The sequence below is a fragment of the Streptomyces sp. CB02923 genome (assembly GCF_001905005.1).
Taxonomy (GTDB): domain Bacteria; phylum Actinomycetota; class Actinomycetes; order Streptomycetales; family Streptomycetaceae; genus Streptomyces.
Genome location: NZ_LWKZ01000001.1, coordinates 1,156,892 through 1,214,431 on the forward strand (window position 1 = coordinate 1,156,892; position 57,540 = coordinate 1,214,431).

General features: G+C 73.6%; 47 protein-coding genes (2 of these 47 only partly in view). 27 read left to right on the forward strand and 20 right to left on the reverse strand.

Features of this window, described 5'->3' with window-relative positions:
* The 3 genes from A6A06_RS04950 to A6A06_RS04960 all read left to right on the forward strand — a co-directional run.
* Positions 1–647 carry the 3' portion of a helix-turn-helix transcriptional regulator gene (locus A6A06_RS04950; protein ID WP_073759161.1) on the forward strand. 535 nt of this gene lie to the left of the window's left edge, so only the last 647 of its 1,182 coding nucleotides appear in the window; its start codon lies beyond the left edge, outside the window; the stop codon is at positions 645–647.
* A 182-nt stretch (positions 648–829) separates the two neighbouring features.
* A complete protein-coding gene (locus tag A6A06_RS04955; RefSeq protein ID WP_073759163.1) occupies positions 830–2,497 on the forward strand; it encodes a PspC domain-containing protein in 1,668 nt (555 codons plus the stop codon).
* On the forward strand, positions 2,494–2,742 hold the full coding sequence (locus tag A6A06_RS04960) for a hypothetical protein (RefSeq protein WP_073759165.1): 249 nt from the start codon (positions 2,494–2,496) through the stop codon (positions 2,740–2,742). Before A6A06_RS04955 ends, A6A06_RS04960 begins: the two co-directional genes overlap by 4 nt.
* Positions 2,743–2,797: 55 nt before the next feature.
* On the opposite strand, the gene A6A06_RS04965 is transcribed toward A6A06_RS04960, so the two are convergent.
* Complete coding sequence (locus tag A6A06_RS04965) at positions 2,798–3,355, reverse strand: DoxX family protein (protein WP_199930675.1); 558 nt, start codon at positions 3,353–3,355, stop codon at positions 2,798–2,800.
* A gap of 206 nt (positions 3,356–3,561) precedes the next feature.
* The gene (locus tag A6A06_RS04970; protein WP_073759169.1) at positions 3,562–4,821 is read right to left on the reverse strand and encodes a hypothetical protein; all 1,260 of its coding nucleotides are present in this window, start codon (positions 4,819–4,821) and stop codon (positions 3,562–3,564) included.
* Positions 4,822–5,167: 346 nt separating this feature from the next.
* Between A6A06_RS04970 and A6A06_RS04975 the strand changes: the two genes are divergently transcribed.
* On the forward strand, positions 5,168–6,064 hold the full coding sequence (locus tag A6A06_RS04975; protein ID WP_073759171.1) for an aminoglycoside phosphotransferase family protein: 897 nt from the start codon (positions 5,168–5,170) through the stop codon (positions 6,062–6,064).
* A gap of 81 nt (positions 6,065–6,145) precedes the next feature.
* Here the strand turns inward: A6A06_RS04975 and A6A06_RS04980 are convergent, their stop codons facing one another.
* On the reverse strand, positions 6,146–6,955 hold the full coding sequence (locus A6A06_RS04980; RefSeq protein ID WP_073759173.1) for a class II aldolase/adducin family protein: 810 nt from the start codon (positions 6,953–6,955) through the stop codon (positions 6,146–6,148).
* A 262-nt stretch (positions 6,956–7,217) separates the two neighbouring features.
* On the opposite strand from A6A06_RS04980, the gene A6A06_RS04985 reads away from it, so the two are divergent.
* Positions 7,218–8,015 carry a maleylpyruvate isomerase family mycothiol-dependent enzyme gene (locus A6A06_RS04985; protein ID WP_073759175.1) on the forward strand — a complete coding sequence of 266 codons (798 nt, stop codon included), beginning with the start codon at positions 7,218–7,220 and terminating at the stop codon, positions 8,013–8,015.
* Between the two features lie 73 nt (positions 8,016–8,088).
* On the opposite strand, the gene A6A06_RS04990 is transcribed toward A6A06_RS04985, so the two are convergent.
* Positions 8,089–9,117 carry an aldo/keto reductase gene (locus tag A6A06_RS04990; RefSeq protein ID WP_073759177.1) on the reverse strand — a complete coding sequence of 343 codons (1,029 nt, stop codon included), beginning with the start codon at positions 9,115–9,117 and terminating at the stop codon, positions 8,089–8,091.
* A 125-nt stretch (positions 9,118–9,242) separates the two neighbouring features.
* Between A6A06_RS04990 and A6A06_RS04995 the strand changes: the two genes are divergently transcribed.
* The gene (locus A6A06_RS04995; protein ID WP_443333708.1) at positions 9,243–9,875 is read left to right on the forward strand and encodes a TetR/AcrR family transcriptional regulator; all 633 of its coding nucleotides are present in this window, start codon (positions 9,243–9,245) and stop codon (positions 9,873–9,875) included.
* Positions 9,876–9,987: 112 nt separating this feature from the next.
* Here the strand turns inward: A6A06_RS04995 and A6A06_RS05000 are convergent, their stop codons facing one another.
* The 3 genes from A6A06_RS05000 to guaA form a co-directional block, all read right to left on the reverse strand.
* Entirely contained in the window at positions 9,988–10,590 is a 603-nt protein-coding gene (locus A6A06_RS05000; protein WP_073759179.1) for a Uma2 family endonuclease, read from the reverse strand.
* Positions 10,587–11,210, reverse strand: coding sequence for a Uma2 family endonuclease (locus A6A06_RS05005; RefSeq protein WP_073759181.1), 624 nt, complete (start codon positions 11,208–11,210; stop codon positions 10,587–10,589). Before A6A06_RS05005 ends, A6A06_RS05000 begins: the two co-directional genes overlap by 4 nt.
* 124 nt (positions 11,211–11,334) lie before the next feature.
* Complete coding sequence (gene guaA / locus A6A06_RS05010) at positions 11,335–12,921, reverse strand: glutamine-hydrolyzing GMP synthase (RefSeq protein WP_073759820.1); 1,587 nt, start codon at positions 12,919–12,921, stop codon at positions 11,335–11,337.
* A 273-nt stretch (positions 12,922–13,194) separates the two neighbouring features.
* On the opposite strand from guaA, the gene A6A06_RS05015 reads away from it, so the two are divergent.
* Positions 13,195–13,617 (forward strand): chorismate mutase, encoded by a 423-nt coding sequence (locus tag A6A06_RS05015; protein WP_073759183.1) that lies wholly within the window; start codon positions 13,195–13,197, stop codon positions 13,615–13,617.
* A 776-nt stretch (positions 13,618–14,393) separates the two neighbouring features.
* Entirely contained in the window at positions 14,394–15,419 is a 1,026-nt protein-coding gene (locus A6A06_RS05020; protein ID WP_073759185.1) for an LAETG motif-containing sortase-dependent surface protein, read from the forward strand.
* A 93-nt stretch (positions 15,420–15,512) separates the two neighbouring features.
* Here the strand turns inward: A6A06_RS05020 and A6A06_RS05025 are convergent, their stop codons facing one another.
* The 3 genes from A6A06_RS05025 to A6A06_RS05035 all read right to left on the reverse strand — a co-directional run bounded on the left by A6A06_RS05025 (position 15,513) and on the right by A6A06_RS05035 (position 20,980).
* Complete coding sequence (locus tag A6A06_RS05025; protein ID WP_073759187.1) at positions 15,513–17,366, reverse strand: GMC family oxidoreductase N-terminal domain-containing protein; 1,854 nt, start codon at positions 17,364–17,366, stop codon at positions 15,513–15,515.
* Between the two features lie 42 nt (positions 17,367–17,408).
* Positions 17,409–19,073 carry a succinic semialdehyde dehydrogenase gene (locus A6A06_RS05030; protein WP_073759189.1) on the reverse strand — a complete coding sequence of 555 codons (1,665 nt, stop codon included), beginning with the start codon at positions 19,071–19,073 and terminating at the stop codon, positions 17,409–17,411.
* Positions 19,074–19,339: 266 nt separating this feature from the next.
* Positions 19,340–20,980 carry a serine/threonine-protein kinase gene (locus A6A06_RS05035; protein WP_073759191.1) on the reverse strand — a complete coding sequence of 547 codons (1,641 nt, stop codon included), beginning with the start codon at positions 20,978–20,980 and terminating at the stop codon, positions 19,340–19,342.
* Between the two features lie 336 nt (positions 20,981–21,316).
* Here A6A06_RS05035 and A6A06_RS05040 point away from each other — a divergent pair, with 336 nt between their 5' ends.
* Positions 21,317–22,474, forward strand: coding sequence for a hypothetical protein (locus tag A6A06_RS05040; protein WP_073759193.1), 1,158 nt, complete (start codon positions 21,317–21,319; stop codon positions 22,472–22,474).
* Here A6A06_RS05040 and A6A06_RS05045 read toward each other — a convergent pair.
* Positions 22,416–23,558, reverse strand: a complete 1,143-nt coding sequence (locus tag A6A06_RS05045; RefSeq protein ID WP_073759195.1) for a M64 family metallopeptidase — start codon at positions 23,556–23,558, stop codon at positions 22,416–22,418. The genes A6A06_RS05040 and A6A06_RS05045 overlap by 59 nt on opposite strands.
* 445 nt (positions 23,559–24,003) lie before the next feature.
* On the opposite strand from A6A06_RS05045, the gene A6A06_RS05050 reads away from it, so the two are divergent.
* Both A6A06_RS05050 and A6A06_RS05055 read left to right on the forward strand, forming a co-directional pair.
* Entirely contained in the window at positions 24,004–24,657 is a 654-nt protein-coding gene (locus A6A06_RS05050) for a response regulator (RefSeq protein ID WP_073759197.1), read from the forward strand.
* Positions 24,654–25,829 (forward strand): sensor histidine kinase, encoded by a 1,176-nt coding sequence (locus A6A06_RS05055; protein WP_073759198.1) that lies wholly within the window; start codon positions 24,654–24,656, stop codon positions 25,827–25,829. Before A6A06_RS05050 ends, A6A06_RS05055 begins: the two co-directional genes overlap by 4 nt.
* 138 nt (positions 25,830–25,967) lie before the next feature.
* Here the strand turns inward: A6A06_RS05055 and A6A06_RS05060 are convergent, their stop codons facing one another.
* On the reverse strand, positions 25,968–26,342 hold the full coding sequence (locus A6A06_RS05060; RefSeq protein ID WP_073759200.1) for an STAS domain-containing protein: 375 nt from the start codon (positions 26,340–26,342) through the stop codon (positions 25,968–25,970).
* Between the two features lie 406 nt (positions 26,343–26,748).
* Here A6A06_RS05060 and A6A06_RS05065 point away from each other — a divergent pair, with 406 nt between their 5' ends.
* Positions 26,749–27,360, forward strand: a complete 612-nt coding sequence (locus A6A06_RS05065; RefSeq protein WP_073759202.1) for a sigma-70 family RNA polymerase sigma factor — start codon at positions 26,749–26,751, stop codon at positions 27,358–27,360.
* Positions 27,357–28,802, forward strand: coding sequence for a zf-HC2 domain-containing protein (locus A6A06_RS05070; RefSeq protein ID WP_073759204.1), 1,446 nt, complete (start codon positions 27,357–27,359; stop codon positions 28,800–28,802). The genes A6A06_RS05065 and A6A06_RS05070 overlap by 4 nt, the downstream gene beginning before the upstream one ends.
* A gap of 43 nt (positions 28,803–28,845) precedes the next feature.
* Here A6A06_RS05070 and purU read toward each other — a convergent pair whose 3' ends face one another.
* Together purU and A6A06_RS05080 are read right to left on the reverse strand one after the other, a co-directional pair.
* Positions 28,846–29,718 (reverse strand): formyltetrahydrofolate deformylase, encoded by an 873-nt coding sequence (gene purU / locus A6A06_RS05075; protein WP_073759206.1) that lies wholly within the window; start codon positions 29,716–29,718, stop codon positions 28,846–28,848.
* Between the two features lie 138 nt (positions 29,719–29,856).
* Positions 29,857–30,309 carry an SCO4402 family protein gene (locus tag A6A06_RS05080; RefSeq protein WP_242440563.1) on the reverse strand — a complete coding sequence of 151 codons (453 nt, stop codon included), beginning with the start codon at positions 30,307–30,309 and terminating at the stop codon, positions 29,857–29,859.
* A gap of 180 nt (positions 30,310–30,489) precedes the next feature.
* Between A6A06_RS05080 and A6A06_RS05085 the strand changes: the two genes are divergently transcribed.
* Positions 30,490–31,845, forward strand: coding sequence for an ABC transporter substrate-binding protein (locus A6A06_RS05085; RefSeq protein WP_073759210.1), 1,356 nt, complete (start codon positions 30,490–30,492; stop codon positions 31,843–31,845).
* Between the two features lie 67 nt (positions 31,846–31,912).
* Here A6A06_RS05085 and A6A06_RS05090 read toward each other — a convergent pair whose 3' ends face one another.
* The 3 genes from A6A06_RS05090 to A6A06_RS05100 all read right to left on the reverse strand — a co-directional run bounded on the left by A6A06_RS05090 (position 31,913) and on the right by A6A06_RS05100 (position 35,563).
* A complete protein-coding gene (locus A6A06_RS05090) occupies positions 31,913–32,893 on the reverse strand; it encodes an ABC transporter substrate-binding protein (protein WP_073759212.1) in 981 nt (326 codons plus the stop codon).
* An 88-nt stretch (positions 32,894–32,981) separates the two neighbouring features.
* Positions 32,982–34,403: an enterochelin esterase gene (gene fes / locus A6A06_RS05095; protein WP_079193780.1), complete on the reverse strand. Its 1,422-nt coding sequence runs from the start codon at positions 34,401–34,403 to the stop codon at positions 32,982–32,984.
* Positions 34,400–35,563 (reverse strand): nucleotide disphospho-sugar-binding domain-containing protein, encoded by a 1,164-nt coding sequence (locus tag A6A06_RS05100; protein WP_073759214.1) that lies wholly within the window; start codon positions 35,561–35,563, stop codon positions 34,400–34,402. Before A6A06_RS05100 ends, fes begins: the two co-directional genes overlap by 4 nt.
* A 155-nt stretch (positions 35,564–35,718) precedes the next feature.
* On the opposite strand from A6A06_RS05100, the gene A6A06_RS05105 reads away from it, so the two are divergent.
* The 7 genes from A6A06_RS05105 to A6A06_RS05135 all read left to right on the forward strand — a co-directional run bounded on the left by A6A06_RS05105 (position 35,719) and on the right by A6A06_RS05135 (position 45,164).
* Positions 35,719–39,369 carry an ABC transporter ATP-binding protein gene (locus A6A06_RS05105; RefSeq protein ID WP_073759216.1) on the forward strand — a complete coding sequence of 1,217 codons (3,651 nt, stop codon included), beginning with the start codon at positions 35,719–35,721 and terminating at the stop codon, positions 39,367–39,369.
* Positions 39,370–39,376: 7 nt separating this feature from the next.
* Positions 39,377–40,444: a glucose-1-phosphate thymidylyltransferase gene (locus tag A6A06_RS05110; RefSeq protein ID WP_073759218.1), complete on the forward strand. Its 1,068-nt coding sequence runs from the start codon at positions 39,377–39,379 to the stop codon at positions 40,442–40,444.
* A 53-nt stretch (positions 40,445–40,497) separates the two neighbouring features.
* A complete protein-coding gene (gene rfbB, locus A6A06_RS05115; RefSeq protein WP_073759220.1) occupies positions 40,498–41,505 on the forward strand; it encodes a dTDP-glucose 4,6-dehydratase in 1,008 nt (335 codons plus the stop codon).
* A complete protein-coding gene (gene rfbD, locus A6A06_RS05120) occupies positions 41,502–42,389 on the forward strand; it encodes a dTDP-4-dehydrorhamnose reductase (protein WP_073759222.1) in 888 nt (295 codons plus the stop codon). Before rfbB ends, rfbD begins: the two co-directional genes overlap by 4 nt.
* A complete protein-coding gene (locus tag A6A06_RS05125; protein WP_073759224.1) occupies positions 42,377–43,018 on the forward strand; it encodes a dTDP-4-dehydrorhamnose 3,5-epimerase family protein in 642 nt (213 codons plus the stop codon). The genes rfbD and A6A06_RS05125 overlap by 13 nt, the downstream gene beginning before the upstream one ends.
* Positions 43,019–43,113: 95 nt before the next feature.
* Positions 43,114–44,094: a FecCD family ABC transporter permease gene (locus A6A06_RS05130; protein WP_079193835.1), complete on the forward strand. Its 981-nt coding sequence runs from the start codon at positions 43,114–43,116 to the stop codon at positions 44,092–44,094.
* Positions 44,091–45,164 (forward strand): FecCD family ABC transporter permease, encoded by a 1,074-nt coding sequence (locus A6A06_RS05135; RefSeq protein ID WP_073759228.1) that lies wholly within the window; start codon positions 44,091–44,093, stop codon positions 45,162–45,164. The genes A6A06_RS05130 and A6A06_RS05135 overlap by 4 nt, the downstream gene beginning before the upstream one ends.
* A 30-nt stretch (positions 45,165–45,194) precedes the next feature.
* Here A6A06_RS05135 and A6A06_RS05140 read toward each other — a convergent pair whose 3' ends face one another.
* The gene (locus tag A6A06_RS05140) at positions 45,195–45,971 is read right to left on the reverse strand and encodes a MerR family transcriptional regulator (protein ID WP_073759230.1); all 777 of its coding nucleotides are present in this window, start codon (positions 45,969–45,971) and stop codon (positions 45,195–45,197) included.
* Positions 45,972–46,304: 333 nt separating this feature from the next.
* Between A6A06_RS05140 and A6A06_RS05145 the strand changes: the two genes are divergently transcribed.
* Positions 46,305–47,432, forward strand: a complete 1,128-nt coding sequence (locus tag A6A06_RS05145; RefSeq protein WP_073759231.1) for a serine hydrolase domain-containing protein — start codon at positions 46,305–46,307, stop codon at positions 47,430–47,432.
* Between the two features lie 100 nt (positions 47,433–47,532).
* On the opposite strand, the gene A6A06_RS05150 is transcribed toward A6A06_RS05145, so the two are convergent.
* Positions 47,533–49,731: a hypothetical protein gene (locus A6A06_RS05150; protein WP_199930677.1), complete on the reverse strand. Its 2,199-nt coding sequence runs from the start codon at positions 49,729–49,731 to the stop codon at positions 47,533–47,535.
* A gap of 249 nt (positions 49,732–49,980) precedes the next feature.
* Positions 49,981–51,381: a transcriptional regulator gene (locus A6A06_RS05155; protein WP_073759233.1), complete on the reverse strand. Its 1,401-nt coding sequence runs from the start codon at positions 51,379–51,381 to the stop codon at positions 49,981–49,983.
* A 580-nt stretch (positions 51,382–51,961) separates the two neighbouring features.
* Between A6A06_RS05155 and A6A06_RS05160 the strand changes: the two genes are divergently transcribed.
* The 5 genes from A6A06_RS05160 to A6A06_RS05180 all read left to right on the forward strand — a co-directional run.
* Complete coding sequence (locus A6A06_RS05160) at positions 51,962–52,633, forward strand: bifunctional DNA primase/polymerase (RefSeq protein ID WP_073759234.1); 672 nt, start codon at positions 51,962–51,964, stop codon at positions 52,631–52,633.
* Between the two features lie 231 nt (positions 52,634–52,864).
* Complete coding sequence (locus A6A06_RS05165) at positions 52,865–53,731, forward strand: ABC transporter ATP-binding protein (RefSeq protein WP_199930678.1); 867 nt, start codon at positions 52,865–52,867, stop codon at positions 53,729–53,731.
* A complete protein-coding gene (locus A6A06_RS05170) occupies positions 53,728–55,392 on the forward strand; it encodes a transporter (RefSeq protein ID WP_073759235.1) in 1,665 nt (554 codons plus the stop codon). The genes A6A06_RS05165 and A6A06_RS05170 overlap by 4 nt, the downstream gene beginning before the upstream one ends.
* A gap of 463 nt (positions 55,393–55,855) precedes the next feature.
* On the forward strand, positions 55,856–57,289 hold the full coding sequence (locus A6A06_RS05175; RefSeq protein ID WP_079193781.1) for a DHA2 family efflux MFS transporter permease subunit: 1,434 nt from the start codon (positions 55,856–55,858) through the stop codon (positions 57,287–57,289).
* Positions 57,290–57,526: 237 nt separating this feature from the next.
* Positions 57,527–57,540, forward strand: the 5' portion of a protein-coding gene (locus A6A06_RS05180; RefSeq protein WP_206780360.1) for a hypothetical protein. 733 nt of this gene lie beyond the right edge of the window; the window shows 14 of its 747 coding nt (coding positions 1–14); it begins with the start codon at positions 57,527–57,529; its stop codon lies beyond the right edge, outside the window.

Consider the following 57,540-nt stretch of genomic DNA (forward strand, 5'->3'; position numbering starts at 1 on the left):
CCGTACGGGAACCCGTACGGGCATCCGCTGAGGAACCCGGTCAGGACCCCGCTGAGGAACCCGGTGAGCAGCCCGCTGAGGAAGCAGCTGAGCATCCCGCTGAGGAACCCGCTGAGGACCCCGGTAAGGGCAGCGAGCCCCCGCCCCGCCGGGTGGAACCCCACCCGCCCCGCCGGGTGGAGCCCCACCATCTCGTCACCTGGGAAGGCCGCTGGTATCTCGTCGCCTGGGACCTCGACCGCGAGGACTGGCGCACGTTCCGCGCGGACCGGATCACGCCCCGTACTCCCACGGGCCCCCGCTTCACCCCGCGCGACCTGCCAGGAGGTGAGGTGGCCGGCTACGTCGCGAGCACCTTCCAGGGCTCCGGCGGCGCGGGCGGCTGGCCCTGCCGCGGCGAGGTGATCCTCGCCCTGCCCGCCGCCGCCGTGTCCCCGTACACCCGTGACGGCATCGTCGAGGAACTCGGCCCGGACCGCTGCCGACTCGTCCTGGGCTCCTGGTCGTGGCCGGCCCTGGCCGCCGCCATCGGCAGGTTCGACGCCGACATGGAGATCGTCGGACCGGCCGAGCTCAGGGACGCCTGCGCGCGCCTGGCCAGCCGTTACGCCGACGCCGCGGGCGGCGCACCCGGCCCTCCGGCTTGAGCGGAGAGGCCGTCGGCCGAACTCGTCGGCCAAGCCAGGCCGGACTCGTCGGCTCAGCCCACCGACCAAGCCCGCTGACCCGCCGCAGACCCTCCACCGTCCCGCCGCGCCCGGACGATCTCAGGGACCAACCAGGGTTCCCACGGATGCCACCCGCCCGTTCCGCTTGCCACCATGGGCGCATGAACGATGCTGCGCCCGCCGAGGAGACGACGGGGCCCACCGGGTCCGCGTCCGGCGCCCACGGCACCTCCGGCACTCCCGGTTCCCCGGGCACCCCGGGAACCCCGCCGTCCGACGACGCACCGGGCCGCCCGGCTCCGCAGGCCCCCCTGCGCCGCAGCCGCCGGCACAAGGTGATCGCCGGTGTGTGCGGAGGTCTGGGCCGGCACTGGGGCCTGGACCCGGTGATCTTCCGGATCGTGCTGGCCGTACTGGCGGTCTCCGGCGGCATCGGCCTCATCGTGTACGGCTTCGCCTGGCTGCTGATCCCGCAGGACGGCGAGGACGAGAACGAGGGACGCAGACTGCTCTCCGGCCGGGTGGAGGGCACGGCACTGACCGCGCTGCTGTTCGCGCTGGTCGGCTGCGGCTTCTTCCTGACCTCCCTCGCCAACCGCGGCTTGCTGACCTTCACCCTCATGCTCGCGCTGGCGGTGGGCGGTTCGGCGTACTGGTCACGGCAGCGCCGCGCGGCGGGGACGGACGGCCCGGGTGCCGCCGACGCCGCGACCGCACAGGCCGTCGCGGACGCGCCGCCCGAGACGACGGCGCCGCCCGCGCGCAACAGCCCGTCCTGGTGGCGGGACCCGCTCTCCAAGGAAGGGACGGCAGGCGTGGGCTACCTATGGGGACCGAGCGACGCTCCGTACGGGCGCGAGCGTGAGCCGGCGTACGGCGCACGCGGGACGGCGGGGGCGGCGGGCTGGGGCCCTCCCGCGCGGGGCGGGTGCGGAGGGCCGCGGCCCGGAGTACCGGCCCGGCGCCGCCGTGTGGGCCGCCCGATCGGCGGCTGGACGTTCCTGCTGGCGCTGATCGCGGCCATGGTGGCGGGCGGTTCCGCCGCGCGGGACCACCACCTGACGACCGTCCTCGTCGCCGCGCTGTCCGCCGCGCTCATCGTCTTCGGCCTCGGCCTGATCCTCAGCGCCTGGTACGGGCGGACCGGCGGCGGCACGGTCTTCATGGTGATCCTGACGTCCCTCCTGCTGGCCGGCGCCGCGGTCCTGCCGGACAACGTCACCGCCGACTGGCGCAACCGCGTGTGGCTCCCGATGGACGCCGCCTCCGTGAAGCCGAGTTACGAACTCGGGGCAGGGCGCGGGGAGCTGGACCTGAGCCACATACCGTTCAAGAACGGGCAGACGGTACGGACCGGGGCCAGCGTCGGCGCCGGACAGCTGCGGGTGACCGTGCCCGACGGCGTCACCGCGCGGCTGCACATCGACGTGGGCCTCGGCGACGTACGGCTGCCGGGCGAATCGCCGGACGACTTCCACATCGCGACCGACCAGGACCAGACCGTCACGCTGCCCGCGGCGGGCCTGAAGAAGGGCGAGAAGCCGCGCGGCACACTGGACCTCGACCTCAAGGTGGGCGCGGGCCAGGTGGAGGTCGAGCGGGCGGCTCCGCCGGCGACCCCCACCCCGCCCCCGGCGAAAACCGAACCGTCCCCGGCCGCCTCGCCCGCATCCGTCACCTCGCCCGGGTCCGTCACCGTGCCCGGGTCCGTCACCTCGCCCGCATCCGTCGCCGTGCCCGGGTCCGTCGCCGTGCCCGCATCCGTCGCCGTGCCCGCATCCGTCACCTCGCCCGCATCCGCCATCTCACCCCGGGGAGTGCAGCAGTGAAGCGCCACACCTTCGAACCCGCCCGGCTCCTCACCGGCCTGACCGCGGCGGGCGTGGGCGGCGCCTACGCGGGCGAGGCGGCCGGGGCGTGGGACCTGCCGGGCGCGCTGCCGATGCTGGCCGTACCGGTCGGCCTGTTCCTGTCCGGTGTGACGGCAGCCGTCTGGAGCGCGGTACGCCGCCACCGGTCGACATCGCCATCGGAATCGGAGGCGGCCCCCGAGTCGACGTCGGCCCGGGGCTGAGACGCCGTACGCCCCCCGCCAGCCCAGCCCCCTCCCCCTTCCCCCCGGCAGCCGCTCACCCGAACAACTGCCGCCCCTGCCTGCTGCGCCGCGCCGCCAAGGCCGCGTCCAGGGACAGCATCGGTGCCCCGGCCAGCACCAGCGGCAGCCATGCCATCAGGTACGCCAGGTCGTTGCCGTAGTAGTACGGCTGGGTCGACCAGCTCACGGTGAGCCACAGGCTCAGCGAGATCAGCGCGCCACCGAACGCCGCGACCCGCGCGAACAGTCCGACGAGCGTGCCGATGCCGACGGCCAGCTCACCGGCGGCGATGGCGTAGCCGAAGCCCGCCGGGTTCTTCAGGGCCAGATCCACCAGCGCGGGCACGGCCGAGGTGTCCCGTACCTGCCGCATCAGCTCGCCGACCGAACCCGTGCCGCCGGACGCGAAGAAGGCCGGGTCGGTCAGCTTGTCCAGACCCGCGTAGACGAACGTGACGCCGAGAAAGATCCGCAGCGGCAGCAGCGCATGGCGCGCCATCGCCTGGCGCGGCCCGCCTCCCCCGCCCGCTCCGGCCCCACCCGCTCCGGCCCCGCCCAGGCCGCTGCCGACCGCACGATCCGCGTGAGCCATGACGTCCCGCCTCTCCGTCACCGCCGGACGCGGACGATGGTGTGCCCGCGGCCCCGTGTTCCACAAGGGGTACGGACGCGCACGTACCCCGCGTTCACTCCGACGGCCGAGCCACATCCACCACCCCGCAGCTCACTCCCCCACCACCCCCACCACCCTCATCAGCCCTGTACGCCCCAGTCCTCTCCGTCCCAGCCCTCTCCGCCTCAGTCCTGCACATCGATCGTGTAACCGTTGGTCTCCACGCCCGCCGCCGTGACGACCCTGACCTCCACCCGGCCCGGCTCGACATCCGCCGGCACGGGCACCGTCAGCACACCGTCCGCCGGATTGCCGAACCCACCGGCGACCGGCACCAGCGGAACGTGCACATGCACCGCTCCGATCCGTACGACCGTGCGCGCCAGCAGGTCCGCTCCCTGCGCACCCGGCGGTACGAAACCGGTGCCGCGGATCTCGATGTCGTCGCCGGTACGGATGGGCGCGGCGAGGTCGCCCGGCTCCCGGGCCCGTACGACCGACAGGACGACCGGACGGCCGCCTTCCGCGTACTTGCCCGCCAGATACATGAGCGCGCCGACGAGTACGACGACGGCGAACGACCACGGGAGGTCCGGCAGCCGGGACGGGTCGCGGGCCAGCCGGACCACGGCGAAGGACACGGCAGCCACGTTCAGCAGCAGGAACTGGGTGTCGGTGAGGCTGCCGCGCCCCGCGTCGTCCGTGAGCAGGTCACCGGCGCGCGGCCGCTCCGCGCGCACCTTCTGCAGGCGCCGCCCCTGGATGCGTACGGCGACGACGCGGCGGACCAGCACCGCCACCGCGCAGGTGATCGCCAGTGCCGACAGCAGCCCGGCTCCGCGCGGCAGTTCGAGCCCGTCCACGAGCGCCTGACGGGCGGCCGCGTCCGTCACCACCGTCAGCAGGACGGCCTGCACGAGGACGGCGTACGCCACCAGCAGCAGCCAGCCCGCCGCCACCGTGCGTGACGTGGAGAGCCGGTTGTCCTCGCCGATCAGCGGCGCCAGCAGGCCGCCGCGGCTGCGGTGCCGCCATCCCGCGCCCGTCAGGGCGAGCGTGAGCACCATCGCGGCGGCCAGCGCCGCCGTACGCGGCGCCGTCCAGCCCGTACCGATCGCGGTGAGCGCCTGCACGAGCACCAGCACGCCGATCCCGGCCCACAGCACCAGCAGCGTGCGCCGCCAAACGGCGTCCAGCCAGGCCGTGCCCTCGGCGGCCGCGCGCTCGGCGACCGAGCGGGCCGACAGCGCCAGTTCGTCCGAGACCCATTGCCGGGCGGCACCCGCCGAATGCGCGAGCGCGGCCGGCACGCCGCGGCCCGCGGCATACTCCTCACGCAGCGCCACGAACGCGGCGACCGCCCTGCGATGCCCCTCGCGCGCGCCACGCGGGCACTTCCCGCAGGTGCAGTCACCGCCGTAACCACCCGCTCCGGCACCCGTCACTCCTGCCGCCCCGGGCGCAGTGAACCCCTCAGCCCCACCGGGCGTTCCGGGCGATCCGGACGCCCCCGTCGCCCCGCCCGCCGTCTCCACCGACACGTCCGCTCCGCCCCAGCCACCAGTCGCCGTCAACTTCACCGTACTGAGAGGGAATTGTGCCGCACGCAACAACCCCGAAAAGTCGGGCGGGCGACTTTACGGGCGGTGACGGGCAATGAACACCGGTGACAGCCACCCCACCAAGTTGACGCCAGGGCCCACAACGCCAGAACAACCCCCTGCCCCCACGCCCCACGAACAACACAGAGCAAGAGCCGCTCCGTCTGCCGTCTCGGTACTGTGGCTTCGCATGACCGACACTGAGTTCGAGATCACCGCAGATCTGGTCCGCGACCTGCTGCGGGAGCAGCATCCGGACCTTGCGGGGCTGGCCATCCGTGAGGTGGCGGGTGGCTGGGGCAATCAGATGTGGCGCCTCGGGGACGAGTTGGCCGTGCGTATGCAGCGTATGGATCCCACCCCGGAGCTCCAGCTCAAGGAGCGGCGGTGGCTGCCCGTGCTGGCTCCGCGCCTGCCGCTCCCGGTGCCGACCCCGGTGCGGTTCGGTGAACCGTCCGGGCCCTTTCCCAAGCACTGGACCGTCATGACGTGGGTTCCCGGCGAGCCGCTGGACCACGGCTCGATCAGCCGCGGCGCCCACGCGGCCGACACGCTGGCGGGGTTTCTCCGGGCGCTCCATGCGGAGGCGCCCGCCGAGGCGCCGGTCGCCACGGACCGCGGCGCCCATCCCAGGAACTGCACGGGCGGCTTCGAGGAGTTCTTCGAGGCCGTTGCCCCCGACGACGTCGCTGCCGACGTCCGGGCCGTCTGGGACGACGCCGTTGCGGCCCACGGGTGGGAGGGCCCGCCGGTGTGGGTGCACGGCGACCTGCATCCCGCGAACGTCGTCGTCTCGGACGGCACCATCTCGGGCATCGTCGACTTCGGTGACTTGTTCGCCGGTGACCCGGCATGGGACCTCGCCGCCGCATGGGTGCTGCTGCCCGCGGGCACGGCCGCACGGTTCTTCGACATGTACGGGCACGCCGACGAGTCGGCCATCCGGCGCGCCCGCGGGCTGGCCGCCATGAAGAGCCTCTTCCTGATGCTCATGGGACGGAATGGAGACCGGGGCCTTCCCGGCGGCAAGCCGCACTGGGGACCTGCGGGCCGGGCGGCGCTTGACCGTGTTCTGAAGGGCGTTTGATACGCGCTTCTTCAAGCCCCGGCCGAGCCCCGACCGAGCCCCGGCCGAGCGCCGGCCGAGCCCCGGCCGAGCCGGCGCGTCTCAGCCGAGCAGGTCCGGCTCGCTGCGTGTGATCTGTTGGTGGAGCGGCTGGTAGTTGATCCAGGCGACCAGGTCGTTGCCCAGTTGTTCCCGGGTGTGTACGGCGCTCTCGTGGTCGATCAGTACGGGTTTTCCCGCGGCGCGGGCGGTCAGCTGTACCTGGCAGGAACGCTCCATCGTGATGAACCACCAGGCTGCCGCGTCGACCGAGTCGCCCACCGTCAGCAGGCCGTGGTTGCGCAGGATGACGGCCTTGTGCGGGCCGAGCGCGACCGCGATGCGGCGCCCCTCCTCCTCGTCCACCACGACACCCGTGTAGTCGTCGAACAGTGTGTGGTCCTCGTAGAACGCGCACACGTCCTGGGTAATCGGGTCCAGGAGTTCGCCCAGGGTGGACAGGGCCCGGCCGTACACCGAGTGGCTGTGTGCGGCGGCGACGACGTCCGGGCGGGCCTGGTGGACCTGCGCGTGGATCGCGAACGCCGCCTGGTTGACGTGGTAGCGGCCCTCGACGACCTTTCCCTCGTGGTTGACCAGGATCAGGTCACCGACCGTGATGTGCTTGAACGACATGCCGAAGGGGTTCACCCAGAAGCAGTCGGTGAACTCCGGGTCCCGGGCGGTGATGTGGCCCGCCACCCCCTCCTCGAACCCGAACCGCCCGAAGAGCCGCAGCGCCGCCGCGAGACGTTCCTTGCGGTACCGGCGCTCCTCCTCGACGGTCGCGTGCTGCGGCGGCATGGCGAAGTGGAGCTGGTCGTTGGGTACAGGGGTGGGCTGCGTGGGCGCGGGCCCGGCGGCTTCCTCCATGGCGGCTTCCTCCTTGCGCGTAGGGCTCGGATCGGAAGCTACCTGCCGGTAGTGGGGGTGAACAGGGGTACGGCGGCATTACGTGCGGGAGCCGGGCGTAGGGCAGCAGGGAGTGGAGTACGGAGGCCGGGCGTACGGAAGCCGGGCATAGGGAAGCAGTTCGGGCGGCGGCAATTCGTGCGACGGAAGTTCGGGTGGCGGCTCTTCTGCCGGGCCCGGAAAATCGCTTCGGGAGCGGCGTACCGGCCGTTACGGTGCCCCCATGGCTGCCACTCCCGGTATTCCCCTGAGTTTCGACCGCTACTGCGCCGAGATCGTCGACCAGGCGGATCTGCTGCGGTCCACCGTCAAGGGCACGGACCCGGCGGCCCCGGTGCCGTCCTGCCCCGGCTGGGACCTCGGCCAGCTGATCCGGCACGTCAACGGCGCGCACCGCTGGGTCGCGACGATCGTGGGCACCCGGGCCGCGGAGCCCGTCTCCGACGAACTGGTCAACGAGATGCCGAAGCTGACCGGCGAGGATCCGGCCGCGCTGGACGCCCTGCTCGCCGAGGGTGCCACGCGGCTGTCGGAAACCCTGCGGGACGCCGGTCCCGACGTGGCGGTGTGGACCGTGGCGCCCGGCGGGACACCCGTCTTCTGGGCTCGCCGTATGACGCACGAAACGGCCCTCCACCGGGCCGACGCCGCACTGGCGGCCGGGCGGGAGTACGTCCTCGACGCGGACGTGGCCCGCGACGCCCTCGACGAGTGGATGGGATTCCACGCGGTCGAGGAGATCGCCGAGGACCAGCCCGGCGTGCCGTCCCTGCTCGGCCCCGGCCGTACCCTGCACTTCCACGCCACGGACGCGGACGCGGAGTGGTTCGTGGACCTCACCGGCAAGGCCCCCGTCTGGCGCGCCGCCCACGAGAAGGCCGCGGTCGCCGTCCGTGGCACCGTCACCGACCTGGTGCTCTTCCTCTACGGACGCCCCGCCGTCGCCGGGGGTGTGGAGACCCTCGGCGACCGGCAGTTGCTCGACGTGTGGCTGGAGCGGACGCGCTTCTGGCTCCAGTGAGGCGGGCGGACGGACGGAGTCAGGTCGCCGATGCGTCCGGCGGGAGGGGCGGCGCGCGGCCCCGCGGTCGCCGTCAGGCGGCGGAGCGGTCGTCCGGCCGGCGGCGGCGTAGTTCGGGCTGCTGGAGGGCGGGCGGCTGGTAGGCCGTGTCGAGCGTTCCGATGTCGGTGCCCGGGGGCACGATGGCGTCGATCCGGTCGAGGAGTTCGTCGGTCAGCGTCGTGCCCGTACCCGCGAGGAGGTCGTCGAGGTGCTCCATGGTGCGCGGGCCGATGATCGCGGAGGTAACGCCGGGGTGGGCGATGGCGAAGGCGGTCGCCAGGTGTGTCAGTGACATCCCCGCCTCTTCGGCGAGCGGGACGAGCTGTTCGACGACGTCGAGCCGGTGCTCGTCGGTCAGGTGCCGGAAGCCGAAGCCGGCGCGGTGGCTGTCGGCCTGCCGTCCCTTGCGGTAGCGGCCGGTGAGCAGGCCGCCCGCGAGGGGGCTCCAGACCAGGGCGCCCATGCCGTGGCGCTCGCAGACGGGCAGCACTTCGCGCTCGATGCCGCGGTTGAGGATCGAGTACGTCGGCTGCTCGGCGCGGAACCGCTCCAGGCCGCGCCGCTCGGCGGCCCACTGCGCCTCGACGATGTCCGAGGCGGGGAAGGCGGAGGAGCCGATGGCCCGGACCTTGCCCGCGCGGACCAGGTCGGTGAGGGCGGAGAGGGTTTCCTCCACGTCGGTGTCCGGCGCGGGCCGGTGGATCTGGAACAGGTCGACGTGGTCGGTCCCCAGGCGGCGCAGGGAGTCCTCCAGCGCGCGGACCAGCCAGCGCCGCGAGGCGCCCTGCCGGTTGGGGTCGTCGCCCATCGGCAGGCGCGCCTTGGTGGCGAGCACGATGTCGTCCCGGCGGCCCTTGAGGGCCTTGCCGACGATCTCCTCGGACTCGCCGCGCGAGTAGGCGTCGGCGGTGTCGACGAAGTTGATGCCCGCGTCCAGGGCCCGGTGGATGATCCGTACGCAGTCGTCGTGGTCGGGGTTGCCGATGGCGCCGAACATCATCGCGCCCAGGCAGTACGGGCTGACCTTGATGCCGGTCCTGCCGAGTGTGCGGTACCTCATGGCTCTCCTCTTGCAGCATGGTGTGATGGCGGGCGTCCGGCGCAGCGCGCTACCCTGACGCGAAAACGGAACGGCGTTCAGCCGAGACAATACGGAACAGTGTTCCGCTTAGCAAGAGGAGGAACGTGAGCGAGGGCACGCAGCGGAAGACCGGCAACGGCCCCGGCACCGGCGCCACGTCGGACGGGCAACCCGGCAAGCGCGTGCGCGCCGACGCGCAGCGCAGCACCGACGCCCTGCTCACCGCGGCCGCGGAAATCTTCGCCACCGCGGGAGTCGACGCCCCCGTACGCCAGATCACCGCCAGAGCAGGCGTGGGAGCCGGCACCCTCTACCGCCACTTCCCCCAGCGCGCGGACCTCATCGCCGCGGTCTTCCGCCACGAGGTCGACGCCTGCGCCGACGCCGCCCCCGCCCTCACGGCCGCGTGCGATCCGGTCGACGCCCTCGACCGGTGGCTCCAGCGCTTCGCGGGATTCATCGCCGCCAAGCGCGGCCTCAGCAGCGCCCTGCACTCAGGAGACCCGGCCTACGACAGCCTGCCCGGCTACTTCCAGCAGCGCTTCGTACCCGTCCTCGGCACACTCCTCGACACCGCGGCCGACGCCGGCCACATCCGCTCCGGCATGGACCCCGAAGAACTGCTGCGCGCCGTCGCCAACCTGACCATGCCGGCCGACGAGGACGACAACGGCCAGACGCGACGGATGGTCGGCCTCCTCGTCGACGGGCTGCGGTACGGGGCGCAGAGGCGCTGAGCGTCGGCCGATGCGGGCTCACGAGTGCGTGCAGGAGCGACCGAGCAGGCCACCCGGGCAGGCGTTACGGACACGCCGGGTCCTCGGGTGCCTCATCCCTCCGCGCCGACGCTCACAGGCGGTCGAGCGCGGTGAGGTCGATGGAAAGGGCGAAAGGCGCGTCGAGCTTCACCTCGTCGTGGAAGGTGCCGACGAGGCGGTAGGAGCGCGTCCGTGCGTCGAGCGCGTAAGCGTGCACCACCGGGGCATCGTCCACGCCCTCCCTCCCGACCCGCCAGAAGTACGGGACCCCAGCGTCGGCGTACTTGCGCGGCTTGGTGTCACGGTCCCGCGCGGCGGAGCGGGGAGAGACCACTTCGACGGCGAGCAGTACATCCCGCACCGGGAAATACAGCTGGTCCCCGCCCCGCACCGCCGCGGCCCGCACGATCGTGATGTCCGGCTCCGGAGCGTTGCGCTCGTCGATGACCACGGTCATCCGACTTTGCACCTTCAGATGGGGTGGCACGGTGCCGCGCAGCGACTGCACCAGCAGGTCGGTCATGATGCCGTGGAAGCGCTCGTGCGGCCCGTCGGACGACAGCCACCCGTCGAGCAGCTCCACATGCGCGGGAATGTCGGGCGGCGACAGGAGGTCGTGCACGGTGTAGCCGTCGGGCGGTGGTACCGGCGAGCCCTGGGAGCCCGGCGAGTGCCGTGGGGTCCCTGTCGTCATCGACGCCGGTTGATCGCGGTGAGGTCGACGTCGACGGCGAAGGGCTCGGCGGTCTTGAGGCGGTTGTGATGGATTCCCATGGGCACGTAGGCCCTGGTGGCGGGGTCGAGTTCGTAGACGTACACCACCGGAAAACCCTCGCTGCCCTCCTCCACGCGCCAGAAGTGCCGGATGCCGTGGGCGGCGTACTTGCGGGGCTTCGCGTCCCGGTCCCGCTCGACGGAGTCGCGCGAGACGACCTCCACCGCCAGGATGACGTCCTCCGGCCGCCTGAGGCAGGTCTGCCTCGGCCCGACGTCGGCGCCGAGTGGGACCACCAGCACGTCGGGCTCCAGGCGGTTGCGCTCGTCCAGTTTGGCGCTGAACTCACGCAGGACATCGAGGCCGTCCGGCGCCTGCTCCAGCAGGGTCCGCTCCAGGAGTCGCATGGCTCGCATGTGGAAGAGGGTTTGCGGCCTCGTGAAGACGAGGCTTCCGTCGATCAGCTCGGCGCGCCTGGGCAGATGGGGGAGCTGGTCAAGGGCGTCCGCGGTCCAGCCGCCGGGGGGAGGGACGGGGTAGGCGCATTGCGCGTACTGCTCGTGGTGCCGGTCCCGGTCGTCTTCGGGCGCGGCACTCATCGTGGTTGCTCCCATGCGACGGAGTCTCGCCTGTACGGCCACCCTACCCACCCACAACGCCGCAGCCGCCGCTCAAACTGATGAGCGACGGCTGCGGCGTTGACCTGGGGGAGCTACTGCGGGGTCACTCCCATTCGATGGTGCCCGGGGGCTTGCTGGTGACGTCGAGGACTACGCGGTTGACCTCGGAGACCTCGTTGGTGATGCGGGTGGAGATGCGGGCCAGGACGTCGTACGGCATACGGGTCCAGTCCGCGGTCATCGCGTCCTCGGAGGAGACCGGGCGCAGCACGATGGGGTGGCCGTAGGAGCGGCCGTCGCCCTGGACGCCGACGGAGCGGACGTCCGCGAGGAGGACCACCGGGCACTGCCAGATCTCGCGGTCCAGGCCGGCCGCGGTCAGTTCCTCGCGGGCGATGGCGTCGGCCTCGCGCAGGAGGTCGAGGCGCTCGCGGGTGACCTCGCCGACGATGCGGATGCCCAGGCCGGGGCCGGGGAAGGGCTGGCGCTGGACGATCTCGTCCGGCAGGCCCAGCTCGGCGCCGACCGCGCGGACCTCGTCCTTGAAGAGCTGGCGGAGCGGCTCGATGAGCTCGAACTCCAGGTCCTCGGGGAGGCCGCCGACGTTGTGGTGGGACTTGATGTTCGCGGTGCCGGTGCCGCCGCCGGACTCCACGATGTCCGGGTAGAGCGTGCCCTGGACCAGGAACTTCACGGGCTCACCGGCGGCGCCGGACTCGGCGACGATCTCCGCCTGGGCCTGCTCGAAGACCCGGATGAACTCGCGGCCGATGATCTTCCGCTTCTGCTCCGGGTCGGAGACGCCGGCCAGCGCGTCCAGGAAGCGCTCCGAGGCGTCGACGACCTTCAGCTGGACGCCGGTGGCGGCCACGAAGTCCTTCTCGACCTGCTCGGTCTCGCCCTTGCGCATCAGGCCGTGGTCGACGTACACGCAGGTGAGCTGGTCGCCGATGGCCTTCTGGACGAGGGCGGCGGCCACCGCGGAGTCGACACCGCCGGACAGGCCGCAGATCGCCCGCGCGCTGCCGACCTGCTCGCGGATGGCCGCGACCTGCTCGTCGACGACGTTGGTGGTGGTCCACACCGGCTCGATGCCCGCTCCCCGGTAGAGGAAGTGCTCCAGGACCTGCTGGCCGTGCGTGGAGTGCATCACCTCGGGGTGGTACTGCACGCCGTACAGCTTCTTCTCGTCGTTCTCGAAGGCGGCGACCGGGACCATGTCGGTGGACGCGGTGACGGTGAAGCCCTCGGGCGCGGCGGAGCAGGCGTCGCCGTGCGACATCCACACCGGCTGCTCGGCCGGGGTGCCCTCGAAGAGCGTCGAGGCGTTCTTCGAGACGTGCAGGTCCGTACGGCCGTACTCGCGGGCGCCGGTGTTGTCGACCGTGCCGCCGAGGGTGGTGGCCATGAGCTGGAAGCCGTAGCACATGCCGAAGACCGGGACGCCGGCCTCGAACAGGGCGCGGTCCAGGCTGGGCGCGTTCTCGGCGTAGACCGACGACGGGCCGCCGGAGAGGATGATCGCCTTGGGGTTCTTGGCGAGCATCTCGGCCACCGGCATGGTGGACGGGACGATCTCGCTGTAGACCCGGGCTTCGCGTACGCGGCGGGCGATGAGCTGGGCGTACTGCGCGCCGAAGTCGACTACCAGGACGACGTCGGGGGCGGCAGCAGGTGACGCTGATGGCACTTCGGCGGCCTTCCGGCGGTGGTGGTGCAAGGGGTTGGACTTTCGATTCTAACGGGCTCATACTGAGCGCCATGTACCAGCAGCTGACCTTCGTCTTTACCTATGGCACCGGCCCGTCCGGCTGCCATGGTCGTGCTGCTTGATCAACTGACGAGCGACTTCCCAGGCGCCCCGGGCCGACAAGGCCCGGGGCGCTCTGTGTTTGGCGGGAGTGGCGGGGCCGGAGCGGTACGGACGGCGGCTGCGGGGGTCAAAACCCCAGGAGCGACGGACATGAGCGGTATCCAGGCAGTGACGGACCCGGCGGGCATCACTGTGGCGCAGGCCACATCCCCCGGGCAGGCCACGCCTCCCGAGCAGGCCACGCCCGCCGGGCAGGCCACATCCTCCGCGAAGGCCACTCCCACCGCTAAAGCCGCAGTGCGGCCCGATACCGGCGCGCGCACCGAGGCGGCGGCGGGTGTGATCACGGACGCCCGCGCGCGGATCGACGATCTCGACGGCCGGATCATCGGCCTCGTACAGGAACGCATGGCCGTCTCGGCCGTGATCCAGCGCGAGCGCATCGGTTCGGGCGGGCGCCGGGTGAACCTGTCGCGCGAGATGGAGGTGCTGGAGCACTACCGGGGGCAGCTCGGCCGGCCCGGTACCGCGCTCGCGATGACGCTGCTGGAGCTGTGCCGCGGCCGGATCTGAGATCCGGCGGTGCGCCGCGCGCCGACTCACCCGTACGGCGCCGTGACCGGCGCCCGCCGGGCTTCGTTGTTCCGGGTGCCACGCCAGCCAGGTGCGGTTCGCAGGACTACGCGTAGACGCCGCCCGTGGGCGGATCCGCCGCAGCGATGAGACGCCGGCCGACTTGGAGCGGTCCGCGTCGTGGGACCTCGTTGCGGTGTCGTGACCGGTCAGCAGGGGACAGCAGCCCGGTCACATCCGATGGGGCGGTCGGTCCTGGGGACGCCTGGGGCCGACCGCATCCGGTCGAAACGGTTGCGCCCGGTGTGGCGCGTCCAGCACGATGCAGAAGAGCGGCACACCGTGCCCGAAGCGAGGCAGTGAATGCGGCACGCCGTGCCCTGAGCGCGCGGCCGCACCGTCGGCGGTCCGGACCGCCGCACGGCGAACGGACGCCGGAGCCACCGGCGCCGAAGCGGCGGACGCCGCACTCGCGGGGGTCCCACCCCCGGACAACTTGAGAGCCAGCGGCGCCATCCCCCCCCCCCCGGCGCCGCCCCCTCGGCGCCGACGCTGCCCTGACGCCGGCGCCGAAAGCCAAGGGCCCCGCGGCCGCCCGCACCCCCCTCGCGGGTGGCGTCCCGGGGCCCTTCGCTGTGGCCGGGCGAGCCGTGCAACCTTTTCCCCTCACGGCCGGTCAGTATCTGCAATCGCCCGGCCATCCCGCGCCCCACCGCGACGGCCTGTCCCGAACTGGTGCCGTGGTCACGGCACTTCGGCTCCGAGAGGTCTTCACGATGAAGCTCCGCCGCGCCCTGGCCGCCGTCACCACGACGGCCGCCCTGGTCCCCGCCGCCCTGCTGGCGGCACCCGCCGCGTACGCCACCGAGACACCCGCGCAGCCGCAGCCCCCGGCGGCCACCGCGACCGCCACCGCCACGCCCACCGCGACACCGACGCCCGGCGCCACCCCGCCCTCCGGCACCCCGACGCCGGGACAGACCAGCACGCCGACGGCCGGGGGCGGCACGAGAACCGCCGCTCCGGCCCCTCCCAAGGCGACGATCCCCGCCAAGGCCACCGGGACCGGCACGCCGCCCGCCACGCCCACCGCCACCCCGGAGTGCAAGGACTGGTCCAGCGAGCGGTCGGTCAAGGCCGAACTCCGCGGTCTGCCCGGCAAGCTCGTCGCCGGGTCCGGCTGGGTGGGCTTCACCTATCGCGCGACCAACACCTCCACCGGGCACATCCTGTCCGTGCAGGCGTTCGCGCAGGTCTTCGCGCTGGCCAACAAGACGTCCGACGACGTGTCCGGGCATCTGACACTCGAATGGTTCGACGCGGCGGCCGACCGGTGGAAACCGGTCGCGGGTCCCGAGGAGGGCGACGGCTACTTCGCCACGATCGGTGACGCCGACGGCCTGCGGCCCGGGGAGTACGCGGAGGCCAGGATGCGGCTGAAGGCCGACGCCCGGACGCCCGCCAGCTACGGCGGCGCGGTCAGCGTGGGCTGGTACCTGAACGCGGACCTCGCCTGCGGCTACTCGCAGGCCGCCGACTACCCGTTCGACATCCTGCCCGCCGGAAGCACCGTGCCGGGCCACGTACCGGACGCCCGGGAGCGGCCCGGCACGCGCCCCAACCACCCGGCCCCGCAGGGCGGAGCCAAGCAGCAGGCGCGGCTGCCGGTCACCGGGAAGCTGGCCGAGACCGGCTCGTCCTCCGGGCTGCCGACCCTCGCGCTGTCGGGTGCGGCGGCAGTCGCCCTCGGCGCGGGCGCGGTGTTCGCCGTACGCCGACGCAAGGGCACCGACGCGGGCTGAGGGCGTAGAGGACCTACGTAACGTGCGGGCCGCAGGTCAGTCCTCTGCCGGTGCCGATGCGGGTGCCGATGCCTGCTCCGGCACCCGCACCGGCTACGAAGCCTGCTCCGGTGTCTGCTCCGACGCCTGCGCCTTCGGCGGTACGGCCGGTACGGGCAGCAGCGGCAGCTGCAGCGCGGCGAACGCCTTCGCGGGGACGGCCGGGTGCCGCGGCGCCACCGCGGACAGCCGTCGGTAGGAGCGGCCCGGGGCGGGGCGGACGTCGTCCTCCCCCTTGTTCGGCCAGAAGGACATGGCGCGTTCGGCCTGCGCGGTGATGGTGAGCGACGGGTTGACGCCGAGGTTGGCGGAGACCGCCGAGCCGTCCACGACCGAGATGCCGGGGTGCCCGTGGAGGCGGTGGTACGGGTCGATCACGCCGTGGTCGGCGTCCTCGCCGATCGGGCAGCCGCCCAGGAAGTGCGCGGTCAGCGGGGTGCCCATCAGCTCGCCGACGTTGCTGCCCGCGAAGCCGTTGATCTCCTGGGCGAGCAGGGTGGCCGCCTCGGTGGCCTCGGGGATCTGCTGGGGGTTGGGCGCGCCATGGCCCTGGCGGGCGGTGAGCAGTCCTTTGCCGAGGCCGCCCGGTTTGCGGTAGGTGGTCAGGGAGTTGTCCAGGGACTGCATGACCAGGCCGATGATGGTCCGCTCCGACCAGCGGCGGTTGGACAGCGAGCGCATCAGCAGGAGCGGGTGGCGCACGCAGTTGGCCGCCCAGGCGAGGGCGCGGGGTGCGCGGGTGGCGATCGGGACCTGGAGGACGGACAGGCTGCCCATCGCGTTGGAGCCCTTGCCGTAGCGCACCGGCTCGATGTGCGTGCTGTCGTTCGGGTGGATGGAGGAGGTGATCGCGACGCCGCGCGTGAAGTCGGCCTTCGGTTCGCCGTGCGCCTTGCGGTAGCGGCGGTCGTCGGTCTGCGCGCCGACCAGGGCCTCGGAGTTGGTGCGGGTCAGCTCGCCCAGCCGGGCGGAGACGCGGGGCAGCAGGCCGCTGTCCTTCATCCGGTGCAGGAGCGTCTGGGTGCCGTACGTTCCGGCGGCGACGACCACCCGCCGGGCGGTGAAGGTGCGGCCCTTGCCCTTGCGTTTGTCGTCGGTGGGCAGCGTGCCGACGGCGTAGCCGCCGCGCGAGTCCTCGGTGACGGTGACGACGGACGTCATCGGGTGGATGACGGCACCGGCCCGCTCCGCGAGGTGGAGGTAGTTCTCGTTGAGGGTGTTCTTGGCGCCGTGGCGGCAGCCGGTCATGCACTCGCCGCATTCGGTGCAGGCCGTACGGGCGGGGCCGGCGCCGCCGAAGTACGGGTCGGGGATCTCGGTGCCGGGGGCGGTCTTCGCCGTGCCGTCGGTGTCCTTGCCGTCGCCGAAGAAGACGCCGACCGGCGCCATGTGGAAGGAGTCGCCGACCCCCATCTTCTCGGCGGCGGCCTTGAGGTGGACGTCGGAGGGGGTCATGGTCGGGTTGAGCCGTACGCCGAGCATGCGCTGTGCCTGGTCGTAGTACGGCTTCAGCTCGTCCTGCCAGTCGGTGATGTGTCCCCACTGCTGGTCGTCGAAGAACTGCTTCGGCGGTACGTAGAGGGTGTTGGCGTAGTTGAGTGAGCCGCCGCCGACCCCGGCGCCCGCGAGGACCATGACGTTGCCGAGCAGGTGCACGCGCTGGATGCCGTAGCAGCCGAGGGCGGGCGCCCACAGGTAGTTCTTCAGGTCCCAGGAGTTCTTGGGCAGGGTGGCGCGGGTGAAGCGGCGCCCGGCCTCCAGGACGCCGACGCGGTAGCCCTTCTCGGTCAGGCGGAGCGCGGAGACGGAGCCGCCGAAGCCCGAGCCGATGACGAGCACGTCGTAGTCGTACCCGGTCCCGTCCTCGGACGCGTCGCGCTGTTCTTGGGCAGGGTGGTCCTGGGGCACTGGCACTCCCTTGTTCTTCGGGCGGGCTCAGGGGCCCGTGTCTCAGCGGAGGCGGAACGCCTTCATCGCGCGCAGGCTGCGGTTCATGAACTCCGCGTACTTCTCGTCGTCCATGCCGAACGACGGGGCGAGCGGCAGGAGGCGCTGGTGGGCGACGGTCTGCGCCTCGGTGTACTTCAGGATGCCCTCGGAGCCGTGGCGGCGGCCGAGGCCGGAGTCGCCCATGCCGCCCATCGGGGACTGGACGCTGCCGTATCCGGCGGCGTACGCCTCGTTGACGTTGACGGTGCCGGTGCGCAGCCGGGCGGCGACGGCGCGGCCGCGGCGGCCGTCCTTGGTCCAGACGCTGGAGTTCAGGCCGTACGGCGTGGCGTTGGCGCGGGCCACCGCGTCGTCCTCGTCGCTGAAGCGGTAGACCGAGACGACCGGTCCGAAGGTCTCCTCCTCGCAGACGGCCATCGGGGGCTCGACGCCGTCGAGGATGGTCGGCTCGTAGAACAGCGGGCCGATGTCGGGGCGGGGGCGGCCGCCCGCGACCAGGGTGGCGCCCTTGGCGACGGCCTCGTCCACGTGCCGGGTGACGGTCTCCAGCTGCCGCTCGCCGACGAGGGAGCCCATGTCGGCGCCGTAGGCGAGGGCGTTGCCCAGGCGCATCGCCTTCGTGCGGGCGGCGAAGCGCTCCACGAAGGCGTCGGCTATGGACTCATGGACGTACAGCCGCTCGATGGAGATGCACAGCTGGCCCGCGGAGGAGAAGCAGCCGCGTACGGCGCCCGCCGCGGCCTTGTCCACGTCGGCGTCGTCCAGGACCAGCATGGCGTTCTTGCCGCCGAGTTCGAGGGAGACGCCGACCAGGCGGGCGGCGGCGCCCTGGGCGACCTCGCGGCCGGTGCGGGTGGAGCCGGTGAAGGAGACGTAGTCGGCGTGCTTGACGACTTCGGGGCCGACGACCGGTCCGTCGCCGAGGACGACCTGCCACACCTCCGGGGGCAGCCCGGCCTCGATGAGCTGTTCGCGGGCCCACAGGGCGGTCAGCGCGGTCTCGGTGTCGGGCTTCATGACGACGGCGTTGCCGGCGGCGAAGGCGGGCAGCGCGTCGCCGACGGACAGCTCGAAGGGGTAGTTCCAGGGCGCGATCTGGCCCACGACGCCGCGCGGCTGCCGCAGTTCGGTGACCTTGGTGAGGGTCGGTACGACACCGGTGTGGCTCCGGGGCCGCAGGTACGCGGGGGCCTTGCGGCCGTAGTGGCGGGCGGCGACGGCGACGGCCTGGATCTCCTCGTGGGCGTGCAGCCGGGCCTTGCCGGTCTCCAGCTGGATCAGGTCGAGCACCTCGGCCTGGCGGCGGAGCACCAGGTCGTGGAAGCGCAGCAGGACGGCGGCGCGCTGCCGTACGGGCACGTCGGCCCAGGCGCGCTGGGCGGTGCGGGCCCGGTCGAAGGCGGTGGCGACGTCGTCGGGGGTGGACTCGGGCAGGTCCGCCAGCTTCTCGCCGGTGAAGGGCGTGTGGTTGGCGGTCCGGCCGCTGCCGGTCACGCCGCGGGTCAGGCGGGTGACCAGGTGCGGGGTGACCACGTCGGCGGCGGTGCGGGTGCCGGCGGCGGCGCGGGCGACGGGGTTGCCGCCGGCGGGTGCGTTCCGGTCGGCGGCGGAGGTGGCGCCGACGGTTGCGGAGGGGCGGGTTCCGGTGTCCTGCGAGTCCGTCATGCGGGCGAGCGTATGACGCGCCGGACGCTTTGGGTACCCACCGGTAACGAGTTTTCACGCCGCGGGCACAATCGCGCCAGCATTCACTGGCTACAAGGCCGCTGCGCTGGGTCTTGGGGCTGCCCGGCGCCCCGTCCGACGCCGTACCGGAGACCGGGGGCGGGGCCGGTACCGCCCTCGGGCCCCCTGGATCTTCGGGAGCTTCACCGGGTTCGCGAACAGCTCGTCGCCGTCCGCCCGGGGAGCCCCCTGCACACAGAACGGGATCAGCCGCCTGGAGCGGGCTTCACCAGGTGAAATGTACGCAGAGCGACTGTGAAGTGTCGTTCCGCCCGGTCGCGTTCGGCGAGCGGCGCCGAGACCCACACGTCGTACGTCCTGCCGCCCTCCTCCCAGACGAGGTCGTAGGTGTGCCGGGCGCCGCCGTCCCCCGGCCCGCCGTCCCAGGTGAACTCCCACCGGGCGGCGGGCAGGCCGCGGTGCGTGGTGCGGGTGACCGTGCCGTCGCGGTAGCCGGGATAGCGGCCGGGGGCTTCCGCGTCGGCGCGGCGCAGCGTGTCCAGCGGACCGGCGGCGGCCCGGCCCCGGAGGTGGATGCCGATCCGGTGGCGTCGGTCCGCGGAGGTGTAGAAGACGCGCGGTTTCTCGTACGAGCGGGAGTAGGTGTCCGGGACGGCGAGGGCGAAGCCGAGGGGGTCGCGCGCCATGCGGTAGCCGGGCGGGGCGGTGCTGCCGGGCCCGGGGGCCGTGGTGGCCGTACCGGGGGCGGCCGAACGTTCCTGCGACGGCCGCGTCGGCGTGGCGCGGGACCCGCCGCCCTTGCCGTCCGCGTCGCCGTCCCCGAGCACCAGGGCCGCGATCCCCAGCCCCGCGGCCGCCAGCACGCACACGGTCAGGCCCGCGAGGAGCACGGTGCGCGCGCGTCCGGTGTGCGGGCGGGCCGCGGCGGCCAGCGCGCGGTCCGCCAGGGCGTCCGGTATCGGTACACCGTGGGTACGGCCCGGCTCGTGCCCCGGCCGTTCGGCGGCCGGGCGTTCGGGGGCCGCGGGCGGGTCCGGCGGCGTCTCGGGGGCGCGGCCCGACTGGAGATAGCCGCGCAGCAGGCGTTCGGTGCCGGGGACGTCCAGCCGCCGGTCCGGGTCGCGCTCCAGCAGGCCGCGGACGACGGCCAGGAGGGGGCGGGCAGGTTCGGGCAGCTCGATCTCGTCGTGCACGACCGCGCTCAGCACTCCGCCCAGCGTGTCGCGGCGGAACGGCGACTCCCCGCTGAGCGCCGCGCACAGCAGCACACCGACCGACCACAGGTCCGCCGCCGGCCCGGCACCGTGGCCGGACATCCGTTCGGGCGCGGTGTACTCGGGCGAGCCGACGAAGCCGCCGGCCTCGGTCAGCGTCGTACTGCCGGGCACCTGGGCGACCCCGAAGTCGGTGAGGACGACCCGGCCGGTGCCCTCCTCCAGCAGGACGTTGGCGGGCTTGATGTCGCGGTGCAGGACACCGCGTGCGTGGGCCACCCGCAACGCGCCGAGCAGGGCCAGGCCGATGCGCGCCACCTCGCGGGGCGCGAGCGGTCCGCCGCTGGTCAGCCGGTCGGCGAGGGAGGCGCCGTCGACCAGTTCCATGACGATCCAGGGGCGGGCGTCCTGTTCGACGACGTCGTGCAGGACGATCACGTTCGGGTGCTTGATCCGCGCGACGGTCCGGGCCTCGCGCATCGCCCGCGCGCGCTGCACGCCGGGGTCCGCGTCGGCCGGGCCGTCGTCCAGGTGCAGTTCCTTGACCGCGACCTGGCGGCGCAGCATCTCGTCGGTGGCGCGCCAGACCGTACCCATGCCGCCGCGGCCGAGCCGTTCGCCCAGGCGGTAGCGGCCGGCGATGAGCCGGCCCTCGCCCCGCAAGCTCCCCATGGGGTCATCTTGCCCCACCGGCCGGTCCACGGCGGGGGTTGTCGGGGAGACACGCGATGCGCGAGAGGCGCACGAGGTGGTTGTGCACGATTGCGGCGCGCGCCCGGGGGCAGGGAGTGGGAAACCCGGCCGGACGGTGTGCGGTGCGGCGCGGTGGCCTCGTGTGCGGCAATGCCTCACGACACACGCGGGGGAACCTCCGCCGCCTCTGCCGCCGTCCTTGAAACAGTGAGGCGGCAGCAGCACACGGCACGGGAACAGGGCAGTAATCAGTGGGCAGTCGGCAGCACACGGGGCGACACGGGTGAGCACGGCGCGGCGGATCGGGGGTCGGACATGGTGATGCAGGACGGCGGTGCGGTGGACGTCCGGCCCGGTCCCGACCCCGGCCGGGCGGCGGCCGGGGACGAGCGCGCGTACCGCACGGCGGGGGCCGCCCTCGCCCTCTACGGCTGCGCGCTGACCGCGTGGACGGTGTACGGGATCGTCCAGGGCGACGGCAGCCTCTGGGACTTCTTCGAGGGGCTCTTCAACCCGCGCGCCTCCTTCTTCATGTGGACGCTCGGGCCCGGCGAATGGGCCCTGGTCGTCGCGCTGCTGGCGGTCGCGGCCGGGGCGCTGGCCCTGCGGCGGGTGGCGCGTACGGGTGCGCTGCTGCTGGGCTGGGTGATGCTGGCCCAGTCCGCGCGCGAGGCCGTCGGCCTGTGCCACGCCGGATACCGGCAGCTGTACGCCGCGGAGCCGCTCGGCGGCTGGGTGCTGGCGACGCGGGTCCTGGGGCTGCTGGCGGCGCTGGTCGTGGTCGTGTCGCTGCTCCGGGCCGACGGGCGGGCGGGAGCGGCCGGGGCCGCGTCTTCCGTATCCTCCGCGTCCCCGTCCTCCCCGCCGCCGGTGTCCTCCGCGGACGGCGGGGGCCGCGGCGCCCGGCCCGGGGGAACGAAGCGGTCGTGTGCCGACGCCGACTCCTGGTGGCGGCGCCGGCTCTCCCGCATCTGCGGGGTGCTCTTCCTGGTCATGGGCGCGGCACGGCTCGCCTGGACGGCGTGGGGCATGGCCGAGGAACACCTCGACCTGGGCTCCTACCTGCGCAGAGCGGTGGACGGCTCCGTGAACGGAGGAGCCGTCCAGCTCTCCCAGTCCGGCGAGTTCACCACGCTCTCGTCGGTGGCCGTGCTGCTGGTGCTCGGTGTGCTCGCCGTCCGCAGCAACCGCGACGTGCGCGGCGCGCTCCTGGTGTTCGCCGCGGTCGAGCTGTACCTGACCGTGCGGACGGTGGTGCTGCTGACCGTCACCGGGTTCTTCGGCGGCCCGTTCGTCACGGGTGAGAGTGCCGTGTCGCTGGTGATGACGGCCTACGAACTGGCCGCCACGACCTCGGTGGTGGTCCTGGCGACCGGCCGCTCGTTCAGTGCCTACGGTGCGTACGAGTCACGGCTCAGCGGCCCGTATGGCGGTGGAAGCCATCGATCATGGCCTGACGGCCGGGCAGGTTGAACTCCCGGCCCAGCGTGCGCATGATCGAGTCGGCGGTGGGCCGGTTGAGGCCGCGCGGGAAGTAGCCGCCGCCCTCGAAGGCGCCCACCGTGCCGCCGTCCGGCGAGTTCTGGCCGAGGTAGCGGTACCACTTGGCCTTCTTGGCCTTCAGCTGTGCGGCGCTCAGCTTGGTGATGTTGGGCGCGGCCGGCTCCGGCCCGGTGTACGTGCCGTTGGTGTCGTACACGTACTCGTCGGCCAGTTTGCCGAGGGAGTGCCCGGTCTCGTGGACCGCCACCTGCGCGGAGTCGCGGTGGTCGGAGGAGGCGGTGGCGATGCCGTCGTAGCCGACGGGCGAGGTGATGTCGTTGTAGCCCGCGCCGCCGTACTTGGCGGAGTTACCGAGGACGATCACGAGGTCGGCGTCCGGGGCCTTGGAGGCGTACGACTCGACCTTGCCGGTGTCCACGCACAGCAGCCGCTCGATGTCGTCGCACCAGAAGCGGGCGTCCAGCGCGGTGTCCTTGACGACGCCCTTGGACGGGTCGCCGGAGACGCCGGACTGGTTGGAGACGGCGTCCACGGTCCAGACGTTGAACAGCGAGCGGTTCGAGGCGTACGGCTCGACGGCCGAGATCTGCGCCCACTTCGCCTTCGCGTCGTCGTGGAAGTCCTTCTGCTGGGCGAGCGTGTAGCCGTCCCCGATGACGACGACGTCGACCTTCTTCTCCGTGGGGCCGTTGCGGATGACCGAGGTCACGGTGCCGTCGGCGGCCAGTTCGGCGGCGGAGCGCGCGCGGTGGGCGCTCACCAGGCTCTTGGGAGTGGCGACCGGGACGGTGGTGTGCCGGGGGTGGCCCTGCGGGCCGGTGAAGTACTCGACGTGCTGGGTGCGGGCGGCCGCGGGCGGGGGCGCAGCGGCGGGGGAAGCGGCGGAAGCGGCGGGGGAAGCCGAGGCGGTGGCGGCCATGCCGCTCACGAGCGCGAGGCCGGCCGCCGCCGCGGCCAGGCGGACCCGCGTACGGCTGCGGGTGGCCGCCCGGGTCCGTATACGGGCCCGTATGGACGTGCCGGGCGGTGTGGGGGTACGCCGGGGTCTGTGCACGAAGAAGCCTCCGAAGCGATGCCGAGCCGTGCCCCGGGGGGGGCCGTGCTCCGAGGGGGGTGGTGGCCCGCGGAACGCCCGACGGACGGGCGTGCGGCGGATCGCGGACAACCTAGAGGCGGCAGTGGCGGGAGGCAACGGGCGGGGAGAAAGTTGTTCCGGAGGTGAGCGGAACCGGGCCGCCCGCCTGGCCGGATCCGGGCCCGCGGCACCGACGGCGACGGCCGCCGCGTGTGGGGGTCGCGGCGGCCGTCACTACTGTGAGCTGCACCGCGTGGTCGGCTTGTGGCCCCCTCGGTGGTGCAGCATGAAAGGCACTCTGCCCGCGGGCGCCACCTCACGGCATCCTCCGCAGGTCGTGCACCGACCCCCGCCGTCCGGCGGGGGTGACGGCCACACCACGCGGCGGGCAGGCCCGAGGACGCGATGCAGAGAGGGGCGGCCGGTGATCCGTGTCGCGGTGGTGGACGACGAGCGGCTGGTCAGATCGGGGCTGCGGATGATCCTGGGCACCGCCCCGGACATCGAGCTGGCCGCGGACTGCGGCGGCGGCGAGGCCGTGGACACCGTGTTGGACAGCGCGGCGGACGTCGTCCTGCTCGACATCCGGATGCCGGACGTGGACGGGCTGACCGTGCTGCGCCGGCTGCGCGCCGCCCCCGAACCGCCCGCCGTGGCCATGCTGACGACGTTCGACGCGCAGGAGTACCTGGCCGCGGCGCTGCGCGAGGGCGCGGCCGGTTTCCTGCTCAAGGACTCCGACCCCGAACAACTCGTACGGGCCGTACGGACCCTGGCCGAGGGCGGCAGCGTGCTGGACCCGGGCGTCACCCGGGCCGTGATCGGCGGCTTCCTCACCGCCGAGGACCAGGCCGCGGCGGTCCGTGCCGTACGGGCGCTGACGCCACGGGAGTCCGAGGTGCTGGCCCTGCTGGGCGAGGGCCTGGGCAACGCGCAGATCGCGGAGCGGATGGGGCTGGCACCGAGCACGGTCAAGGACCATGTGCGGGCGCTGCTGGGGAAGCTGGGCGGCCTCAACCGGGTCCAGGCGGCGATCCTCGCGGACCGTGCGGGCCTCGTCGCGGGCGGCCCCCGATGAGCGCGCGCGGCGGCCTCCCCGGCGGCATACGCCGGGCCGTGCCCCTCGTCGTGCCGTTGCTGCTGTCCATGGTGGACGCCTTCCTCGTCAACGGTCTGGACATGGGCCTGGAGTTGGGCGTCTCCCTGGTCGCCGCCGCCGCGCTGCTGCTGCGGCGGCGGCTGCCGCTCGCCGTCTTCCTGATCACCCTCCCCGGCCTGTACATCGGGTACATCTGGTTCGCGCCGATGATCGCCCTCTACACCCTCGCCGCGCTCCGGCCGGGCCGCGTGCGGCTCGGCGTCTGCGCCGCCCTGCTGATCGCCGCGCACTTCTTCCCCTACCCGGTCTCCGACCTGGACCCGGGCGCGTACCGCGAGAACATCCAGGTACTGATCGACGCGACGGTGACCTCCGCCGCCCCCATCGCCCTGGGCCTGCTGGTACGCACCCGCCGCGAACTCGCCGCCCGGGTCGACGACCTGACCCGCAGCCTGCGCCGCGAGGACCGGCTGATCGCGGACCGGGTGCTGGCCACCGAGCGGGCGCGGCTGGCCCGCGAGATGCACGACGTGGTCGCGCACCAGGTCAGCCTGATCAGCCTGCAGGCCGGGGCGGTGCAGGTGAGCACCGGGGAGGAGGCCGCGCGGGAGTCCGCCCGCACGATCCGCGAACTGTCCGTACGGACCCTGGAGGAGCTGCGGCACATGGTCGGCATCCTGCGGGCGGCCGGCGGCGGCACCGGCGCGCGGGAGCCGGCGCCGCAGCCGGACCTGGCCGAACTGCCGCGGCTGATCGAGATGAGCGCCCTGGACGTCGTCTACGAGCACGAGGTGCCGGACGGCGCGGGCGGGGCGAAGGCCGTGGAGCGGGCGGCCTTCCGGACGGTCCAGGAGGCGCTGACCAACGTACGCAAGCACGCGCCGGGCGCGCGGGTACGGGTGCGGGTCGCGGCGGTGGGGGCGGAGCGGGAGCCCGGAGGGGAGGAGCCGGTGGCGGCCCCGGGGCTGCGGGTGGAGGTGCGCAACGGGCCGCCGGACGCCGCAACGCCGGCTCCGGCGCTGCCGGGCGGCGGCCACGGCCTGGTCGGTCTGCGCGAGCGGGCCCAGATCCTGGGCGGGCTGCTGGAGGCCGGGCACACGGCGGACGGCGGATTTCTCGTACGGGCGGAATTTCCGCGCGACGCGGGATAATCGGAAACCGTGCGTAGTGAATTGATTACACAGGGCGATATCGGGTGAATGGGCGGCGCTGCGGACGGCGGCCTGCCCTGGCGACGGGGCCAGCGGAATTACGGGGCTGCGGCCCGTTCCGCGGCGGGGCCTGCGGAATTACGCGGAGAGCGGGGCGGCCGCTTCGTCGACGGCCGTACTCAGGTCCGGGTACACCTCGAAGAGGCGGCGGACGCCGAGCGCCGCGAGCACCCGGTTGACGTGCGAACCGTCCACCGCGCCCTGTGCGGGCAGGATGAGCCGCAGTCGTCCCTGGCAGGACCGCATGAGCCGGCGGGCGGCGATCAGTACGCCGACGCCGCTGGAATCGCAGAACCGGACCTCGGAGAGGTCGAGCACCACGCTGCGGCGGCCCTCCGCGACCGCGTCGTGCACGTGCTGGCGCACCGCCGGCGACGTGACCAGGTCCATTTCGCCGGAGACCTGCAATACGGCCCAGCGGCCCTGCTCGCCTTCTGCCACCTTCAACGACACGCGCTCGAAGCCTTTCGCTCGCTTGCGGACGGGACACCCCCGGAACCAACCGGAATGCGCCCTTCCCGCCTCGACTGCCCGGCCGTTCTCCCCTGAAACTCTTCAGAATTCTGTGCGCAACGGACCGTTCCTCTCCAAGGCTATGCCCACTCAGCGGCGAACTTTCCCCGGGAAGCGGTCACACCCGGATAACACATCGGCAGATACGGGCGCGAACGGTTCCGCTTCGATCCACCTCGAACGGGCAATAGCACCAAAAGTGACCGCCTCCATACCATCCGTCAGCCACACCAAGGGCGGGTTTGCCGCAAAGAGGCGTCAATGTCGCACCGGCCCACTACATTCGATGGCACGGTGGGGTGCGGGACCGTGCCGGGGCACGGCGGCGGCGAGGAATGGGGGCCGGATGGGACATGACGCACCACCGCGCTGGGACAGGCGGATGCAGCAGCGGCTGGCGCGCGGCGAGGCGGCCGCGCTCGGCGAGCTGTACGACCGGTTCGCTTCGCTTGTGCACAGCCTTGCCCGCCGGGTCCTGGGCAACGAGCGGGCCGCCGACCGCATCACCCGTGAGGTCTTCGGCTACATCTGGGAGAACCCCGACTCCTACGACCCCAAGCAGGGCTCGCTGCGCTCCTGGGTGGCCCAGCTCGCCCACCGCCAGTCCGTGCACCGCCTGCGCCAGTCCGAGGCCGCCTCCGCCGCGAACCGCGGCAAGGACGCCCCCGCGCCCGCCGAGCTGGAGCGCCAGATCCGCGCGGCGTCCACCGCCGCCCGCGCCGACTACATCGTCACGTCCATGCCCGCCCCGCTCCGCGCCGCCCTGGAGCTGGCGTACTTCCAGCGCCGCGACTACCGCCAGACCGCCGCCGACCTGGGCGTCACCGAGGACGAGGCCCGGCGCCGCCTGCGCCTGGGCCTCCAGCTGCTGTCCACCGCGCACAACCACCAGGCGCTGCCGCCCGCCGGACCCGCGGAGTCCCCACCGCGCGGCCCCGGATACGGACGGCCGCTGTGAACGGCCCGGAGGGGTGGGACGACCGGCACGACCCGCAGGATCCCCACGACCCCCGCGATCCCCACGACCCGCGCGGCCAGGGCGGCCCGCACGACGGCGGCCGGCCCCGCATACCGTCCCCGCGCACCGCCGCCGAGGACAACGGGCCGCTGCCCGACGCTCCCCCACCCGTACCGGAAACACCCGTGCCGGAAGCCCCCGCAACCTCACCGGAAACACCCGTACCGGAAGCGCCCGCACGGGAAACACCGGCCCCGGAAGCACCCGCTCCGGAAGCACCGGCACCGCAGCCGCCCGCCCCTGTCCCTGCCCACGTCCCCGCGCCCGCTTCTCCCCCGCCGCACCGCATCCTGAAGTCCCTGCTGGGCGCGTGGGCCCTGGCCGCCTGCTCCCCCGAGGAGACGGCCGCCGTCGAGGAGCACCTCACGGACTGCGCGCCGTGCGCGGACGAGGCACTGCGGCTGCGTGACGCGGTCGGCCTGCTGCACCCGACCGACCCGCTGGACCTCGATCCGCTGCTGCGCTCGCGCGTCCTGGAGGGCTGTCTCGGCCGCCGCCCGGCCCGTATCCCGGTGCCCGCGTGGGCGGCCCCGTACGACGCCGAGGCGGCCAAGCTGGACGCGCTGCTCAGCGACATGGGCGAGGCGGAGTGGCGGACTCCGGTACGGCTGCGCTGGTTCGAGGACGAGCGGCCCGCCGAGCGGCGCACCACCGTCGCCGGGGTCATCGGGCATCTGATGGCCGTGGACGGCCTGGTCGCCGCCGCGCTCGGCCTCGGCGACCCGCTGGGCGCCGCCGCCCCGCCCGGACCGGCCGGGCCCGGTGACCGTACGGAAGCCTGCTGGCAGGCGATGGCGGACGGCCGCGCCCCGCACGCCACCCGCGCGCCGTGGCGCGACCAGAGCCACACCCTGATCCGGACGGTGTCCTTCGCGGGCCGCGGCGTCGCCGAACTGGCCGTGCCCTACGGAGACGTCCGGCTGCCGCTGCGCGACTCCTTCCTGGACCGCGCCTTCGAGTGCTGGGTGCACGCGGGCGACATCGCCGACGCGGTGGACTATCCGTACGAGGCCCCGGCGGCCGGGCATCTGCACCTCATGGTCGACCTGGCGGCCCGGCTGCTGCCCGGCGCGCTGGCCCACCGGCGCCGGGCCGGGCTGGCGGCGCCGCCGCAGCACCTGGTCGAGGCGGGCGCGCCCGGCCGTACGCTCCATCTGGAGGTCGAGGGCTGCGGCGGCGGTCACTGGTACATACCCCTGGACTCGCCGGGCGCCCTCGGCACACCGGACCGCACGGTGGCGCACATCGCGCTGGACAGCATCGAGTTCTGCCAGCTGGCGGCCGGACACGTCCCGCCTGAGGAGGCGGCCGCCGGGCAGTACGGCGAGCGGGACGCGATCCGCGACGTCCTGTTCGCCACGGCTTCGCTGTCGCGCCTGTGAGCGTGCCCGTGCACCCGCCGACGGGTGCACGGGCTTGCGGCCGCTACGCGAAGACGACCGTGCGCGTGCCGTCGAGCAGCACGCGGCGCTCGCTGTGCCACTTCACGGCGCGCGCCAGGGCCTGGCACTCCACGTCCCGGCCGACGGCCACCAGCTGGTCCGGCGTGACGCCGTGGCCGACGCGCTCGACCTCCTGCTCGATGATCGGGCCCTCGTCGAGGTCCGCCGTCACGTAGTGCGCGGTGGCCCCGATGAGCTTCACACCGCGCGCGTGCGCCTGGTGGTAGGGCTTGGCGCCCTTGAAGCTCGGCAGGAAGGAGTGGTGGATGTTGATGATCCGCCCGGACAGCGCCTTGCACAGGTCGTCGGAGAGCACCTGCATGTAGCGGGCGAGCACGACCAGCTCGACGTTCTCCTCGCGCACCAGCTCCAGCAGCCGCGCCTCGGCGGCGGCCTTGGTGTCCCTGGTCACCGGGATGTGGTGGAAGGGGACGTCGTAGGAGCCGGCCAGCTCGGCGAAGTCGGTGTGGTTGGAGACCACGGCCGCGATCTCGACCGGCAGCGCGCCGATGCGGGAGCGGAAGAGCAGGTCGTTGAGGCAGTGCCCGAACTTCGACACCATCAGGACGACGCGCATCTTCTCGTCGGCGCGGTGGATCTGCCAGTCCATCTGGAAGGAGTCGCCGATCGCGGCGAAACTGGCGCGCAGCTTCTCCACGCTGACGGTGGCGTCCGCGCTGAAGTGGACCCGCATGAAGAAGAGCCCGGTGTCGTGGTCCCCGAACTGCTGGCTGTCCTCGATGTTGCAACCGGTCATGAACAGGTAGCTGGACACCGCGTGCACGATGCCCTGCTTGTCCGGGCAGGAGAGGGTGAGGACGTACTGGTCGGGGCTACTGGGCTGCGAGTCGCTCATGACCTCATAGGGTCGCACACTCCCGGCCGTGGTCCGTTCCGCCGGGGTCCGTCCCGCGGCGGAACGCCTCCGGACGCGGACGCGGACGCGGGCGCGGGCGCGGGCAAAACCTTTCGGCGGTACGGGGCCGGGACGCCCTCAGGCCGGGGCGGCGCCCTGGCCGTGTGTCATGACGGCCAGGACTTCGAGCGAGTGCGGGGCCTCGTCCGGGTCCGCGCCGTCCGCCGTCGCCATCCGTACGTGCGCGTCCCGCGCGGCGCGTACCGCCTCCGGCCAGCCGTGGTGCTCCAGGTAGGCGGTCACCGGGGCGTCCGGGCCGACCTGGTGCATGATGCGCAGCACCCGCAGCACGGCGACGTCGACCAGGGACGCCTCCTGGGAGTCGCGGAAGATCGTGCCGACGTACTTCTCGGCGGACCAGTTGTCCAGCCAGGTGTCCTCGACGAGCCGGTAGACGGCGTCGGTGACGTCCCCGTACCCCGGGAGGCCGGCCAGCCAGGTCTCCCGCTGGAAGACGGGGTCGGAGAGCATGTGCAGCGCGGAGCGCACATTGCTGCGCCAGCGCCACCACGGCATGTCGTTGAGCGGCATGGCGCCCATGGTGGTCGAGCGACGGCCGCGACGGGAAGACTTCTCCGAACCTTGCACAGTATTCGATCGTACGTTCTCGACGGATGATCACTGGCGGCCCCCCGGAGTTCACCCCGCTGTCACCACTCGTTGCCCCGGCGTCACTCACGCGTTCCGGGCCGGGCGGAATGCTCCGTGCACATGACCGGACGGCGACGCCCCTCCCCCCGCCCCTTCCCCCGCGCCTTCGCAGCCGTCACGGCTGCCACGGCCTGCACGGCGGCCCTCGCGTCACTGCTCTCGGCCTGCGGCTCCCTCCCCGGCGCCCCCGGAGGCTCCGGGGAGAAGGAGCCGCTCACGGTGATGACCTGGGCGCCGGTGGGCACCAGGGCCACCAACATGCCGGGGATGCCCGCCATGGCGCAGGCGTACGCGCGCTGGGTCAACGCCCGGGGCGGCATCGACGGCCATCCGCTGAAGGTCATGACGTGCAACGACCACAACGACTCGGTGGCCGCCGCGCGCTGCGCCCAGCGCGCGGCCGACGCCGGGGCGGTCGCGGTCGTCGGCTCGTACAGCCAGTTCGGCCGTTCGTTCATCTCGCCGCTGGAGCGGAACGGCATCCCCTACATCGGCGGTTACGGCGCCTCCGACGAGGAGTTCGCCAGTCCGTTGTCGTACCCGGTCAACGGCGGGCAGGCGTCCCTCCTGGCCGGCAACGGCCGCCAGCTGGCGAGCGTCTGCGAACGGGTCTCCCTGGTGCGCCCGGACACCATCCAGGGCGACCGGATGCCGGCCCTCCTCAGCGCGGGCCTGACCGACGGCAGCCGCAGCGCCGCCCGGGACGTCCGTGCACCCGAGGACGGCACCGACTACGACGACGCGGCCCGGCGCGCGCTGGACGGTGTGGGCGCCTCGTCGGCAGGACCGGCCGGGACAGGGCCGGCGGGCGCCGCGAAGGGGGCGGGCGGCTGCGTGACGGCCGCCCTCGGCGAGCGCACCGACACGTTCTTCGACTCCTTCCGCCGCCTCCAGCCCGACGGTTCGAAGGTCCGTATCGCCTCGGTGCTGGGCAGCGTCGGGCAGGCACTGGTGGACCGTACGGGCGGCCGGGCCGGGCCGCTGGAGGGCGCGTACCTGACCGGCTGGTACCCCGTCGCGAGCGACCCGCGCTGGAATCCGATGCGCAAGGTCATCCGCGACCACGCCTTCGGCGACAACCGCATCGACCCGGCCGACCCCGGTGTGCAGACGACGTGGATCGCCTACACGGTGCTGCGCGCGGTCGTAGAGCAGCTCGGCGAGGAGGGCGTCGGGGACGTCACGGCCCACTCCGTGCAGCAGGCGCTGGACCGCGGGGAGCGAGCCGTGGACACGGGCGGACTGACGCCGAAACTGCGCTGGCGCTCCGACGACATGCTCGCGGTGCAGGACTTCCCGCGCACCGTGAACGGCCTGGTGACCTACCAGGCCGTACGGGAAGGACAGTTGGTGGCGGCGAAGGAGGGCTTCGTGAACGTCACGGGGACGCTGGAGAGGCCGCGGGCGGACAGCTGAGGACGCCCGCGGCGGTTGCCCGTGCCGCCTGTGCCGTCCGTGCCGTCCGCCCGGCGCCGCCCCTCGCTCAGCTCTTCTTCGCGAGCGCCTTCTCGACGTCCGTGAGGACGTCCTGCGCGGCGAGCGGACCGCCCGAGCTGTTCCACGCCGAGCCGTCGATCACCACGACGTGGTGCTTCTCGACCGCCTTGAGCTTGCCGAAGTTCGGTACGGCGGTGGCCTCCTTGAGGCCCTTCTCCCCCGCGGCCCGGTCGCCGAGCGCGCCGAGGAAGAGCCAGTCGCCGTCGATGGTGTCCAGGCGCTCCAGGCTCACCGGCTCGCTGTGGCCGGTGCTCTCGCCCTGCTGCCCCTGCGGGCGCGCGAGGCCGAGCGCGGCGAGGGTGTCGCCGACGTGGCCCTTGCCCTTGCCGACGACCGAGGGGGCGCCGTTCTGCCAGCGGATGACGCTGGTGACGGCCCCGGCGTTGGCCCCGAGCTCGCCCTTCACCGTCTTGAGGCGGGTGTCGAAGGAGGCGAGCCACTTCTGGCCGTCGGCCTTCTTGCCGAGCGCGTCGGCGGTCGCGGTGAAGGCGTCCCGCCAGGGGGCGTTCAGTTTGGCGGTGAGGACGGTGGGGGCGATCCGGCTGAGCTTGTCCTGTACGCGCTTGGCACCGACCGTCTCGTCGAGCAGGATCAGGTCCGGCCGCAGGGCGGCGAGCTTGTCCAGGTCGGGTTCGGCGACATTGGCGACGATCTCGGCGGACTTGGCCTTCGGGGCGAGGTAGCCGGCCATGCCGGACTGGCCGCGGCCGCTGGTGGCGCCGATCGGGTCGGTGCCCAGGGCGAGCGCGGCGTCGAGGGTCGGCTCGCTGAGCGTGACCACCTTCTTGGGGGCGGCGGGCACCTCCACCTTCTTGCCGTTGGCGTCGGTGACGGTACGGGTGCCGGAGCCGCCCTTCTTGCCGTCGGCGCCGTCCTTGCCGCCGGAGTCGCCGTCCCCGCAGCCGGTGAGGGTCAGGGCGCCTGCCAGGGCGACGGTGAGCAGGGCGGCGGGTCGGCGGAAACGCATCGGAGGTGCTCCTTGTGTGTGCGGAAGAGGTGGGGCGGCGGGTGCCGGTGGCCGGGGTGGTGCCGGCGGCCGGGGCGGTGCCGGTGCTTCAGGAAGCCGGTGGTGTTCCCGGGCCGAGGAGGGTGATCAGTCCCTGGGCGAGGGCGACGGTCCAGCAGACGTAGTCGTGTCCGCCGTTGAAGTCGGTGCCGGTGACGGGGTGGCCGCCGTCGCGGAGCACCTGGCGCAGGTCCCGGGTCTGTTCGAGCATGCCCCACTCGTGCAGGCCGACGTCCAGGTGCAGCCGCAGGCCGCGCGGTGCCCCTTCGGCGTACCGCCGGGTGATCCACGCCGTCTCCGCGGACGGCTCGCCCGGGGGCTGCCACCACATGGAGGGGGACTGGGCCAGGACGTTGCCGAACCGGTCCGGCGCGGCGTACCCGGCGTACAGGGCGGCGAGTCCGCCCAGGCTCTGCCCGGCGACGACGGTGCGGGCCGGGTCCGTTGCGACCGGCAGGTGTGCGGCAGCCCAGGGCAGCAGTTCCCCGGCGAGGAAGGCGGCGTACTCCGGGTGGCCGCCCATCTCCCGGGCGCGCGTGGCGTTGTCGACGGCGTGCGGGGCGAGCACCGTCAGCGGCGGGATAGCGCCGTCGGCGATGAGGCCGTCGAGTACGTCCTCCAGGTGCAGCTGGCCGAACCACATGTCGCCGTCGAGCAGGACGAGGGTGTCGGTGTGCGGCCGGGCGCGGTCCGTGGCGGGGCCGGCCGGTGGCTCGTACACCCAGACCTCGCGTTGCGAGCCGAGGGCGGCGCTGACGACCTGGTCGCGCCGTACCGTGCCGCGCGGGGCTCCGGAGTGCGCGGGGTGGGTCCAGGGGCGCGCCGGGGCGTCCGGGAGTTCGAAGACGGAGCTGGGCGGGCCGTGCCAGCGGGTGGCGACGGTACGGGGGTTGAGGGGGTCGCCGACGCCGGTGGCGGACAGCGCGCCGAGGTCGCCCGCAGGGTGGTCCCCGGTGTCGGGGGCGATGCGGTACGAGCCGCGGTGGTCGACGCGCAGCCGGTAGGTCAGGTGCCACACGTCCGTGCCGGGCAGTCGGCGCATCAGGCTGGAGGCGAGGTCGGCGCGGTCCATCAGCCGGTTGACCATCAGCAGGACCTGGCGGGTCGCGGGGTCGCCGCGCCAGAGGAAGGTGACCCCGCGGTGGTCCGGGTCGCCGTCGAGCGGTTCGACCAGCGGGGTGCCGGTTTCCGCCGCCTCGGCCCAGAACCGGGCCAGCAGTCCGGCGCGCGCGTCCGCGGGCCCGGCCGCGGCGAGCTCGGCGGCCAGGCGCGTCAGCCGTGGGCTGTCCGCCGTTTCGGCCGGGTGGGGCCGGGGGAGGCCGGGCGGTTTCACGGGGGCTTTCAGGGCGGGGTCCTTCAGAGCGGGGTCCTTAAAGGAGGGGGCCTTGAAGGAGGGGCCCTCAAGGTCGGGGACCTTCCGGCCGGGGGCCGTCCGGGCACCGGCCGGTGTGCTGTCGTCCGCGTGGTTCATCTGTTCGCTCCGTGGGAGAGGGCCAGTTCGACCAGCCGGGGTACGGCGTCGGCGGGGCTGGGCATCGCGGCCATCTCCTCGGCCGTCTCGCGGGCGGCGGTGGCCAGCGTCTCGTCCTCCAGGAGCCGCCGGACCAGCTCGCGCCCGGGGCGGCCGGGTCCCGCGAGGGCGGCCGGGTCCTGCGGCACCAGGCCGCAGCCGCGTGCCCGGACCGCCGCCGCGTTGGCCGGGCGGTCGGCGCCCTCGCCGAGGACGAGTTGCGGCAGGCCGGAGTCCAGGGCGGTCAAAGTGGTTCCGGCGCCGCCGTGGTGGATGGTGGCGTCGCTGCCGGCGAGCAGCGCGCCCAGGGGCGTCCACTCCACGGGGCGGACGTTCTCGGGGAGCGGGCCGAGCGCCGACAGGTCGGCGCCGCCGAGCGCGAGGACGAATTCGGCGTCGGTCTGACGGGCGGCGTCGATGACCCACTCGATGGGCGAGACGCCGTCCACGACCGGGCGGACGGTGCCGAGGGTGACGGCGATCCGGGGGCGCTTGCGCTCTTCGAAGAGCCAGCGGGGCAGTGTGCCGCCGCCGTTGTACGGGACGTAGCGCAGGTAGCGGCGGTGCGGCTCGGCGGTGACGCTCATGCCGGGCGGGGTGACGTCGAGCCAGGAGGCGACCGGTGCCGGTCCGTCGAGGCCGTGGCGGGCGTACCCGTCGGCCAGGGCGTCGTTCATCATCGCGACGTGCCGGCCGGTGTGGCCGAATCCGACCGCGTGCACGACCGAGGGGATGCCGAGCGCGGCGGCGACGAGCTGGCCGACGACGCCGTTGGGGGTGTGCACGACGAGGTCGGGCCGCCAGTCGCGGGCGACGTCGGCCATGGTGTCCGCCATCTCGTCGCTGAAGAAGGAGAATCCCTTGCCCTTGGGGGCGGTGCGCTTCTCGCCCGGGGCCGGGGGCTTGCCCTGGCGGCTCTTCTCCATGGCGGCGTACAGGGCGTCGGGGTCGATGCCGGGCGCGCAGTCGACGGCCGGGAGCCCGGCCGCGACGGTGTGGCCGACGGCTCGTCCGCAGGTGGCGACGAGGACATCGTGGCCCGCGGCGCGGAACGCCTGGGCCAGCGGCACCATCGGGTAGAGCAGCCCGAAGAAGGGGGGCCCGGCGAACAGGACACGCATCGACAACCTGCTTTCTTTCCCGACGGTCCGTCAAGACGGTTTCGGGTCACGGGTGGTGCGGCGGGACGGCGGAGACGGGCGGGTCGCACGTGATGTGCGCCAGGTCACACACCCCGGATGACCACCCGGCACTTAGGCAAGCCTAAGCTAACCACGTGCTCAGCAGCTCAACAACGTCCCCCGGCTGGATACGCAGGCTCGGTGCCGCGTGCCGGCACCACCCCCGACTCCTCTTCGCGGTCGCCGTGAGTTCCGTGTTCGGCACGGGACTTGAGGCGGTCGGCCCGCTCCTGGCCCGGCTCGGCGTCGACGACGCCGTGGCCGGCCACACCGGCCGCATCGGCTGGCTCGCCGCCGCGATGGCCGGTCTGGCGCTGGTCCAGTTCGGCGCCGAGTTCACCCGCCGGTACGCCGCCGGAAAACTCGCCCTCGGTGTCCAGCACCGGCTGCGTACCCAGGTGTTCGACTCCCTCCAGCGCCTGGACGGCGTCAAACAGGACGCGCTGCGCACCGGCCAGGTCGTCTCCCGCGCCAACAGCGACCTGACACAGGTCCAGATCATGCTCGGGATGCTGCCCATCCCGCTCGGCACCTCGGCCCTCTTCCTCGTCGCCGTCGGCGCGATGCTGTGGCTGTGCGCCCCGCTCGCCCTGGTCGCGCTGACCGTGGTGCCCCTCACCGCCTGGGCCGCCGCCCGCAGCCGGGCCCGGCTCGTGCCCGCCACCCGCGCGGCGCAGGCCGGCGCCGCGCAGGTCGCCGAGCAGGTCGAGGAGGCCGTCACCGGCGTACGGGTGGTCAAGGGCTTCGGCCAGGAGGACCGCGAGACCGACCGGCTGGCGCGCGCCGCCCGCGGCCTGTTCGGGCGGCGGATGCGCGTGGCGCGCATCCAGGCCGGTGCCACCGCCACCCTCTCGGCACTGCCCGCCCTCGGCCAGGTCGGCGTGCTCGCCCTCGGCGGCTGGCTGGCGCTGCGCGGCACCATCGGGCTGGGCACCTTCCTCGCCTTCGCCGCCTACATGGCGCTGCTGGCCGGCCCCGCCCGGCTGTTCGCGAGTTTCCTGGTCACCGCCCAGCAGGCACGCGCCGCCGCCGAACGCGTCAACGAACTCATCGACGCCCGGCCCGACATCACCGACCCCGCCGACCCGGTCGCCCTGCCCGCCGGTCCGATCGGCCTGGAACTGCACGACGTGCGTTTCGGGTACGCACCCAGCGACCCGGTGCTCGACGGCGCGTCCCTGACCGTACGGCCCGGCGAGACGCTCGCCCTGGTCGGCCCGTCCGGCTCCGGCAAGTCCACCGTCTCCCTGCTGCTCCCCCGCTTCTACGACCCGCAGGACGGCTCCGTACGCGTCGGCCCGCCCGGCGCGGCCACCGACGTCCGCGAACTGTCGCTCGCCGACCTGCGCTCCACCATCGGCGTCGTCTTCGAAGAGCCGTTCCTGTTCTCCTGCTCCGTCCGCGACAACATCGCCTACGGACGCCCGGACGCCACCGACGAGCAGGTCAGGGCCGCCGCCGAGGCCGCCGAGGCGCACGGTTTCATCGCCGCGCTGCCCGACGGCTACGCCACCGAGGTCGGCGAGCGCGGCCTGACGCTCTCCGGCGGCCAGCGGCAGCGCGTGGTGCTGGCCCGCGCCCTGCTGGCCGACCCGCGCGTCCTGGTCCTGGACGACGCGACCTCCGCCGTGGACGCCGCCACCGAGGCCGCCATCCACCACACCCTGCGCGCCGTCACCGGCGACCGCACGACCCTGCTGATCGCGCACCGCCGCTCCACCCTCCAGCTCGCCGACCGCATCGCCGTCCTGGACGAGGGCCGCGTGGTGGACACCGGCACCCAGGAGGAACTGGCCGAGCGCTGCGCCCTGTTCCGCGAACTCCTGGCCGGGCCCGGCGACTCCCTCGATGTCCGCGTCACCACCGACCCGCACACCACGGACCGGGGCGTCACCCCGGATCTCTGGCCCGAACCCCCCGCCGACACGGCCCCGGACACGGCGCAGGAGACCGCCGAGGACCCGCGCCTGGACGAGGCCCGGCTGCGCGCCCCCGACCCCGACGCGCGCTTCCGGCGGCTGCTGGCGCCCGTCCGCGCCGCCCTGCTGCTCGGCCTGCTCCTCGTCGTCGCCGACTCCCTCGCCTCCCTCGCGCTGCCCCTCCTGGTCCGGCACGGCCTGGACGCCGGAGTCGGCGCCGGTGACGGCGGCGCGCTCGCCGTCACCGTCCTGATCGCGCTGCTCGTCGTCGCGGCCGGCTGGGGCGTGCTCACCCTCCAGGCGCGCATCACCCGGCGGGCCGGCGAACGGGTGCTGTACGGGCTGCGGGTGAAGACCTTCGCCCACCTCCAGCGGCTGGGCCTGGACTTCTACGAGCGCGAACGCGGCGGCCAGATCATGACCTCCATGGTCAACGACATCGACGCGCTCTCCGCCTTCCTCCAGACCCACCTGCTGACCTCCGTCGCCGCCCTGGCCACCCTGTGCGGCGCCGTGGTGGCGATGCTCGCCGTCGACCTGCCGCTGGCCCTGACGGCGCTCGCCCTCGTCCCGCTGATCGCCGTCGCCACCGCCGTCTTCTGGCGGCTGTCCTCCGCGGCGTACACCGATGCCCGCAAGCGCGTCGGCGAGGTCAACTCCAGCCTCCAGGAGAACGTCTCGGGGCTGCGCGTCGCCCAGTCCCAGAGCCGCGAGGGCAAGACCGCCGAGGCGTTCGGCAAGCTCTCCGAGAGCTACCGCGCCGCCCGGCTGCGCGCCCAGCGCTACGCCGCCGTGTACTTCCCGTGCGTCAACCTCACCGCCGAACTCGCCAAGGCCACCGTCCTGCTGTTCGGCGCGTACCGGGTCGCGGACGGCGGTCTCAGCCCCGGTGTCCTGGTCGCCTTCACGCTCTTCCTCGGCATGTTCTTCTCGCCCATCCAGCAGCTCTCGCTCGCCTTCGACAGCTACCAGCAGGCGTCCGTCGGCCTGCGCCGCACCCTGGAGCTGCTGCGCGTCGTGCCCTCCGTACGGCCCGCCGCCGACCCCGTACCCGTACCGGAACGGCTGCGCGGACCGATCGAGCTCCGCGAGGTCACCCTGCGCTACCCGGGCGCCGGGCAGCCGTCGCTGGACGCGGTCAGCCTGCGCATCGAGCCCGGCGAGACGGTCGCGCTCGTCGGCGCGACCGGCGCCGGCAAGTCCACCGTCGTCAAGCTGCTCGCCCGCTTCCACGACGCCACCGAAGGGCAGGTCCTGGCGGACGGCGTGGACGTCCGCACCTACGACCCGCCGGCCTACCGGCGGCTGCTGGGCGTCGTCCCCCAGGAAGCCCACCTGTTCACCGGCGACATCGCCGACAACGTCCGCTACGGGCGGCCCGAGGCCACCGACCAGGAGGTCGAAGCAGCCGTGCGCGCCGTGGGCGCGTTGCCCGCGGTGGCCGCCCAGCCGTACGGCTTCCGCCAGCCCGTCGGCGAGCGCGGGCAGCGCCTGTCCGCCGGTCAGCGCCAGCTCGTCGCGCTGGCCCGCGCCCACCTCGTCGACCCCGGACTGCTGCTGCTGGACGAGGCGACCGCCGCCCTCGACCCGGCCACCGAACGCACCGTGCTCGACGCCGGGGACCGCCTGGCCTCCGGCCGCACCACCGTCCTGGTCGCCCACCGTCTGGCCACCGCCGCACGGGCCGACCGGATCGTCGTCCTGGACGCCGGACGGATCGTCGAAGAGGGCTCCCACCAGCAGCTCCTCGACGCCGACGGCGCGTACGCCCGGCTGTGGCACCACCACTCCGCCGCCGCCGAACCCGCCCCCCTCACCCAAGGATGACCCGCTCATGAAGGCACTTGTCCTCTCCGGAGGCACCGGCAGCAGACTGCGGCCCATCACCCACACCGCCGCCAAGCAGCTCGTCCCCGTCGCCAACAAGCCGGTGCTCTTCTACGGCATCGAGTCCCTGGTCGCCGCGGGCGTCACCGACATCGGCATCATCGTCGGGGACACCGCGGCGGAGATCCGCGCGGCCGTGGGCGACGGCTCCCGCTTCGGGGCCCGCGTCACCTACCTGCCCCAGGAGAGCCCCCTCGGCCTGGCGCACGCCGTCCTCATCGCCCGCGACTGGCTCGGCGACGACGACTTCGTGATGTACCTGGGCGACAACTTCGTGGTCGGCGGGATCACCGAACTCGTCGACGAGTTCCGGCAGTCCCGCCCCGACGCCCGCATCCTGCTGACCAAGGTCCCCGACCCCAGCGCCTTCGGCGTCGCCGAACTCAGTTCCGAGGGCCGCGTCGTGCGCCTGGAGGAGAAGCCGAGCGCCCCGCGCAGCGATCTGGCCCTGGTCGGCGTCTACCTCTTCACGCCCGGCGTGCACGACGCCGTACGGGCCATCGAGCCCTCGGCGCGCGGCGAACTGGAGATCACCGACGCCCTCCAGTGGCTGGTCGACGCGGGCCGCACCGTGCAGTCCACGGTCATCTCCGGCTACTGGAAGGACACCGGCAACGCCACCGACATGCTGGAGGTGAACCGCACCGTGCTGGAGGCCCTGCCGCCCGCCGTCCTCGGCGACGTGGACGGCGACAGCGAGCTGATCGGCCGGGTCCGCATCGAGGCCGGGGCCAGCGTCGTACGGTCCCGGATCGTGGGCCCCGCGGTCATCGGCGCGGGCAGCGTCGTCCGCGACTCCTACATCGGCCCGTCCACCTCCGTCGCCGACGGCTGCCTGATCAGCGGCAGTGAGGTGGAGTTCTCCATCGTCCTGGACGACTCCCGCATCGAGAACGCCGGCCGGATCGAGGGCTCGCTCATCGGCCGCATGGTCCGCATGAGCGGCGCCGCCCGCGCGCCCCGCGCCCACCGCCTGGTGCTCGGCGACCACAGCCAGGTGCAGATAGCGCCCTGAGGCCCGGCCCGCGCGCCTCCCCGTCCCCCTTTTCCCCTTCTTGGACTGACGCCTTGAGAATCCTCGTCACCGGCGGTGCCGGCTTCATCGGCTCCCACTTCGTCCGCACCCTGCTCGCCCCGGAAGGCCCCGGCGGCGGACCGCACGTCGTCACCGTTCTGGACGCGCTGACCTACGCGGGGGACCGCGCCAACCTCCAGTCCGTGCAGAGCGATCCGCGGTTCACCTTCGTGCACGGCGACATCCGTGACCAGCCGCTGGTGGACGACCTGCTGGCCGATCACGACGCGGTGGTGCACTTCGCCGCCGAGTCGCACGTGGACCGTTCCATCGCGGGCGGCACCGACTTCGCGTCCACCAACGTCCTGGGCACCCAGGTCCTCCTGGAGTCCGCGGTGCGCCACCGCGTCGCCCGCTTCGTGCACGTCTCCACCGACGAGGTGTACGGCTCGATCCCGGACGGCTCCTGGACCGAGGGCGAGCCGCTGGCCCCCAACTCCCCGTACTCCGCCTCCAAGGCCGGCTCCGACCTCCTGGCACTGGCCCACCACCGCACCCACGGCCTGGACGTGTCGGTGACCCGCTGCTCCAACAACTACGGGCCCTACCAGCACCCCGAGAAGGTCATCCCGCTGTTCGTCGGCCGGCTGCTGGCGGGCGGGCGCGTCCCGCTGTACGGCGACGGGCTCAACGTCCGCGACTGGCTGCACGTCGACGACCACTGCCGGGCCCTGCGCCTGGTCCTGGAGGGCGGCCGCCCCGGCGAGGTCTACAACATCGGCGGCGGCACCGAACTCAGCAACAAGGAACTCACCGAACGCCTCCTCGCCGCCTGCGACGCCGACTGGGACCGCGTCGACCACGTCACCGACCGCAAGGGCCACGACCGGCGCTACTCCGTGGACTGGACCAAGATCCGCGACGAACTCGGCTACGTACCGCGGCACTCCTTCGACGACGGGCTCGCCGAAACCGTCGCCTGGTACCGCGACCACCCCGACCGGTGGGCGCCCCCGGCCGCCGACGCGCAGGCACCCGCGCTGGGCGGTGCCGCCCGGTGAACCGCTGGCTGATCACCGGCGCGAGCGGCATGCTCGGCCGCGAGGTGGGCCGCCTGCTGGCCGCCGAGGGCGAATGCGCCCTCCCCCTGGACCGCGCGTCCCTCGACCTCACCGACACCCGCGCCGTGGAGGCCGCCCTGCTGCGCGTCCGCCCGGCCGTCGTCGTCAACTGCGCCGCCTACACGGACGTCGACGGTGCCGAGAGCCACGAGGAGCAGGCCCGGCGCATCAACGCCGACGCGGTACACGGACTGGCCCGCGCCTGCGCCCGCAGCGGCGCCCGGCTGCTCCACCTGTCCACCGACTACGTCTTCGCGGGCGACGCCACCACCCCGTACACGGAAGGCGCGCCGACCGGCCCGCACACCGCCTACGGCCGCAGCAAACTCGCCGGCGAACAGGCCGTCCTCGCCGAACTGCCGCACACCGGCACCGTCGTACGCACCGCCTGGCTGTACGGCGCCCACGGCCGCAACTTCGTCCGGACCATGGCCGGACGCGCCGCACGCGGCGCCACCGTGAACGTCGTCGACGACCAGTCGGGCCAGCCCACCCCGGCCCGCGACGTCGCCGGACGGCTGCTCGCCCTGGGCCGCGGGCCCGCCCGGCCCGGCGTCTTCCACGCCACCACCGGCGGGCTGACCACCTGGTACGGCCTGGCCCGCGAGGTCTACCGGCTGGCGGGCGCCGACCCGGACCTCGTCCGGCCCACCGACAGCACCACCCTGGACCGCCCCGCCCGCCGCCCCGCCTGGAGCGTGCTGGGCCACGACCGCTGGGCCGCCGCCGGGCTGCCCGCGCCCCGGCACTGGCGCGACGCCCTCGCCGCCGAATACGCCGCGGTGACCGCGACACTGGAAGGAGCCGCCTCATGCGCCCGCTGAGCATCGAAGGAGCCTGGGTCCGCGAACCGCTCGTCCACCGGGACGACCGGGGCTCCTTCCACGAGTGGTTCACCCAGCCGGAGTTCACCGGCGCCACCGGACGCGCCCCCGTGCTGGCCCAGGCCAACTGCTCCGTCTCCCGCCGCGGCGTGCTGCGCGGCGTGCACTTCAGCGAGGTGCCGCCCGGCCAGGCCAAGTACGTCACCTGCGTGCGCGGCGCCGTACTCGACGTGGTGGTGGACCTGCGGACCGGCTCCCCCACCTACCGCGCGTGGGAAGCCGTCCCGCTGGACGAGGACGGGCTGAGCGCGGTGTACCTCTCCGAAGGGCTCGGCCACGCCTTCATGGCCCTGACCGACGACGCCACCGTGGTCTACCTGTGCTCCACCGGCTACCAGCCGCGCCGCGAACACGGCGTCCACCCGCTTGACCCGGCCCTGGGCATCGCCTGGCCGGCCGGTATCACCCCGCTGCTGTCCGGCAAGGACGCCGACGCGCCCACCCTGGAGGAGGCCGAGCGGCTGGGCCTGCTGCCCTCGTACGAGGAGTGCGTACGCCACCGGGCCGCCGGCCTGACCGCGGACCGGGCCGCCGACCGGGCCGCCGACCGGGAAGGCAGCGCCGCGTGACGACGACCGCGACCGCGGCGCGCACCGGCCCACCCGCACCACCCGCCCCCGCAGACCCGGCGACCCCGCCCGCGCCGCCCGCCGGGCGCCGGGTGATGCGGGCGGGCGGGCTGCTGCTGGGCCTGGCACTGCTGGCCGTCGTGGTGCTGGTCAGCATCGCCGTGGGCGCCAAGGCCATCCCCCTCGACCAGGTGTGGCACGGCCTGTTCGGGTCGACCGGCACCGCCGACGACCGGATCGTGCGGGAACTGCGCCTGCCGCGTACCGCGCTGGGCGTCGCGGCGGGCGCCGCCCTCGGCCTGGCCGGCGCCGTGATGCAGTCCCTCACCCGCAACCCGCTGGCCGACCCCGGGCTCCTCGGCGTCAACGCGGGCGCCTCGGCCGCCGTGGTCACCGCGATCAGCGTGCTGGGCGTCACCTCCTTCACCGGCTACCTGTGGTTCGCGCTGGCCGGCGCCGGTGTGGCGGCCGTCCTGGTCAACGCGCTCGGCGGCAGCCGGGCGGCCACCCCGGTACGCCTGGCCCTGGCCGGCACCGCCATCAACGCCGCCCTCTTCGGCTACGTCAACGGACTGCAACTGACGGACCTGGGAGCGCTGGAGACCATGCGGCACTGGTCGATCGGCACCCTCGCCGGCCGGAACGGCGACCTGCTGCTGACCGCGCTGCCGTTCCTGCTGGCGGGCGCCGTCCTCGCGCTGGCGGTGGCCCGCCCGCTGAACGCGGTCGCCCTGGGCGAGGACACCGCCCGCTCCCTCGGCGCCCGGCTGGGCCGGACCCGGGTGCTGTCCATCGTCGCCATCACCCTGCTGTCCGGCGCCGCGACCGCGGTGTGCGGGCCGATCGGCTTCATCGGCCTGATGATCCCGCACGCGGTACGGGCCTTCTGCGGGCCCGACAACCGGTGGCTGTTCCCGTACTGCGCCGTCTTCGCGCCGGTCCTGCTCCTGGGATCGGACATCATCGGCCGGGTACTGGTCCCGCCGACCGAGATCGAGGTCGGGGTGGTCACCGCGTTCTTCGGCGGCCTGCTCTTCATCCACCTCGTCCGCCGCCGGAAGGTGGCCCAGCTGTGAGCGCCGTACGCACCCCCGCCGCACGCCGTGCGGCGCCGCGCCCCGCCGTCCTGCGCACCCGCGGCGGGCTCTCCCTCCGGCTGGGCCGCCGTGCCCTGCTGGTCTGCGCGGCACTGGCGCTGACCGGCATCACGGTCGCCGTCCTGTCCCTGGGCATGGGCAGCTACCGCCTCAGCCCCGGCGAGGTCGTCGCGACCCTCTTCGGGGACGGCCCGCCCGGCGCGGACTTCGTCGTGGTCGACCTGCGGCTGCCCCGGGTGCTGGACGGGCTGCTGGCCGGGTTCGCGATGGGCATGAGCGGCGCGGTCTTCCAGTCGCTGGCCCGCAACCCGCTCGGCAGCCCCGACGTCATCGGCTTCGGCAGCGGGGCGTCGGCCGGCGCTCTCGTCTCCGTCATCGTCCTGGAGGCCGGGACCGCGCAGATCGCCCTCGGCGCGGTGCTCGGCGGCCTGACCACCGCCGCCGCCGTCTACCTGCTGGCCTGGCGGCGCGGCGTGCACGGCTACCGCCTGGTGCTCGTCGGCATCGGCGGCTCGGCGGTCCTCGGCTCGCTCACCAGCTACCTGTACGTACGGGCCGACATCGGCAAGGCCGCCGAGGCTGCCACCTGGATGATCGGCAGCCTCAACGGCCGCGGCTGGTCCGACGTGGGCGTGGCCGCGCTCGGCGTCGTCGCCCTGGCGCCCGCCGTCCTGGTCCTGGCCCGGCGGCTCTCCCTGCTGGAGATGGGCGACGACACGGCGGCGGCCCTCGGCGTCGCCCCCGAACGCAGCCGTCTGGCCCTGCTCGCCACCGGCACCGGCCTGACGGCGCTGTCCGTCGCCGCCGCCGGGCCCATCCCGTTCGTCGCGCTCGCCGCGCCCCAGCTGGCCCGCCGCCTCACCCGCTCCCCCGGCCCCAACGTCCTGCCCGCGGCCTGGATGGGCGCCGTCCTGGTCACCCTCGCCGACTGGGCGGCCCAGCGCGTCTCCGGTACGGGCATCCTGCCGGTCGGCGTGATCACGGGGGTGGGCGGCGGCGTGTACCTGGCCTGGCTGCTGTTCCTGGAACGGAGGTCGGGCAAGCTGTGAGAAGCCGCGCCGCAGCCGCGGCGCGGCCCTTCACTGCCGCGGGACGTCGATGCCGGCCGCCCGCAGCTCCGCCTCGACCAGCGCGTTCAGCCGGGCGATGGACGGCCCCTCGGCCTCCCGGTGGTGGTTGACCATGCCGTACCGGGAGGCGGCGTCGGAGCGGTTCCGGAATCCGTCCGGCATCGCCAGCATCGCGCGGTCGGCCAGCAGCTTGCCCGCCAGGGCGGACGCCAGCTCCTCGATCCGCGGGTCGTCCGGGTCCCAGGAGCCCGCCTCCCAGCCGCGCTTGGTCAGGTCGACGTACTCGGGGTCGTCGAGGAGGAGTTCGAGGCGGGTCAGGAAGCTGTCGAGGAGCTCCGGGACCAGAGCCCGGACCAGCACCAGGGCCTCCCGCTGGGCGGCCAGGTAGTCGGGGCGGAAGCCGAGACCGGCGAGCCGGTCCAGGACCGCGCAGGCCCGGTCGGGCAGCAGGGCCCGGTCGCCGTGGGTGAGCCGGTGCAGCGTGTCGCGGCGCGCGGTCAGGTCCTCGATCTGTTCGGTGAGCCGGTGCCGGACGTCGTCCAGGGCGGCGGCGAACCGCTCGGGACCGGCGTCGAGCAGGTCCCCGATCCCGGCCAGCGGCACACCGGCCCCGGCCAGGGTCCGCACCTGGATCAGCCGGAGCAGGTCGGCCGACCCGTACCGCCGGTAGCCGGAACCGTCCCGTTCCGGCTCGGCGACCAGGCCGAGCCGGTGGTAGTGCCGCACGGTCTTGACCGTGACGCCGACGAACGCCGCGGCCTGACCGATCGTGAGCCCTGCCGCCATCAGTTCGGCGCACCTCCGCTTCGTGGGCGGCCGGGCCTCCGGCCGCCTTCGCGCTCGCCTCGGGGCCGGTACGGACTGCGGGCGATCACAGGGGCGAGACTAGCGCGCGGCTGTTCCCCCTTGAGGGCCGGGCCCTGGCCAACGCCCGCCATGGCCGGACCTCTTGTCGTCAAAGCCGGTCATCTCCTCCCCTTCTGCCGGAGATTGACCTTGACCTTGGGTCAGGGTGCACGCTCAGCACATCGCCGCCTCGAAGGGGCCGGTGGCCACCAGGGCCGCCGTCGCACTGCCGGACTGTGCCCGGCACCTACTGTCACGGGATAAGGAACGACCATGGGTGAGTCCCTCCACACCGCGAAGAACTCCGCTGCCGCCGCCGGTCCGGACCGTCCGGAGCTGCGGAAGGCCATCCAGGAGATCGTCGATTCCGGTATCACCGGGGTGTCGCTGCGCGTCCACGACGAGCGGGGCCACTGGGCCGGCAGCGCCGGGGCGGCCGAAGTGGGCAGGACCGGCGAACCGCCGACGGACGGGCACGTCCGGATCGGCAGCAACACCAAGACCTTCACCGCGACCCTGGTGCTGCAACTGGTGGCCGAAGGAAAGATCGGCCTGGACACCCCGGTGGACGACTACCTGCCCGGATTCGTGCTGGACCGGCGGATCACGGTGCGGATGCTGCTCCAGCACACCAGCGGAGTGTTCAACTTCACCGGCGAGCACTTCGAGGACGGGACGGTCGTACCGGGCATCCCCTCCACCATCTCGGGCAAGGAGTGGGTGGACCACCGGTTCACCGCCTACCGGCCCGAAGAGCTGGTACGGCTGGCGCTGTCCCACCCGGCGCGGTTCGAGCCGGGGGCCGACTGGAGCTACTCCAACACCAACTACGTGCTGGCCAGGCTGCTGGTCGAGGAGGTCACCGGCCGCTCGTGCGCCGAGGAGACGCACGAGCGGATCCTGGAGCCGCTCGGCCTGTCGGGCACCGTCGTGCCGGGCACCTCACCGGAGATCCCCGAACCGCACGCCCACGCCTACTACCGGTACGAGGACGCCGGCCGCCAGGAGACGGTCGACGTCACCCGCCACAACCCCTCCTGGATCTCCGCGGGCGGCGACATGATCTCGACCACCCAGGACCTCCACACGTTCATCTCCGCACTCGCCAGGGGCGAGCTCCTGCCCGCCCCGCTGCTGGCCGAGATGCGCACGCCGCACCCCGAGACCGGCTTCGGGCTGGGCTTGCGCGTACAGGACGCGGGCCCCGGCGGCGACACCGTCCTCTTCCACAACGGCGGCGCAGGCGGCCACGCGGCGTTGATGTACAGCACACTCGACGGCGGCAAGACCCTGACCGCCGCGCTGAACTACGTGGACGACGCCGCGCTGTCCCTGACCGGGGCATTCCTGAAGGCGCAGGACCGGCTCGTGGCAGAGGTGTTCGGCGGCGGGCAGCTCTGACCGGACGGCGGGGCGACGGGCCCGCCGACCGGACGCGCGCGGCCCTCGGCCCGTGCCGGGACCCGGCGGACTTCCCGGGCCGCTCCGGCGGCCCGTCCCGTCAGAGCTGCTCCGGGCGGCGCTCGGTCAGGCCGTACTTCTGCGCGATCGGGTTCCACAGCTTCGCCGCCTCCTGCTTGGCCTTCGTGGCCCGGCCGCTGTCCGCGTTGCCCCGGGCGGGCTCCTTGCCGCCGCGGGCCTTGCCCTTGGGGCAGCCCTTCTTGCCCTTGACCTGGCCGGCCCAGGCCGCGTAGTGGTTGTCGGCCGAGGCGGAGGACTTCCACGCCTCGTTGAGCGACGCGGTCAGCGCGCCGCTGCCGGGCAGCTTGTCGACGGGGAGCTTGGCCAGACGGCTCACCAGCTCGTTGCGCTGCTGCGCCGCGTCCCGGAGGTCCTTGGCCGCGCCGTCGAGGTTGTCGCACGACTTGATGCTCTTGACCGCGCCGATCACGGCGGAGCGGCTGTTGTTGCTGTCCTTCAGGAGCGCGTCGAGGTCCTTGGCCTGCACGGCCACCGGGTCGGCGGGCGGCGGCTTCTGCTCGGACTTCTTGCCGTCCGTGCCGTCCTTCGCCGCGCCGGGCGCCCCGCCGGAGTCCTCCTGCTTCTTCTTGGCGGAACCGTCGTCGCCGCCTCCGCTGAGCGCCCAGCCGACGCCGAGTCCGGCGCCCGCCAGAGCCACCACGGCCACGCCGATGATCACGGCGGGCGCGAAGCGCCGACGCCGGCCGCCGCCGTCCGGCTCGTGGTCCGGCGCGTACTGGTCGTACTGCTGCCCGTAGGGCGGCCGGCCGTACGGGCCCTGCGGCTGCTGTCCCGGCTCGTCGAAGCGGGGCAGCTGGGCGGTGGCGTCCGGAACGCCGCCCTGCGCCCCTGCCGGAGCGGCCCCGGCAGGACCGGAGCGGAACAGTCCGTCGAACTCGGCCGGTGTCGCACGGTCTCCGGCCGCGCCGGACGGTACGCCGAAGGGCCCGCCGGGCGGCGCGGGGGTACCGGCGCCTATCGGCGGTATGAGCTGGGTGGCCTCGGAGTCGGCGCCGGGCTGCGCGGGCCGGGCCGCTCCGGGCTGCGGGCCGTTCGGCTTGACCGCGCGCAGCGTACGGGTGGACTCGCCGGGCGATTCGGGACGTACGCCCGCGGGGCCGCCGGCCTCCGGGGGGAGCGGGGCGGCTCCGGGCATCGGGCCGGGCTGTCCGGTCTGGGGGTGTCCGGCCTGAGGCTGTCCGGCCTGGGGCTGTCCGGTCTGGGGGCTTCCGCCCGTCTTGCGCGGCTGTCCGCTGATCGGGCGCAGCAGCGCCGTCGATTCGGGGTCCCCGGCGGCGGGCGGCATGGGCGCACCGGCCTGCGGGGTCGCGGGGACGAGCTGCCCGTACGGGGTCTGCTGCCCGCCGGGGGCACCGGTCGGGCCGCCGGACTGCGGGTCGAACGGCGGGATCAGCGCGGTCGCTTCCATGTCCTGGGGCGGCGCCTGGCCGGGCTGGACGGCGTTCGGCACGGGCGGCGCCTGCGGGGGCAGGGGCGGGGCGGCCGGGGGCTGGTGCTGTGGCTGTTGCTGTTGCTGGAACGAGGGTTGCGGCTGCTGCGGCTGCTGCTGGACGGGCGGCGCCGCCGGAGGCACCGGGGGCATCGGCTGGGCAGGCGGGTGCTGCTGGGCGAAGGGCTCCTGCCCGTACAGCTGCTGCTGGACGGGAGGCTGCTGGCCGTACAGCTGCTGGTCCTGCCCGAACGGCTGCTGCTGACCGTAGGACTGGTCCTGCCCGAACGGCTGCTGCGGGCCCGGGACCTGCTGGCCGAAGGGCTGCTGGCCGGGAGCCTGCTGCTGGAACTGCGGCGGCTGCTGGCTCTGCGGCGGCTGCTGGCTCTGCGGCGGCTGCTGCCCGTAAGGCTGCCCGGGTATCTGCTGCCCGAAGGCGTCCTGGCCGGGCGCCTGCTGCCCGCCGTACGACTGCCCTTGGAACGCCTGCCCGGGGTCCGGCTGCCCATGGGCCACCTGCCCCTGCCCCTGAACCGGCTGGCCTTGGACCGGCTGTCCCTGGCCCTGGACCGGCTGACCCTGTCCCTGAACCGGCTGCCCCTGGCCCGGCTGGCCGCCCGGTGCCTGCTGCTGCTCCGGGCCCCAGGGCTGCCCCCAGGGCCGGCCCGCGGGCGGTGCGGCCTGCTGGCCGGGGACCCACGGATCACCGTGAGCGGGCAGCACAACGCCCTCTCGCGCGGGCTCGCCCGCAGGATTGTGCGGGTCGTTGCCCTGTCCGCTCTGGGTCACCGGGACTCCTACGATCTGCTGACTTACGGAAGCGTCGGCTCACGCTACCGGGTCGCAGTCGCGTTCGACCATGTCCCCTGGTCACACCCGCCCGAGACGCCCCACAAGGCCCCTCTGAGGGCCTTCTGGAGCCCTTCCGGGGCATCGGGAGGGTGCCGGGCGGGCCCTGCGCGGCCCGCCCGGCACGGAAGGACGAGGCGACCCGGGCGCCGACCAGCCCTCCCCCGGCTGCCGCGGGCCGCGAATCCGTTACGCGGCTGCCCGCAATTCCAGCCGGGCACCGAACTCCCGCACCACCGGCTCGTCCCGGTACGGCTCCAGCCGCAGCTGGAAGTCCTCCAGATACTCCGCGCCGCGGTTCGAGCGCAGCCCGCTCAGCAACTCGACGGCCTGGGTGCCCGTGTGGCACGCCTGCTCGATCTCGCGCTGCTGGACCTGCGCGCTGGCAAGCAGCACCAGCCCGATGGCGCGGCGCCGCGCCCGCCCTTCCGGATGCCCGTCCACCGCTTCCTGCGCGCGCTGGCGTGCCGCGCTCGCCTGCCCCAAGTCGCGGTGGCAGTGTGCGAGTTCGTCGGCGAGGTAGGCCTCGTCGAAGTGCGAGATCCACACCGGGTCCTCGCCGGCGCCCGGGGAGCCGGGGGTGCCGCCGGCGCGGTCCATGGCGCCCACGGCCCGGCCCGCCACGAGCTGGAAGGCCCGCGCGTCGCCCATCAGGGCGTGTCCCCGCGCCTCCGCCGCGAAGAACATCGCCTCCGCACGCGGCGTGACGTGCCCGCGCGCGCCTTCCTGCGCGGCCTTCGCGAGCTGTGCGATCTCCCGCGGGTTGCCCAGCGAGGCGGCGAGGTGGCTCATGCTGGCGGCCAGTACGTACCCCCCGTATCCGCGGTCGCCCGCCGCCTGCGCCAGTCGCAGCGCCTGGATGTAGTAGCGCTGCGCCAGTCCCGGCTGGCCGGTGTCGACGGCCATGTAGCCGCCCAGTTCGGTCAGCCGGGCGACCGCCGCGAACAGTTCGCGGCCGACCGATTCCCGGTACGAGCCGGCCAGCAGCCCGGAGACGACGCTGTTGAGGTAGTGGACGACGACCGGCCGGACGTGGCCGCTGCCGAAGCGGTGGTCCAGCTCGCCCAGGGCCGTGGTCATGGCCCGTACGGCTTCGACGTCCGAGATGCCCACCCGCGCACCGGCGTTGCGCGCCACCTGCGGGTCGGCGCTGGTGATGAGCCAGTCGCGGCTCGGTTCGACCAGCGCTGAGGCGGCCACGGTGGAGCCGCTGAGGAAGTCGCGCCGCCCGACGTCGCTGCGCCACAGCTCGCATACCTGCTCGATGGCGCCGAGGACGGTGGGCGAGAACTGCAGGCCCACGCCGGACGCGAGGTTCTTGCCGTCGGCCATCCCGATCTCGTCGATGGTGACCGTGCGCCCCAGTTTGCGGCCGAGCGCCTCCGCGATGATGGCGGGGGCCCGGCCGCGCGGCTGCTGGCCGCGCAGCCAGCGGGCGACGGAGGTCTTGTCGTAGCGCAGGTCGAGTCCGTGTTCGGCGCCGCACATGTTGACGCGGCGGGCGAGCCCGGCGTTGGAGCAGGCGGCTTCCTGAATGAGCGCCTGCAGCCGTTCGTTCGGCTGCCGCGCGACGAGTGGCCTGGCGGCCATACTGCACCCCCTGATTACTGCTGCGCGTTCACCAGCGAACGCCGTACCCGTTGATCGATTCCCCTCGCATATGCCAGATATCCGGGATATCTCAGATGTGCGTCATGTCCGCCAAAGCCTTGACATTCCCGGGGTGATAGCGGTCGGACCGTCCGGCCGGCGGATCACTCCGCCGGATTGCGGTGTTCCGGTAGGTCCTGCCGCCGAGGTCCCGGTCCTGCGCCATGGGTCCGGCTTCGGCTGTTCCTGCTGCTGGTGCTGCTCCTGTTCCGGTCTTCGGTGGGGCGGTGGTGTCGGGGAACCGACGGAACCGGGGTACGCCGTGCGGTACCCGCGTCCTGCTCGCGGCGCCGCCGCGCCGTACGGTCCCGGCCGTTCGCTCCGGGGGCCGTACCGGCTGTGCCGCGGCCTGCCGCCGGGCGGCCTCTCCGCCCGTCACGCAGGTGGCTACCCGTTCTTCCGGCGCTACCCCGCACGCGCCCCCAACCATGCATCCATGCGCCCCACGTGCGGGAACGATGCGCCGGGGCGGTGCACGTGTCGGCCGTAACCCTTGGTGACAGGGGAAGTTGTCCAGCACGTGGAAGACACCATCGGAGTCACAGGAGCCACTCAGGTACCCCAGCAGCGTGGCGAGCTGTTGATCGAAACTGCGGTGCGTTACGCGGAAGAGCGGCATTGGGACGTCTTGCCCGGCGCATGGCTGGAGGACGAGGGCGAAGTGCCGCGCTGCTCGTGCGGAGCGGCCGACTGCGCCGCGCCCGGAGCGCACCCCGCGGTCCCCGGCTGGGCCGGTCACGCCACGGGCAGCGCGACGGCCGCGCGCCGCCTGTGGGGCAGGAATCCGCGCGCCTCGATCCTGCTTCCCACGGGCCGTACGTTCGAGGCGCTCGACGTGCCCGAGACGGCGGGCTGCCTGGCCCTGGCCCGGATGGAGCGGATGGACCTGCCGCTCGGTCCGGTGACCCGCACCCCGGGCCGCCGGGTGCTCTTCTTCGTCCTTCCCGGTGCCTCGGTCAAGGTGCCCGACCTGGTACGTCAGCTGGGCTGGCCGCCCGCGTCGCTGGACCTCGTCGCGCGCGGCGAGGGCGACTACGTCGCCGCGCCGCCGACGCGTGTGGGGGCGCACGGGGCGGTGCAGTGGGTGCGCCGCCCCACCGCCGCCAACCGGTGGCTGCCGGACGCGGACGTACTGATCAGCGCCCTGGCGTATGCCTGCGGGCGGGAGGCCGTCGCGGCACGCGGACGGTGAGGGCGGGGCGGCGGAGCCGGACGGGGCGCCCCCGCCGCGCCGTCGTCCCGCTCCGGTACGCCGCCATTCCGCGCAGGTGCGCCCGGCGCGTACCGCGCCCCGCACGCCCCTCCCGTACGCCGCACGCCCGGCCGTTCGGCCGCACCGGCCCCGTCACACGCCCGCCCGTATCGTGGGACGCAAGGACGGGGGTCCGACCGGCCCCTGCGGGGACGTGGAAGGGCAGGACCGGTGGCCAACGAAGAGCCGGAACACATCGACCAGCCGACGGGCGCGGTCGCGCCGCCGGACGGCTCGTCCGTCCGGGCGGATGGACCGCCCGGTGGTGTGCCCGCCGTGCGGGTCCGGGGGCTGTGGAAGAAGTACGGCGAGCAGGTCGCCGTCGCGGGGATCGACCTGGCGCTGCCCGCGGGCCGGTTCATCGGCCTGGTCGGCCCGAACGGCGCGGGCAAGACCACCACCCTGTCGATGGTGACCGGCCTGCTGCGCCCGGATGCCGGGCAGGTGGAGATCGGCGGCCACGACGTGTGGCACGACCCGGTCGCGGTGAAGTCCCGTATCGGCGTACTGCCCGAGGGGCTGCGCCTGTTCGAGCGGCTGTCGGGCCGCGAACTCCTGGCCTACATCGGGCGGCTGCGGGGGCTGCCCGGCGCGGAGGTCGACAAGCGCGCCGACCAGCTGCTGGAGGTACTGGACCTGTCGGGCGCGCAGAACAAGCTCGTCGTCGACTACTCGACCGGTATGCGCAAGAAGATCGGGCTGGCGGCGGCGCTGCTGCACAACCCCGAGATCCTTTTCCTGGACGAGCCGTTCGAGGGCGTCGACCCGGTGTCGGCGCAGACCATCCGCGGCGTACTGGAGCGCTATACGTCCTCCGGCGCCACCGTCGTCTTCTCCAGCCATGTGATGGAGCTGGTGGAGTCGCTGTGCGACTGGGTCGCGGTGATGGCCGGCGGGCGCATCAGGGCGGACGGGCCGCTCGCGGAGGTGCGCGGTGACGCGCCGTCCCTCCAGGACGCGTTCCTCGAACTGGTCGGCGCCAACGGGCGCGCGGCCGGGCAGAACCTGGACTGGCTGGGTGGCGGGGGCGCCCGATGACCGCTTCCTCTCCTCCCGCCGCGCCCGCCCGCACGCCGTCCGGCGCCCCGCACGCGGCCCCGGGCCCGTCGCTGACCCCGGTCTTCATCCGCCTCAAGCTGTCCTTGATGCGCAACGGTCTGCGTCAGTCGTCCGGCCGGACCGTCGCGTACGTGGCGTCGCTGGTGGTGTCCCTGCTGTGCGCGGCGGGCGTGCTGGCCGGCCTGGTCGCCCTGCGCGACGTCGAGCACGCGGGCGCGCTGGGCGTCCTGCTCGCCGGGCTGCTGACGCTGGGCTGGGCGGCGATGCCGCTGTTCTTCCCGTCGGGTGACGAGACCCTCGACCCGACCCGGCTCGTCATGCTGCCGCTGCGGCCCCGCCCGCTGATCGTCTCGCTGCTGGTGACGTCGCTGGTGGGGATCGGGCCGGTCTTCACGCTGGCGCTGGCCGTCGGCTCGGCGATCATGATGGCGCACAGCGCGGGCGCCGCGGTCGTCGGCGTCCTCGCCGTCGTCCTGGTCGTCCTGGTGTGCGTGGCGCTGGCGCGGGCCGTGGCCACCGCCAACGTACGGCTGCTGACCAGCCGCCGGGGCCGCGACCTCGCCGTGCTGAGCGGCCTGTTCGTCGCGATCGGCGCGCAGGGCGTGAACATCGGCACGCAGAAGCTGTTCGGGTCGGGCGGCGGGCTGTCCGCCCTGGAGTCCGTCTCCGACGTCCTGCGCTGGGTGCCGCCCGCCTCGGCCGTGGACGCGGTCCGCGCGGCGAGCGAGGGTTCGTACGGGCGCGCCGTGCTGGGCCTGGCGCTGGCCGCGGTGGCGCTCGGCCTGCTGCTGTGGTGGTGGAGCCGCACCCTGACCAGGGTGATGACCTCGCCCGACTCCTCCACCCTCCAGGCCGTCGAGCAGGACAGCGCGCGCAAGCAGCGCGCTGCGGGCGGCGGTCTGCAGCGGCTGCTGCCGGAGGGCCGTACGGGCACCGTCATCCTGCGGATGATGCGTTACGCGTGGCGCGACCCGAAGTCGAAGATGTCGTGGGCCATGGCCTTCGGCGTGGGCCTGCTCGTCCCGGTCGTCTCCGCCCTCCAGGGCGGCGGCAGCATCTATACGGCGTTCTCGGCGTCGACCCTGCTGGGGATGCAGATGTACAACCAGTTCGGGCAGGACACGTCGGCGTTCTGGATGGTCGCCTCGACGATCTCCACACCCCGCGACGCCTTCCTCGAACTGCGCGCGCGGGGCCTGGGACTGGCCATGGTCGGCGTGCCGTTCGTGACGCTGGTCGTGGTCGGCGCGGCTGCCTCCCTGGGGCCGTGGTCCGCGTTCTTCGACGTCTACGGACTGTCGCTGGCCCTGCTGGGCGCTCTGGTGGCGACCGGCGCGCTGACCTCGGCGCTGTTCCCGTACTCGATCCCCGCGGAGAGCAACAAGAACATCGCCCCCGGACAGGGCGCCATCGCCTGGTTCAGCCTGTTCGGCGGCATGCTGACGAGCGGCGTGCTGGCCGCCCCGGTGGTCGCGCTGCTGGTGTGGCTGCACGTGGCGGGCCTGCACAGCCTGCTGTGGCTGATGCTGCCCGTGGGGGCGGCGTACGGCGTCGGCATCGCGCTCCTGGGGATGCGGGTGGCGGCGCCGCGGGTGGCGGCACGGCTGCCGGAGATTCTGGGGGCGGTCAGCAAGGGGTGAGGGGCTGGGGGCGGGTGGGCGGCTCGCCTGCCCCCGTCTGCGGGGGCAGCGCGCTCACCCCGGCCGCGGGGGGAAAGCTCGCCCGCCCCCGTCCGCGGAGTGGGCAGTTCGCTCCCCCGCTCGCTTGACCTCAAGTTTGCTTCAGGTCCGAGGGTGTGGGTGATCGGCCGGCCATCGGGGCCCGGCCGCCATCACGGGGAGCCGACCCATGCCCACGCCAGCGCTACCGCCTGCGCAGCCATCGTCCACGCCGTCGGGCGGTTCAGTGCCGTCGGCCAATTCAGTGCCATCGGACGGTTCGGCGCCGCTGACCGATGCGGCGCCGTCAGCCGGTTCGGCGCCGCCGGTCGATTCGGCGCCACCGGTCGATTCGGCGCCACCGGCCGACCCGGTGCCACCAGCCGATCCGGCGTCACCAGCCGATCCGGCGCCCGCTCGCGCTCCCGGCCAAGGCCGCGGCGTCATGGCGATGGCCTTCGTCGTCGTCCTCGGCTCGCTGATGACGGTCCTCGACACCACCGTCGTCAATGTCGCCCTCAACCGCCTCTCCGCGGACTTCCACGCCCCGCTGGCGTCCATCCAGTGGGTGGCCACCGGCTACACGCTCGCCCTGGCCACCGTCATCCCCGTCACCGCGTGGGCCGTCGGCCGCTTCGGCACCAAGCGCCTCTACATGCTCGCCATCGCGCTGTTCGCCGTCGGATCGGCACTCGCCGGACTCGCCTGGAACACCGAGTCCCTGATCGTCTTCCGGGTGCTGCAAGGGCTGGCGGGCGGCATGGTCCAGCCGGTCGGCATGACGATCCTCCTCCAGGCGTCCGACCCGGCCCGCCGGGGACGGATGATGAGCGTCCTCGGCATCCCCGTCCTGGTCGGGCCGCTGGTCGGCCCGGTGCTCGGCGGCTACCTGGTCGACGAGGTCTCCTGGCGCTGGATCTTCCTGATCAACATCCCGGTCGGCGTCCTGGCGTTCGCCCTGGCCGGACGGATCTTCCGGCGCGACGCTCCGGGCCGGGGCCCGCGCCTGGACCTCCCCGGCCTGCTGACGCTCTCTCCCGGCCTGGCCATCCTCATCTACGGCCTGACCAGCGGCGCGGAACAACGTTCCTTCACCAGCGCGGGCGCCCTGGTGCCGACGCTGGCGGGCGCCGCGCTCATCGCCGCTTTCGCCGTACGGGCGCTGACCGCCAAGTCCCCGCTCATCGACCTCCGGCTGCTGCGCCGCCGCCCGTTCGGTCCGGCTGCCGCCACCCTCGCGCTCTTCGTCTGCGGCTACTTCGGCTCGATGCTGCTGATGCCGCTGTACTACCAGGTCGTACGGGGTCAGAGCGCGACCGGCGCCGGGCTGCTGGGCATTCCGCAGGTGCTGGCGACGGGGATCACCATGCAGTTCGCGGGCCGCCTGGCCGACAGGGTCCCGGCGGGCAGGCTCGTACCGGCCGGCGTGGGCCTGGCAGCGGCCGGATTCCTGGCCTTCACCACGCAGGTCGCGGCGGACACCCCGTACTGGGCGCTCGCGGCCGCGCTCGCCGTCATGGGCGTCGGGGTCGGCATGACGATGATGCCGACGATGGCCACCGCCACCCGCGGCATCGACCACGCCCGCCTCCCGGCCGCCTCGACGACGCTGAGCATCATCCCGCAGCTCGCGGGCTCGGTGGGCGCGGCCCTGATGTCCGTCCTGCTCGCGGGCGCCATGAGCACCCGGCTCCCGGCACCGGCCGACGGAGGCGGCGGCCTGGAAACCGTCCACAACCTGCCCGCCGACGCGGTACGCGCCCTCGCTCCCCAACTGTCCGCGGCCTTCCAGCACACCTACATCTGGGCAGTGGCCCTGGTGGCGCTGGCGCTCCTCCCGTCCTTGCTGCTCCCCCGCCGCCAACAGCTCTCCGGGTGACGGAAATCCGTCGCCGCCGAAGGTTATCCACAGGCTTCCCCACGCCGGGAAAACGGCCGGTACCGTCGTGCATCACGGCGACAGAACGATCGCCAAGACGACACGGACGTCAGCGAAACCGCCGGCTCGTCCGGCGAACGGGGGTGGGGAAGCATGCGGCCGACCGAAGGAACAGGGACAGGCAGACGCTCCCTGTCGGCAACGGCGATGGCAACGGCAGCCGTGACAACGGCATGTGTGTCACTGACTCT

Excerpts from the sequence above, each read along its gene's own strand:
- A6A06_RS05155 (WP_073759233.1), bottom strand. The coding sequence starts at position 51,381 with ATGGCCGCCAGGCCACTCGTCGCGCGGCAGCCGAACGAACGGCTGCAG.
- A6A06_RS05080 (WP_242440563.1), bottom strand. The coding sequence starts at position 30,309 with ATGCCGCTCAACGACATGCCGTGGTGGCGCTGGCGCAGCAATGTGCGC.
- A6A06_RS05005 (WP_073759181.1), bottom strand. The coding sequence starts at position 11,210 with ATGAGTGCCGCGCCCGAAGACGACCGGGACCGGCACCACGAGCAGTAC.
- A6A06_RS05015 (WP_073759183.1), top strand. The coding sequence starts at position 13,195 with ATGAGCGGTATCCAGGCAGTGACGGACCCGGCGGGCATCACTGTGGCG.
- A6A06_RS05020 (WP_073759185.1), top strand. The coding sequence starts at position 14,394 with ATGAAGCTCCGCCGCGCCCTGGCCGCCGTCACCACGACGGCCGCCCTG.
- A6A06_RS05110 (WP_073759218.1), top strand. The coding sequence starts at position 39,377 with ATGAAGGCACTTGTCCTCTCCGGAGGCACCGGCAGCAGACTGCGGCCC.
- purU (WP_073759206.1), bottom strand. The coding sequence starts at position 29,718 with ATGAGCGACTCGCAGCCCAGTAGCCCCGACCAGTACGTCCTCACCCTC.
- A6A06_RS04985 (WP_073759175.1), top strand. The coding sequence starts at position 7,218 with ATGGCTGCCACTCCCGGTATTCCCCTGAGTTTCGACCGCTACTGCGCC.
- A6A06_RS05085 (WP_073759210.1), top strand. The coding sequence starts at position 30,490 with ATGACCGGACGGCGACGCCCCTCCCCCCGCCCCTTCCCCCGCGCCTTC.
- A6A06_RS04955 (WP_073759163.1), top strand. The coding sequence starts at position 830 with ATGAACGATGCTGCGCCCGCCGAGGAGACGACGGGGCCCACCGGGTCC.
- A6A06_RS05170 (WP_073759235.1), top strand. The coding sequence starts at position 53,728 with ATGACCGCTTCCTCTCCTCCCGCCGCGCCCGCCCGCACGCCGTCCGGC.
- fes (WP_079193780.1), bottom strand. The coding sequence starts at position 34,403 with ATGAACCACGCGGACGACAGCACACCGGCCGGTGCCCGGACGGCCCCC.
- A6A06_RS05100 (WP_073759214.1), bottom strand. The coding sequence starts at position 35,563 with ATGCGTGTCCTGTTCGCCGGGCCCCCCTTCTTCGGGCTGCTCTACCCG.
- A6A06_RS05130 (WP_079193835.1), top strand. The coding sequence starts at position 43,114 with ATGCGGGCGGGCGGGCTGCTGCTGGGCCTGGCACTGCTGGCCGTCGTG.
- A6A06_RS05175 (WP_079193781.1), top strand. The coding sequence starts at position 55,856 with ATGGCGATGGCCTTCGTCGTCGTCCTCGGCTCGCTGATGACGGTCCTC.
- A6A06_RS05040 (WP_073759193.1), top strand. The coding sequence starts at position 21,317 with ATGGTGATGCAGGACGGCGGTGCGGTGGACGTCCGGCCCGGTCCCGAC.
- A6A06_RS04990 (WP_073759177.1), bottom strand. The coding sequence starts at position 9,117 with ATGAGGTACCGCACACTCGGCAGGACCGGCATCAAGGTCAGCCCGTAC.
- A6A06_RS05090 (WP_073759212.1), bottom strand. The coding sequence starts at position 32,893 with ATGCGTTTCCGCCGACCCGCCGCCCTGCTCACCGTCGCCCTGGCAGGC.
- A6A06_RS04965 (WP_199930675.1), bottom strand. The coding sequence starts at position 3,355 with ATGGCTCACGCGGATCGTGCGGTCGGCAGCGGCCTGGGCGGGGCCGGA.
- A6A06_RS04980 (WP_073759173.1), bottom strand. The coding sequence starts at position 6,955 with ATGGAGGAAGCCGCCGGGCCCGCGCCCACGCAGCCCACCCCTGTACCC.
- A6A06_RS05030 (WP_073759189.1), bottom strand. The coding sequence starts at position 19,073 with ATGACGGACTCGCAGGACACCGGAACCCGCCCCTCCGCAACCGTCGGC.
- A6A06_RS04975 (WP_073759171.1), top strand. The coding sequence starts at position 5,168 with ATGACCGACACTGAGTTCGAGATCACCGCAGATCTGGTCCGCGACCTG.
- A6A06_RS05065 (WP_073759202.1), top strand. The coding sequence starts at position 26,749 with ATGGGACATGACGCACCACCGCGCTGGGACAGGCGGATGCAGCAGCGG.
- A6A06_RS05035 (WP_073759191.1), bottom strand. The coding sequence starts at position 20,980 with ATGGGGAGCTTGCGGGGCGAGGGCCGGCTCATCGCCGGCCGCTACCGC.
- A6A06_RS05055 (WP_073759198.1), top strand. The coding sequence starts at position 24,654 with ATGAGCGCGCGCGGCGGCCTCCCCGGCGGCATACGCCGGGCCGTGCCC.
- A6A06_RS05140 (WP_073759230.1), bottom strand. The coding sequence starts at position 45,971 with ATGGCGGCAGGGCTCACGATCGGTCAGGCCGCGGCGTTCGTCGGCGTC.
- A6A06_RS05145 (WP_073759231.1), top strand. The coding sequence starts at position 46,305 with ATGGGTGAGTCCCTCCACACCGCGAAGAACTCCGCTGCCGCCGCCGGT.
- A6A06_RS05125 (WP_073759224.1), top strand. The coding sequence starts at position 42,377 with ATGCGCCCGCTGAGCATCGAAGGAGCCTGGGTCCGCGAACCGCTCGTC.
- A6A06_RS05000 (WP_073759179.1), bottom strand. The coding sequence starts at position 10,590 with ATGACGACAGGGACCCCACGGCACTCGCCGGGCTCCCAGGGCTCGCCG.